Source organism: Haladaptatus sp. AB643 (genome assembly GCF_024136975.1).
In the GTDB taxonomy this organism is placed as follows: Archaea; Halobacteriota; Halobacteria; order Halobacteriales; family Haladaptataceae; genus Haladaptatus.
Window position 1 is genome coordinate 784685 of the sequence record NZ_JAMYJW010000001.1, and the last position, 55712, is coordinate 840396.

Here is a 55712-nt window from a genome sequence, read left to right on the forward strand (position 1 = left end):
ATGAAGATGTGTTCTTCGAGCGGAATGCCGAGTAGTTCGACCCCTGTACGGAGTGGAATCGCGAACACACCGATCGTCAGGGTGTACCAATCCCACACGAACCCGATGGGATAAATCACGAGGAGGGTTTTCGCGGCACGCGGGAGCGCCTCCGCTCGAACGAGCAGCCACAACGCGACCGATCCGAACAGAATTTCACTGACCAGATAGGTGTAGGGACCGAACACCGCGCCGATGTCGGGAAACACGTCGGAAACCTAGGTTTCCAACCGGGAAAAACCCCGCTAACATGCCTTCTCCGCGACAAAGTTCAAGACCGATGGACGCGTCATTCAAAACGCCGATGGATATCTCTGACATTGCGACCACAGATTACTTCGAAATCGAAGCGGAAGAGCGACTAGGGAAGGCCCGCTCGATATTCGAAGAGGAGAACCCAAAGGGAATCGTGGTCACCGAAGCCGGCAAGTACAGCGGTGTCATCACGCAAAAGCAACTCCTGCAGTCACATATTGAGGACCAAACCAAAGTAGCGACACTCACGAAACCGGCACCGAAAGTGAACCGAGACGACGACGTGCGCGACGTCGCCCGCGCCCTCGTCGAAGGCGGGTCGAAGGTCGCACCTGTCTTCGAGGATGGCACGCTCTGGGGAATCATCGACGAGGACATCATACTCGAAGGCGTCCTCGAAAACTTGGACGCCCTGACGGTCCAGCAGATTTACACCGAAAACCCCGTCACGATCCCGGAGGATGCCACGCTCGGACGCGTCATCAATCTCATGCGCGAGCACAGCATCTCCCGCCTCCCCGTCGTGAACGAGAACGGCTTCCTGACGGGTATGGTCACGACCCACGACATCGTGGACTTCGTCACCCGTAACATGGACAAGCCCACGCGCGGCGAGCGGATGGGGGACAGCGACCGTATGCTCGACCTTCCCGTGTACGACGTGATGAACAGCCCCGTCGTGACGATTTCGCTCGGCGATTCCGTGCAGACGGCAGTCGAACGCATGTTCGAGAAGAACTACGCGGGACTCGTCGTCACGTCCGAGGAGGACGACCGCGTCGTCGGTGGCGTCCTCACGAAGACCGACGTGCTCCGTGCGCTCACTTACACGGAGGAGGATCACATGGACGTGCAGATCACGAACATCGACCTCCTCGACACCATCACCCGGCAGGCCATCCGAGAGAGCGTCGAGGGGATCACCGACAAGTACCAGGACATGCAGGTGCGCCACGCGCACGTGAGGTTCCACGAGCACAAGGAGAAACTCCGCGGCACGCCGCTCGTTCAGTGTAAGATTCGCCTCCGCACCAACCGCGGTCAGGTCGCCGGGTCCGGCGAGGGCTACGGGGCCGAACAGGCGTTCAACGTCGCCCGAGACACCTTGGAGCGTAACGTCCTCGAACTCAAAGGCGTCCAGAGCGACCGCGAGTACGAAGGGCAGTTGCTCCGGAAACTCAACGAACTGTAGACGGCCGACGAAAACCCGACGCGGCCGCGAACCACGATTCTCCCGTTTTTCGACTGCTCCGGAATTACCCTCGATCGGAGCGATTCTCAAACGCTCTCTTGTGGCCCTTCGAGTCCGGAATCCGTGATTCGGAATTGGGTTCGCCCCCCGGCCGGTTTCGACCGATGCTTTTCGAGCGTCGCCCGGCGGTTGCCGCCGCGGAAGCGGTCCACTCGAAGCACGATACCCGTCCAGTGTTCGAGCGTGTGCCCGCCGAGCGGGCGCGTTCCGTCGGAATCCGGGTCGGTGTACACCTGATTCGTCAGCAACACCGCGATGTCGTGTTTGCGTGCGAGCGAGAGGAGATGTGTCACTTGGCGGGCGACCCCTCGGAGTGCCTCGCCACCCTCCCGGTCGTCGCCGCGTTCGAGGCGGTAGAACCCGGTCGCGCTGTCGAGGACGACGAGGTCGGCGCGCTCGGCGAACTCCGAGACGTCCTTGACGGCCTCTTCTTGCTCCCCGAAATCGAGCGCTTCCTTGATGACGATTCGGGACGCGACTTCGTCCACGTCGTCCGCCCGTGCGCCCGCGATCTGCTCGAACCGGTCGATGGACAGTCCTTCGGTATCGATGTAGATCACGGTGCCGCCGTTCCGCGCGGTCTCCACCGCGGCCCCCAGCGCGACGTTCGTCTTCCCGGCGGCGGGCGGGCCGTACACCTGCGTGACGGTTCCGCGCTCCAATCCGCCTCCGAGCAAGTCGTCCACCGGCGGGCACCCTGTCGTCAGTTTCTCGGCGTCAGTCACACTCCGGCCTTGGCGCTTCTCACGCAAAAGGTTCCGGTTTTCACGCTATTGACGTCGAAATCATCCTCCGTTCAGTTCCTCGAATTCATCTCACGGTCGAACTCTGATGTATCCAACATATGCCATCTTCTGGCGAAGCAGGACGCCTCCGAAACGATTTTCAAGACCGCTCGCAGAAACTCAGTATGCCGACTGACCCCGAGACAGACTACGACCCCGAGATGGGGAAGAAGTTCATTTTCGTCACAGGGGGCGTCATGTCCGGACTTGGCAAAGGCATTACCGCCGCGAGCACTGGGCGACTGCTCGCAAACGCCGGGTTCGACGTGACTGCCGTGAAGATCGACCCGTATCTCAACGTGGACGCGGGGACGATGAATCCCTATCAGCATGGAGAAGTGTACGTACTGAAGGACGGTGGCGAGGTAGACCTCGATTTGGGCAACTACGAGCGTTTCCTCGACATCGACATGACCTTCGACCACAACATCACGACCGGGAAGGCCTACCAGTACGTCATCGAGAAGGAGCGCGCCGGTGACTACCTCGGTAAGACCGTCCAGATCATTCCGCACATCACGGACGAGATCAAGCGCCGGATTCGTGAGGCCGCCGAAGGCCACGACGTGTGTCTCGTCGAAGTCGGTGGCACCGTGGGCGACATCGAGAGCATGCCGTTCCTCGAAGCGCTCCGCCAATTCGCCACGGAACAGGACGAGGAGGATTTCCTGTTGACCCACGTCACGCTCGTTCCGCACTCGAAGAACGGCGAGCAGAAGACGAAGCCGACCCAGCACAGCGTGAAAGAACTGCGTTCCATCGGTCTGCAACCCGACGTACTCGTCGGGCGCTGTAGCGACGGTCTGCAACCCGAGACGAAGGAGAAGATCGCGCTGTTCTGCGACGTCCCGACCGACGCCGTGTTTTCGAACCCGGACGTGGAGGACATCTACCACGTTCCGCTCGTCGTGGAGGAAGAGGGGCTGGACGACTACGTCATGGGGCAACTCGACCTGACCGACGAGGCGATGCCGAGCGACGAACGGAGCACCGCCTGGCGCGAACTCGTCACGCAGGAAACCGAGGGCGAAGTCGATATCGCTCTCGTCGGGAAGTACGCGCTCGAAGACGCCTACATGTCCATCCACGAGGCGCTCAAACACGCCGGACTGGAGAAGAACGTCGACGTGAACGTCCTCTGGGTCGATTCCGACGAGATGGACGACGACCACGAGGAGCGACTCAAGCAGGCCGACGGCATCGTCGTCCCCGGCGGGTTCGGCAGCCGTGGGACGGAAGGTAAGATCGAAGCCATCCGCTACGCCCGCGAACACGACATCCCGTTCCTCGGCCTCTGTCTGGGCTTCCAGATGGCCGTCGTGGAGTACGCCCGGAACGTCCTCGGTCTGACCGACGCGAACTCCGCCGAACTCGATGCTGACACGCCACACCCCGTCATCGACATCCTGCCCGAACAGTACGAAATCGAGGACATGGGCGGCACGATGCGGCTGGGTGCACACGAAACAGAGATCGAGACCGGAACGCTCGCGGAGCGGGTGTACGGCGGCACGAGCTGCACGGAGCGCCACCGCCACCGCTACGAGGTGAATCCCGAGTACTTCGAGGACTTCGAAGGCGAGGACCTCGTGTTCTCCGGTCGCGCCGGAAACCGGATGGAAATCCTCGAACTGGAGGACCACCCGTACTTCTTCGGGACGCAGTTCCACCCCGAGTTCCGTTCCCGACCGGACCGCGCCAGCCCACCGTTCGTCAGCCTGCTGGACGCCGTGCTTGACGAGGCGGAGAAACGAGAGGAGGTCGAAGCTTAATGGTAGACACTGGAAAATTCATCGAGGAAGCGGTTGCGGAGATTCGAGAAACTGTCGGCGATTCACACGCCATCATCGCGCTGTCTGGCGGCGTGGATTCGTCCGTCGCCGCCGGACTGGCGTACAAGGCCATCGGCGACCAACTCACGCCGGTGTACGTCGATACCGGCCTGATGCGCAAGGGCGAGACGGACCAGATACGAAAGACGTTCTCGTACATGAGTTCGCTGGAAGTCGTGGAAGCCGAGGAGCGCTTCTTCGACGCGCTCTCGGGCGTCATCGACCCCGAAGAAAAGCGGGAGGTCATCGGCGAGCAGTTCATCCGCGAGTTCGAGCGCGAAGCGCGCGTCACGGACGCGGACTACCTCGTGCAGGGGACGATCTACCCCGACCGGATCGAGAGCGAGGGCGGCATCAAGTCCCACCACAACGTCGGCGGACTGCCGGACGTGGTGGACTTCGACGGCATCGTCGAACCCGTCCGCGACCTCTACAAGGACGAGGTACGCGAGGTCGCTCGCGCACTCGGCATGGAGGAAATCATCGCCGAGCGCATGCCGTTCCCCGGCCCCGGACTCGCCGTCCGCGTCGTCGGCGAAGTCACGCCCGAGAAGGCCCAAGTCGCCCGCGAGGCGTGTCACGTCGTCGAGGAGGAACTGGAGGAGTACGACCCGTGGCAAGCGTTCGCCGCGGTCGTCGGCAAGGCTACCGGCGTCAAAGGCGACAACCGCGTCCACGGCTGGATCGTGGCGGTCCGCTCGGTCGAATCGCGCGACGGCATGACCGCCCGGGCACAGGAACTCGACTGGGAGACCCTCCAGCGGATCCAGTCGCGTATCACGGGCCAGAATGAAAACGTCGCCCGCGTCGTTTACGACGTGACACATAAGCCCCCGGCGACCATCGAATACGAGTGATGCGTGCAGTCATCGCAGGTTCCGACGAAGACGGACTCGGTCGCGCCCTCGAATCCGAGGGCGTCGAACTGACGACCATCGGCGGCGTCGCCTCCCGCCCCGCGCTGGAGGACGCCGCCATCACCGACGCCGACCTGTTCGTCCTCATGGACGTCGGGCAGGCCACCTCAATCGCGGTCGCAAAGGACCTGAACCCCGAGGTTCGCGTCGTCGTCTACGACGAGAACTCCATCCCGGAGTTCGCCCGTAGTCAGGCCGACCTCATCCTCGACCCGGACCTGCTGGGCGTGGAGACGGTCGCGGAAGAACTGGCGGTCTGATCGGTCGGAGAACTATCGACGGACTCGGCCGCGATGGGTAGAACTAACGACGGCCGAAACAACCTTTTTTCATGTCCTACGAAGTCCGCGACGAGTTGCCGACGGTCGACGAGTTCGTCGCCCTCCGCGACGCCGCCGGAATGTCCGCCCGGAGCAGGGACGCCGTCGAGCAGGGGCTCCCGAACACGATTTTCGGCGTGATAACCGTGGACGAAACGGGTGAAACGGTCGGGATGGCCCGCATCCTCGGCGACGGCGGGATGGTGTACCAAATCGGCGACATGGCCGTCCACCCCGACCACCAACGGCAGGGGCTTGGGTCCCGGATGATGGAACGGTTGATGGAGTACCTGGAGGAGAACGCGCCGGAAAGAGCCTACGTCAACCTCATGGCCGACGTGGAGGGCTTTTACGAGCGGTTCGGCTTCGAGTACACTGCGCCCGCCTCGCGTGGGATGTACCGTCGGATGTGAATCGAGGATACTGTTACCGTTACTCCGAACGCAATCCCGTCGTTACGCGTTCCGAGAAGTGGTTGGTTCTATTGTGATTTCAGCAACTGAGTTGCGTGAAAACCGTACCACGTCGTCCCGAGGCGGTCGCGGTGCGGGGCGGTCCTCATGCGGTTCGGCTACTGAAATCGAAGAAAAAGAACGATTCCCTCGAGCGGTCGTGGTGTTCGCGGCTCGGAAGTCGTTGTCGTAGTGGAACCAAAATCGGAATTCTTTCATCGTGAACGGGTTCGTCCGAGGTATTTTTCAGCTCACAGCCCCACCCCAATCATGTGCGAGAGTTCCCGTTCGAACTGAAACTATGCACGCACCTCGAAGCGACGACGGAGCGGATCATCGCCCGGCAGATCGGTGCCGGTGTCCACGCGCCGTCGAATCGGGTTATCGACGTGCTGTGCGTCGAACCCGGCCCGGAGTTCGCGGCGCGGACGGAACTCACGAGCGAGCGGATTCCCGCCGCCGCTATCGAGAGCGACGTGGGTGTCGGCGAGGCGTGCTATTGGCGGAACGCGTTCGACACGTCGCCGGAATACGCCCGCGAGATGGTCGAGCGGGCGGTCGAAATCGGCTTTTTCGAGCGCGATCGACGGGGCGGCCGGGAGTACGTCCGACAGGTGGCGCGGTATCCCGACTGGTTCGGGCGGTTGATCGGCATCGAGAACAAACCCGACCTCGCCGCGCCCGGCGACCTCGAAACCCAACTCCGGAAGGACGTGAGTCTGGGACTGGTGGACGAGGTGATCCTTGCGACCGAGAGTTACGTCACCGGCGCGCATCTGAATAGAATTCCGGAGGCGGTGGGCGTCTGGCGGTTCGACGCCGAAGCGGCGAGGGTGGAGGTGATTCGAGAGCCGACACCTCTCGACAGCGAAGGAGCGGGAACCGAACTGATCGATACGCACGTCGGGCGAACCGACGTTCGCGTGGCGAGCGCCGCGGCGAAGGCAAAACGCCGAAGGCGGATGGCGGAGCGGGCGTACGGTAAGGGGTGGCGGAGTTACGACTTGCCAGGGTGTGCGGCGGTCGAATCGCACTCGGGCGGGGTTCCGTACTGTGGCTGGAAGGATCGGGTGGTCAATCCGGCGAATTGCGGGCCGGAGTGTCCGGGTTACGACCCCGCCAACCCGCCAACGGTCGATTGGGAGGCGGAGCGAGACGATCGGACACCGTGGGTCGCGGACCCGACAGGACGAACGCGTCGGCAGTCCGGACTCGACAGATTCGGATAGCTTAGGTGTGAAAACAAGGTGTCGAGTGACGGACGTGAAGTGTGAACATACAAGAACCGGGATCAAGAATGGGGTTGTATGCAGACGCTCTCCCGGCGGCAGTCGTTGGCCGTCGGCGCGATACTCTTGTGTTGTCTCTCCCTGTTCACCCCGACGTTGGTTGCCCAATCGGACGACCAGGGAAGCGTTGCTTCCAATCCCTGTACGGGTACCATCACGCAGTCCGTGAACGGGACGACGGTCGTCGCGGTACAGGGCTATTCGTGGGTCGACGGCGGGCAGAAACGCGACGCGAAACTCGTCGCCATCGGCCCGAACGGAACGGTGAAGTGGGTCCATCACACCGGCGACCACGGTATGGTCTGGGGGTATGACGTGGACCCGATGCCGAACGGTAACCTGTTCGTCACGGGGACGAAGAACGGCAAAACGGTCGTGTACGAGTTCAACCCGCGAACCCAGAAGCACGTCTGGAGTCAGACCCTCGACATCGAGGACACCCACGACGTCGACCTCATCAACAACGGCACGCAACTGCTGGTCGCCAACCTGCGCAACTACAAGGACGGGGCAAAGCGCAACGACGACAGCGTCTTCGTCTACGATTTAAAGAAGGACAAGGTCGTTTGGCGCTGGTACTTCCGGGACCACTACCCCAAGGACACGGCCAAGACCGGCTACCACAACTACACCCACGACTGGACGCACGTCAACAACGTGCAGAAGATCGGCGAGGGCGAGTATCTCGTCTCGCCGCGCAACTTCGACCAAGCCATCGTCATCAACCGTTCCACGAATAAGATCGACATGAAACTCGGGGAACCCGGGAACACCAGCATCCTCAACAAACAACACAACCCCGATTACTTGGAGAGCGAGGACGGCAAACCGACGATGCTCGTCGCCGACTCCGACAACAACCGCATGGTCGAATACCAGAAGGAGGGCGACAACTGGAACCGAACGTGGTCGCTCGGGAAGGGCGACGACCTCTCGTGGCCCCGCGACGCCGACCGCCTGCCGAACGGGGACACCCTCCTCGGCGACTCGAAGCACGAGCGCGTGATGCAAGTGTCGCCGAACGGCACCGTCAAGTGGGAGTTCTACACGCCGTGGCTCGTCTACGACGTGGAGCGTATCGGAACGGGTGACGAATCGAACGGTCCGACAATCGCCGATCAGAACGCGACCGGCAGCTACCAACTCAAAGGTGCCGCCGACAACTACGACCCGCAGTCGATGAAGCAGTGTAACGCCTATCTCAACTCCATCCACGGTTGGGCCGATGGCCAGAAGCCGAACAACACGACGACCGCATCGAACGATTCCGGGGGCGTACAGGACAGCGACGGGGATAACGGCGGCAACGCGAACCTCAGTTCCGGGACGACGGCCGATTCGGACACGTCGATGCCCGGATTCGGCGTCGCCGTGGGCATCGCCGGACTGCTCGTCACCGCCGCGTTGTTGATCCGGAAAGAGGAATAGAGTTCAGATTCGGTACTGCTCGCCGTCCATCGCTAGCGGCTCTTCGAACGCCTCTTCTTCGGGATAGAAGTGCGAGACGTGCACCAGTCGCGTCTCTTCCGCGCCGAGTTCGTCCGCCATCGAGAGCGCTCCTTCTCGCGTCATGTGTTTGTAGCCGAACGTGCGCGGAACGCCGTCGTCGGTATGGTGGCGGCCTCCCGCCGGGTGGTACTCACAGAGCGACGCCGGAACGATGGCGTCGGCCAGAAACAGGTCGGCGTTCGAGAGGGCCTCGCGGGACGCCTGTGGAATCGCATACCCCGTATCGCCGGTGAGCGCGAGTTTGGACCCGTCCCCCTCCACGACGACACCGTAACAGAGCAGCGGCGGGTGTTCGACGGGGACGAACGTCACGTCGAACCCGCACGCCGAGAACGACGAGAGCGGTTCGTGGTCGTGAACCGTGATTTGTTGGAGGTAGTCGAACTTGTCCCGAATCGTCTCCGCGACGCTCTCGCCGGTCTCCGGGTCCGTCTCGTTCGTCGCGTGGACGGGCAGGGCGTCGAACAGTCGGTAGGCGTTCCCCAACCCGTCGAGGTGGTCGAAGTGGATGTGCGTGACCAGCAGTTCGTCCGGAAGCGGCACGTCGTGGGTAAGAAACTGCGAGCGAAAGTCGGGACTCGCGTCGATGAGCAGGCACTCGTCGGTCTCCTCGTTGCGGACGTGAACCGAAAAACGCGAGCGTTCGACGTCGCGTTCGCGGGCCGCCAGACAGGTGTCACAGTCACAGCCAGCCGTCGGCGTCCCCGTCGTGTCGCCGGTGCCGAGGAGGGTGACTTCCATCGGTCAGTGGTCGTGTGAGTGACCGCTGATGTCCCCGCCCGCGACGAGCGCGTCGTGGTCGCCGTCGATCATGTCCATGTCCTTCAGGTGGTCACGCTCCTCGAAGTCCTGAATCGCGTAGTGGAGGTCTTCCTGCGTGAGTTCCGTGCGCTCCTCGGTCAACGCCTCCAGTACGGCCTCGCGGAGGACGAGTCGCAGGTCGCTTCCCGTCAGCCCTTCGGTCAACTCCGCGATTTCCTCGGGGTTGAAATCCGAGATTTTCATCCGTCGGGTGATGACCCGGAGGATGTCCGCCCGCATTCCCTCGTCGGGTTTCGGGAAGTTCAGGATGTCGTCGAACCGCCGCCACGCCGCCGCGTCGAGTTGGTCGGGGTGGTTCGTCGCGCCGATGAGCAACACGTCGTCCTCGATGAGCGAGATGTTGTCGATGCTCTTCAGGAGGGTGTTGACGGCGCGCTTGATCGCCGCGTGCTCGTCGCTTCGCCGCGTTTTGGCGACGAAGTCGAACTCGTCCATGAAGAGGATACACGGCGAGAGCCGTTTCGCCACCTCGAACACCTTCTCGACGTTCTTCGCCGTCTCGCCGAGATACTGGCTGGTTATCATCGACAGTTTGACCTCCACGAACGGCAGGTCCAAGTCGTATCCCAACGCCCGTGCCGTCGAGGTTTTCGCCGTCCCCGGCGGCCCGACGAACAGGAGTTTCCCGATTTCTCGAAGCCCGATTTGGGCGAGATACTCGCGGTGTTCGATGGCCTTCACGATTTTGTGAATCTCGGCCTCCTGGTCCGCCGTGAGCACGAGGTCGTCCAGCGTCAGTTCGACTTCCTCGGGTGCGTAGACGTCCACGAGGTCGAGCATGCTTTCGCCGTCCTCGTCTTCGTCCTCGTCGAAGTGCTCTTCGAGGAGGCTGTCTATCCACGCCCGGTCGGACTGCACGGGACGGTTCGCCTCGCGCACCTCGTCGTAGGTAACGTCCACGCCATCCCGGTCTTCGAGGGCGTAGGCGAGCGCCGGATTGCGCTCGACTCGCTCCTCGTCGCGGTCAACGAGCCACTCTTCGGCCATCTCCTGTTGAGTGAGTTCGAGCCCGCCCGAGAAGGTATCCCGGTCGGTAAACATCAGTTCGGAAATCGCTTCCCACGGTTGATCGAGACCGGTCGCTTCGCGCGCCGTCTCGATGGTCGTCCGAAGCGGCCGCTCTATCGTTCCATCGTGCCAGAACACCTGCCGAATCGCCGGTGGCAGGTCGTTTTCGTCCAGATCTCTATTCTCGCTGTAGATCCGCGCAGTGAGCAAGAATTCGATTACGTCCAGCGCCCCACTGTTCATTCTCCCGTGGGTAATCACGGCAGAATCTTAAGGGCGTCGGAGACGTCCCGCTCGCCACGCGTTTCGTGAGCCGAAAGTAAAGGGTCGACTTACACACTCGCGCGGTGGCGTTACGACGACAGAGAGCTGTTCTGCACGTAGATGACCGTCGTGCTGATGTGACAGCCACTGTTGTAACTGAACCGTTGGAACTCATAGCGCGTGTACCCGGACATGTAGCCCTCGATGTCCTCCGCGGTGCTGTCCTCGCTGGAACAGGTCGAGACGTTGGCCGGTGCGATGACGATGGGCGGTTTGTCCCCCCGCAAGTTGCTGGCGTTCTGTGTGCTGGCCATCTGCGCGTCGGCGGATTCGAGGTACCAGTTGAGCGGGAGACGGGCGAACCACCCTTCGCCGCCTTCACCGCTCTCGACGGGATACACGTCGTCCGCAGCCTCGTTCGACGAGTAGAACTTACTCCCGTAGAACAGCACGTCCGTTCCCTCGTTTTCGCGTGAGATGCGTTCGAGGGTATGAAGGAGCGGCTTCGAGTGTGTCGAAGAGGACTGTGCGTACTGGACGAACTGGTTATCGGGGTCCTGTGGATGCTGGTAGGTCGTGCTGTATGCCGTCGTTCCGGCGGAAGCGACGACGAGCAACAGCAGGACGGCGGCGGCCGCGAGGCTCACGTCGTCGTGGTCCTCGTACGCTTCCCATCCCCAGCGGAAGACCAGCGCGAGGCCGACGGCCGCCGGGAACGCGAGCGGGATGATGGCGTGAACGGCGGCCCATCCGGCCTTGATGTCCATCACGAGCGGGTAGCCGAGGATGCTGGCGACGCCCCAGTAGAAGCCGAACGCGACGACGTCACGGGGGCGGTCACCCGAATAGCGGTCGAGGACGAACCCCACGACCGCGAGAATACAGAGCGCCAACGCGCCGACTTTCAGCGTCGTGAGGAGGTGTTCGAGGTAGGGGAGATAGGCGTGGTCGGCGTGTCCCTGCCACCCGATGAAGTTGTTTCCGACCGTCACCGTCGCGGCGACGAGCACCTTCGGAATCATTTCCGGGTGCGAAAGGGACTTCCAGAGGCCGGGACCTGGCTGGCTCTGCGAACGCGGCGCGTAGAAGTAGATGAAGATGATCAGGAACTCGATGACGGCGGCGAGGCCGACCCCGAGCGCCTTGAGAACCGAGTTCATGACCGACCGGTCCCCTTCCATCAGTCGAACCGCGCCGATTCGATAGCGCCGCGGAACGGCCGCCCCGATTCCCTCGTTGCCGACGCGCTTGAGCATGAGTCGGTGGTCGTACAGCAGGACGCCCGCGCCGACCCAGCAGGCCACGTACAGCAGGGCGTTTTCCTTCATCGTGAAGCCGAGCGCGAAACAGGCCACGGCCGCGAAGAAGTACGACAGGCGGTGGGTGTCGAAGTAGCGGACGAGGAAGCCGAGCGCGAACACCATCGCGACCCCGAGGATCACGTCGTTCCGCATGAACCGCGAGTAGTAGAGCAGAACGGGGTTCGCAGCGAAGAGGAAGGCGAGTGCGACCGTTTCGGAGGGCCTGAGTCGCTCCCGGAAGAGGAGCGCGGCGAGCGGGAGCAGTCCACCCAGGAGAGCGACGACGAACCGCATGGTGAAGTCGTTCGCACCGAACAGCGAGAACACGATGGAGTTCACTTGCATCAGGAACGGGCCGTGGATGATGTGTCGATAGTACCAGACGCCGTTCTGCGAGTACGTGTAAATCCAGTACGCAACCCTCGCTTCGTCCTGATGGGCGACACGCGCGCCGAGGCTCACGAGGCGGAGGGCAAGCCCGACGACGGTGATGAGGACGACGAGAGGGACCGGCTCGGTGAGTCGCTGGAGGAGGCTCGATTCGTCGCTCGACGTGAGCGGGCGAGTACGTTTCTGGGCGGTGTCGGAACCTTGCATCGTCTGAAGTTACCGACGATATGGTATGGGTCCGGACAAATAGTTTCTGAAGCCCCATCGGTTGTCAATAAACTTTCAAACTGTTCTTCATTTACTTCGCGTTCTACCCCCACTTAAGGACGTAGAGCGAGAATCATCAATCATGGATAGCGATACCACACCAGTCATCGTGAAGGCGATTCGAACGCCACAGGGCAAGGAAGGTGGCGTCTTCGCCGACGTTCGAAGCGAAGACCTCTCGATCCCGCTCGTCAACACGATCCTCTCCGAGACAGGGTTGACCGGAGACGACATCGACGACCTCATGTGGGGCGTCGCCCAGCAACGCGGCGAACAGGACAACAACGTCGCCCGCGTCATCGCGCTCCTCTCGGACCTCGGCGAGGGCGTCCCGGCGACGAGCATCAACCGATGGTGTGCGTCCTCCATGCAGGCGCTCATCAGCGCGAGCGACGCGATTCGGGCGGGCCAGCGCCAAGCCATCATCGCCGGGGGCGTCGAGAACATGTCCCGCGTGCCCATGAGCGGCGGGTACGAGGGGCGGGGCATCCACCCGGAGATGGCCGAGAAGTACAACCTCCCCACACTTCAAATGGGGATGACCGGCGAGAAAGTCGCCGAGGTGTACGAGGTGTCCCGCGAGGAACAGGACGAGTACGCGCTCCGAAGCCAGCAGCGTGCCGCCGAAGCGACCGACTCCGGCCGCTTCGACGACGAAATCGTCCCCATCGAAACAGAGGACGGACTGGTCGAGGAAGACGAAGGAATCCGACGCGGCACCAGCATGGAAGCCCTGCAGGGCCTCCCGAGCGTGTTCAAGGCAGACGGCACCGTGACGCCGGGCAACGCCTCCCAGATTTCCGACGGCGCTTCCGCCCTTCTCGTCACCAGCAAGGCGTTCGCGGACGAACACGACCTCGAAATCATGGCCACCGTCGGCGACAACAACGTCGCGGGCGTGGACCCAACCGTGATGGGAATCGGCCCCGTTCCGGCCACGAAGGGCCTGCTGGAGCGCACCGGCGAGAGCATCGACGAGTTCGACCTCGTGGAACTGAACGAGGCCTTCGCCAGTCAGACGCTGTACAGCCAGCGCGAACTCGGCGTTCCGGACGACAAGTTCAACGTCAACGGCGGCGCAATCGCCATCGGCCACCCGCTCGGTGCTTCCGGCGCGCGCCTCCCCGTGACGCTCGTCCACGAGATGAAAAAGCGCGACGCGAAGAAGGGACTCGCCACGCTCTGTGTCGGCTTCGGACAGGGTGCGGCAATCACGCTGAAGCGCGAGTAATCGACGCGAATCCCCGATTCGCGGGCGACGCGTGACCGTCGAGGTGGGACACCTCGGAGGGAACGAGGAAGTCCTTTTGATCGAGCTTTTACAGGGAACGAGGGAGCGGAGCGACCTCGTGACCGTCGTAAAAGGTCGTCGTGGTAGGGTGCGGCGATAACGCTGAAGCGCGAGTGAACTCACCGTCCGCTGAATTTTTCACTCTTCTTTCACTGGTTCCGGGACAGAATAATTACGGAGCAGGTCGAGTTGCGGAATGTGTCTCGAAGCCGCCCCTCCACGGCCACGCTCGTGTGGCTCGTCCCGCCCCTCCTCGCCAGCCTCATCGTTTTCGCGGCGTACCTGCTGACCCATCCGTACCCCGCCGAGGGCGGCGGACTGTATCTCGCGATGGCCGACGCGATTCGCGCTCACGGCTACCGCCTCCCGGCACGGGTCCCGCACTACACGCCGAACGGAATTCCGTTCGGCTACCCGCCGCTGGCCTTCTACCTCGTCGCGTTCATCCGCGACGGGTTCGGCGTCGGCCCGCTGACGCTGACCCGTTTCCTGCCCGGTCTCGTCACCGTCCTGACCGTCGTTCCGGTCTACTTCCTCGGCCGCGAGGTGTTCGTCGGGACCGCGGATCGAAACCGGCGCGCAGGACTCGCGGCGCTCGTCGTCGCCGTCAGCCCTGCCGTGTTCAAGTGGCACCTCTCGGCTGGTGGCATCGTCCGAGCCCCGGCGTTCCTGTTCACCGTGACGGGGCTGTACGTCGGGATTCGCCTGTTCCGTGAGAAGCGACTCGTGTGGGCGGTTGCGGGAGCGGTCCTGTTCGGCCTGACCTGTCTCACGCATCCCTCCTATCCCGTGTTCTTCGCCACGAGCTATCTCGCCTTCTTCCTCGTCTTCGACCGCTCGCTCGCCGGACTCGCTCGTGGGCGCTCGTCGCGGCCGGTGGCCTGCTCCTCGCCCTGCCGTGGTGGTGGGGGGTCGTCTCGGTCCACGGCGTCGGCCTCTTCACCCGAACCGCTGGCTCGCGCCTCGGCATCGGGCAGGGGTTGTTCTGGTTCCCGTCGAAGTTTCTCTACGGCCGCCGTACACGATTCCTGCCCGTCTGGCACGTCCTCACGCTCGTCGGCGTCGTCTCGCTCACATTACGAAAGCGCTACTTCCTCCCGTTCTGGTTCGCCGCGACGGTGGTGATGTTCCCGAAGCCGCGGTTTCTCATGCTCATCGGCGCGTTCGTCGTTTCCGCGCTCGTGTTCGACTGGCTATCGACCGTCGCGGCGTCGCGGTCGGAAACCGACCGCGGCCGTCTCTCGGCCGATGGCGGGCGATTGGCACGCGTTTCGCTCGTGCTCCTTCTGTTGCTCTCTGCCTACGGCGTGGCGACGGGCGGGCTATACGCCAGCAACTACGGGTCCATTCCGGCGCGTCCGCTGGATCGATTGCAACAGGACCCCATGCCGTCGTACATCGACGGGGACGACATGACGGCGATGGAGTGGGTGCGGGAACGGACGCCCGCCGACGCGACGGTGCTCGTCGCCGGGGACGCGGCCGAGTGGTTCCCGGTGTTCGCGGAGCGAACCGTCGTCGCCTCTCCGTGGGGGGCCGAGTGGCTCCCGCCCGACCGGCGCGAACGCCAGATCGCCCTCTATCGTGAGAGTTCGACCTGCGCGTCGGCGAGGTGTCTCCGGAAACTGCTCTCCCGGGACGACGTATCGCCCGATTACGTCTACCTCACGCGGGAAGGATCACGGAGTTGGATCGCCCGTGAGACGCTGACGACGGCACAGTGGCGAGGGATGTTGGGGAGGCTAAACGGATCGGCCGGGACGAGCGTCGTCTTTCGAAATCGGGACGTCGCGGTCGTGAAAGTCGAATCGTCTCGGGGATAGTGGCCTCGACGGTGACGACTTCGGGGTCGGTTTTCCCGTCACCCGACCACGCATGCTCCGTGCCGTCCGCCTTGTGACCGATGTCGAATTCGGGGAGGGCTTGTTTCTCCGACGAAGAGTTGTAAACAGACGAATATCTTTTTGCGCTCAGCTACCCAAGGTGTATCGTGTACAGGGCAGGGCGGGGGACTGGCAACGTTCGACGATGAGTATCGAACCATCGACGGGACCGGAGCCGATTTCGCGCGACACCGCGTTCGAAATCCTCACGAACCCACGGCGTCGGTACGCCCTCTCTTACCTCCGGTCGAAATCGGAGCAGGTCTCCATCGGCGAACTCGCCGAGGCAGTCGCCGCATGGGAACAGGATACCAGCGTCGAACTCGTCTCCTCGAAGGAACGAAAATCCGTCTACACGTCGTTGTACCAGACACACCTGCCGAAGATGGCGGATGCGGGCATCATCGTCTACGACAGACAGCGCGGGCAGGTACAACTCAGCGACACCGCGACCGAACTCGACAAGTTCGTCCACCCGCCGTCGAGGAACCGAAACTGGAGTCGATACTACCTCGCACTCGCCGTTCTCGGGGGATTCACCATCCTCTGCAATTTCTTCGGAATGTATCCGTTCACCCTCGTGAACGTCCTCGTCTACGTCGGCTTGCTTCTCGGCGCGTTCACCGTCCTCTCGGCCGTCAACCTCGAATTCGCTCGACGACGGAGTTAGGACTGACACATGGAGATGGTCTCCCTGACGGACTCCTTCCGCCCGAGGAACGTGACGTGGTCCCCTTTCTGGAGCGTGAACCCCTTGTTCGGGACCTGCGTTTCGCCGTCCCGTCCGACGAGCGCGATGAGGACCCCGTTCGGCAGTTCGGCGTCCAACTCGTCGATGGTTCTGCCGACCAGACTTTCGGCGGTGATTTCGATCTCCTGCACGTCGCCGCTCCGTCCGAGTTCCGTCATCCAGTTCGAGAGCGCCGGGCGTTCGATGACGTTGTCGATGGCCCACGCGGTGGCGAGCGACGAGGAAATCGTTCGAACCCCGAGGTCCTCGAAGGCGTCCACGTTGTCCGGGTTGTTCGCCCGGGCGATGATGGTTTCCACGTCGAACTTCGACTCGGCGAGTTGTGCGACCAGCAGGTTCACGTCTCGTCGCCGGTGGCGGCGACGACGATTTTCGCGTTTCCTGCCCCGGACGAGCGGAGCACTTCGGTGTCCGTGCCGTCGCCGTCGTGGACGGTATATCCCTCCTCGCGGGCGGTTTGCACTATCGTTTCGTCCTGCTCTATCAGCACGACGTTCTCTCCACGGTCTTCGAGGCGTGCGGCGAGCGACCGGCCCACCTTTCCGCCTCCGATGATGAGTACGCGCATTGGAATTACGTTCAGATATTCAGCGATAAATCGGGCGAATCCGCCTTCGAGCACGACGGTCACGACGATGACTAGGAAGACGGTACCGATGAGTACCGTCGCCGCATGCTCCGCGTTCGGAATCACGTCGGCCGAGTTACGGATGCGGAAGGCGAACAGGGTCGCGACGGACGCCGGGATGATGCCGCGCGGGCCGACGAAACTCATAAACAGCTTCTCGTCCCGCGTGAACCGCCCACCCGATGTCGAAATGAAGACGATGAGCGGCCGGATGACGAACATCACGACGAACACGACGATGGCCCCTCCGATTCCGAGCGCGAAGAGGTCTTTCGGCTTGAGCAGGGCCGCCAGCGTGATGAACACGAACGAGAGGACGACCAGCGTGATGTCCCCTTTGAACTCCTCGATCTTCTCCTCGTAGGGGAGGTCCGCGTTGCCGAGAAGGATACCGGCCGTCGCAACCGCCGCGATGCCGGACTCCCTGGCGACGATATCGGCGGCGGCGTAGGCGGTCAACGCGCCGACCAGCACCAACAACCGGGAGTTCTGTGGTGCGTTCCCCGGCGAGAGGTCGAGATGCCGGAGGATGTACCAGATTATCCCGGCGACGAGGATTCCGACGAGCATGCCGGTTCCGAGGCGGCGAACGAACGACGCGAAAAACTCGCCGACGTGGAACGCGCTCGATCCGGTGAGAACCAACACCTCGAACATCACGACGGCGAGGATCGCGGCCGTCACGTCGTTGGCGATTCCTTCGGTTTCGAGCGCGGCCGCGACCCTGTCCCTGACCGGGACGACCGACAGGATCGGCGTGATGACCGTCGGACCGGTCGCGACGAGCAACGATCCGATGAGTAACGAGAGGTCCCACGGTTGATCGAGCGCGAACCGGATGACCGTCGCCGTCCCCAACAACGAGATGAGCGCGCCGATGGTGACGAGGCGAATCTGCGCCGACGGTGCCTCCCGTAGCTTGTTCACCTTCAGATGGAACGCACCTTCGAAGACGATGATGGCCACGCTCAGTCCCACGATGGACGAGAGCGCGTCACCGAACGCCGACGGGTTCAGCAGGTGCAGTCCGACCGGTCCGAAGATGATCCCTGCCCCGATGAGAAACAACACGCTCGGCACTTGAAACCGATCCGCGAGCACCTGTGAGATGACACCGAGTCCGATGATGGCGGTGACTATGTACAGCAACTGCGCACTCGCGGCCTCGGCACTCACTGCTGGCCCTCCATGTACCGGGTAGGAGAGGGTGGACAGTTATAAAATCAGTGGAAAAAACGCGCGACTGCACGGGGTGCCCCGCGACTATTGGTGGATGTTTGTTGCGATCTTCGGAATAAAACACACCGTTTGTCAAAAACACGCCCGGCGGAGAAACGGCATTGGTGTTCGGTTTAGGGCGAACTGATATGAATCTAGCTGGAAACTGATTTGTCGCCGGCAATCGATAGCCGTGAACGGGGTCTCATGGGGAACGGACATTCGACGCGGCGAGCGGTGCTCGGGTTCGGTAGTGTAGCGGCCGGTATCGGCATCGTTGGAGGGTTCGGACAACGACCCGAGAGCGACGCCGATTGCACGTCCGGCGACGGCGGAACGACCGACGAGACGAACGCGCCGGTGGACGTTCGGGGGGCCATCTACTTCCCGTCGCGGGCGTTCAACACGTTCCAGATGTGGAACGGCTACGACTCGGACGTCATCGAGCGTGACCTCTGTTATGCGAGTCGTATCAACCTCAACGCGTTACGGGTGTGGTTGAGTTTCGAGGCGTGGCAACGGGAACCGACGCGGTTCGGACTTCGACTGGAGCATTTCCTGACGACGGCGGCGGACCACGGGTTGCGGGTGCTGTTGGGCATCTTCGAGGGTATCGGGGCGAATCCGAGTCACCACACCTTGACGAACAGGGATCCAGTCACCGCCCGTCCGGTGTTCTCGCCGTCGCGAAAGATCATGGAGCAGTCGAAACGGTGGCACCTTCCACGGGAGTTCATCCGGTGGTTCATGGACCGCTACCGCGACGATTCTCGCCTGTTGGCCATCGAACTCATCAACGAACCGTGTTGGCGGCCGTGGAAGCTACAGTTCGCAGAGGGGATGTTTCGGACGCTGTGGAACCAACGCGGACGGGTGCCGCTATCGGTCGGTTCGACGAACATCGAGAACAACGAGCAGTATCGAGAGTGGGGGAGCGAGGTGTTTCAGTGTCACAGCAACTTCGGGCACACGAAGAAGAACTATCGGAACCTGTTGAAGCGAATCAACGCGGCCGAGCGTCGGTTCGGCCGCCCCATGTGGCTGTCCGAGTGGCAGTGTCTCAAGCCGCCGCGTAGGGGACAGGGAACACACCCACCGAACTACTCGTCGCTCGCGCCGTTGATTCGGCGGGCAGGCGTGGGGAACTTCTTCTGGTCGCTGATGGTCAAACCGGCCTATCAGGTGTACCGCAGGAGACAGGGGTTGTTGAGCGGAATCTTCCACGAGGACGGCGCGGTCTGGAGTCTGGACGACGCGCGTGCCATCAAGGCCATGTCCGGCGACCCGTCGTTTTCGGGGGAAGAACGACAGGAGTGGCCGGAGTGGGCGAAACCGGTCGAGAGGTCGCTGACCGACTAGATATCACGGATCGCTCGCTCGGCGGCGTCGAGCGCTTTCTCGCGGTCGAATTCCGCGACGATGGACTTCAGTTCTTCGGGCGAGGCGTCCGCGAGTTCGCGGGCGTGTTTCGTCATGTTCGGAACCGCGCGGATGATGTTGTCGATGACCGGAACTGCAGCGGTTCGTGGCGACCGCGAGAGCGGGTTGAGGTCGATGACGATTTCGGTTTTACCCATCTCCGCGAGCGCTTCGGCCCGGTCGCCGTCCTCCAGCGGAACGAGAACGACGTCCGCGTCGTAGATGCCGTCCGCGTCCACCTTCCCGCGTTCGTGTTCCAAGCCCGGAATCCGGGCGTCGGCAGTGAGTCCCTTGACGTTCTCCGCGCCGTGTGCGCGCAAGTGGTCGGCGATGGCCCGCATGCGCTCTTCGGTTCGGCCGAACAGGTTGACTTCGATGTCCGCACCGGTGGCCTCGGCGAGTTCGACGGTTTCCCTTGGAACGAGCGCCGCCACGTTGCCGTTCACGGAGAGCACGGCGTGGTCGGCGAGGAGCAACTGCGCCGCCGCCGCACGCTCCGCGTCGTCGGCGCTCGGGAGCGTCGCTTCGCCCAGCAGGTAATCGAACGCCTCGCCGCGCCCTTCGGCGATGAGGCCCTGCTTGCTCGTGACTCCCTTCTCGACGCCGTCCTCGATGCGGTGTCGCGTGAGAAGCGATTGCTGTCGCGGATGGTCCTCCGGAATCTCTACCTCGTGGCTCATGGTCGATATCGGAAACGGAGGGTCAAAACAGCCGTGATTTACCCGTTCGATGGGTGGTTCGCCCTCACTCGATGAGTGTCGCGCCCGCGTGGTGGGTCCGGCACGCGTTCGCTTCGTAGCCCGCATCCGTGAGTCCCGAATCGAGCGCGAACACCGTCTTTCCGAGCATCGCCATCGACGCCTGTCCCCCTTCGTCGTGAACGTCCTCGATGACGTCCCGAACCTCTTCGGTGAGCAGTTCCGCCCGCTCGGCGAACTCGTTGGACTGTTCCATAAACGTCTCCATCGTCGGTTCGTTCACCAACGCGACGAGCGCCTCCACGCCAGCCTCCGAAAGCCGGGTCGTGCTCCCCGAGAGGACTTCCGCCGTCGAGAGTTCGCCCAGCGAGAGATACTCGATGTTGGCCCGCGTCGGGACCCCATCGAGGCGATTGTGCGCCGGTGCACCCGGTTCGAGGCGGATGGGAATGCCGCCGCGGGCCTGTGCAACCACGTCACCGAGTCCGGTCCCGGCCTCGACTTCCGCCCGGTGTGCGATAGTGACGAGTTCGTTCTCCGAGCGGCCGCCGCCGAACACGTCGTTCGCGGCGAACGCCGTTCCGAGTGCGAGCGCACCCGAGATGCCGAATCCGGCCCCCAGTGGGAGCGTCGTCTCTGCCGAAATACGGGCCGTCAGGTCGAGGTCGTCCAACACTCGACGCCCCGATTCGACGGCGGCGAACTCGCCGTTCAGGTCTATACTCGTCTCCGTTGCCGGTTCAACGGTCACGGTGACGCCTTCCGAAAGTGTCAGCCCCGCCCCGCGAGACCCCGCCCGCTCGGGGTCGTCGTCCTCGTGGATGCTGAAGAACCCCGTGATATGGCCGGGAACGAACGCGCGACCAACCTCGTCGCTCATACCTCCCGGTTTCGGCCGACGGCGTATAACGGTTAAAATTCGTCCGCGTCGTCTCCCCCCGTCTCACTCCCGTTCGGTCCGTCTAGAAGTCGTCCACGGCGCGGGCCGCCAGTCGCGCCACGCGCAGGGGTTCTGGACGCCCTCCTTCGGGTGTGAACGCGCGCACGACTTCCGTGGCTTCGTCGGCATCCATTCCGACGTGGCGGACGAACACCGTTTCCCCGTCCACGGCGATTTCGCGGCGGGGTGGCTGTTTTCGATAGGTCTCCCGGCGTCGGTCGAGTTCGTCGCCCGAGAACTCCGACTCCAGCGATTCTAGCAGGCCGTCGCTCTCCTCGAAGGTGACGTCGATGACGGGGCGGTCGACGGCGTCGTGGAGGCGGTGCATGTCCAACACGTTGTACCACGCGAGGGCGATTCCGCCGACCATGACGTAGCGCACGTCCTCGCGGTCGAGACGCTCCACGAGGTCGATGATCGAGTCCGTGAGGTCGGTACCACCAACAGTACAGGTTCCAAAAACAAAGCCATCGGTCACCCGACTTGCGCGGGTAACGACGCCAGCGAGCGTGCTGGTGTCGCGGCGATAGGACTCCGCGACACCCAGCGCCCGGACACCGGATTTCACGCTACTCTTCGTCGTCGTCTTTCATCTCGTTGAGCCGGTTCAACAGCTCGTCGTTCGACGCACCGAACTCGAAGTCGACGCTTCCCTCGTGGTTGTGTTCAGACGTTTCGACACCGCTGTCGTCGTCTAAGTCCGCGCTATACTCCTGGTTCTCTTGTTCAGATTCGTCGTAGCTCCCGAAGCCCATGCGTTGTATGGTTGGAGCTTCGAACACTAAAAACGCTCGGCGTCCGTCAGAATTTTGGTAGATGGGGGAAAACAGCCCCCCATGCAAGTCGTTAACGTCACTGCCGACGCCGAGACGTTCACCTGCAACGCCTATCTCGCGCTCGGCGACCGCCCGGTCCTCGTGGATGCCGGGACGATGGACGGCGTCGTGGACGTGCTCCACGACTACACGGACACGCTCGATGCGGTCGTCCTCACACATCAACACGGCGATCACGTCGGGGAACTCGACGCCGTACTGGACGAGTTCGACGCGGAACTCGCGTCCTACGGGCCACACCCCCGCCGCGATCACGCAATCGTGGACGGTGACACCGTCGAAATCGGTGACGAGGAGTTCGAAGCCATTCACACGCCCGGTCACGCCGACGACCACCTCGCCTTCGTGAGCGATTCGACCATCTTCAGCGGCGACGTCGTCGTCCACGACGACGGTGCCTTCGACTACGGCAGTTTCGGGCGCACAGACATGGCGGGCCAATCCCGCGAGGAACTCATCGAGAGCATCCGCGAAATCCTCGACCGGATGCCGGATTCCGTCGAGCACATGTACGCCGGGCACGGCGAGGAGTTCCACGGTGATGTACGCGATGTCATCGAAACGGCGCTGGAGCGTGCCGAGAAGCGGGAGCCGAAGTACCCGGAATAACTTCGGGGACGTCCCGTTTCATTGCTGTGTGCTATCACGTTTCACGAGACCTTTTCTCGCAGGTACTCCAGTGTTCGAAGTATGCCCGGACCTACATTTCTACGTGGCGACCGGATCGAACTCAGAACGATAGAGGAGGACGATTTGGACTTCCTGCAGGGGACGATGAACGAGCCGACCGTCCGCCGATACCTCGGTAGCCGCTCGCCCATCAACGGCGAGCAGGAACGGGAGTGGTTCGAGGAGCGCGCCTCGGACACCGACGGGGACCACGTCGACCTGCTCATCTGTCGCGGCGAGGAAGCCATGGGTTCCATCAGCCTCTACTCGAAGGACTCGGCCGGCGTGAACGCCGAAATCGGTATCTCCCTCGCGGAGGAGTTCTGGGGCAACGGCTACGGAACCGAGGCGGCCCGGCTCATCACCGACTTCGGGTTCCGCGAACGCCGTCACCACCGAGTTATGGCTCGGGTGTTCGAGGGCAACGTCGGTTCCGCTCGTATCTGGGAAAAGCTCTGCTTCCGCCACGAGGCGACCCACGTCGAATCCGCGTTCCTCGACGGCGAGTACGTGAACGTCGACTTCTTCGCCGTCCTCGAAGACGAGTGGTTCGGACGGGACGAGTAGCGATTCGTCTCCCCGTTTCGCTTCCAGCGAAAAACCGCGAATCCGATTATGCGCTACGCGCTTCCTTGCTCTTCGGGCGGAGCTTGTTGTAGCCGCATTTGCGGCATTTGTCCGCCTTCTGTGGGTTGCGTGCGTTACAGCGCATGCAAATCATCTTGTCGAGCGTTCGTTTCTCTGCTGCGTCGAAACTGGCCATACCGTGCGTTTTCGTCCCCGCGCGTTTAAACGTTATTGAGTTGTCCCGTCGTTCCCGTTCGCGCCCTCGTCCGTTCTACTCCTTCCCAGCGTCCAGATATTCCTGCTGTACGGCCACCACTTCCGTCGAATCCTCACAGTCGGCGTATCTACGGAGCGGTTCCTCGTTCAGTTCGAGAAACGTCTCGCCCCATCTGAACTTCGAGAGGATTCGCTCGGCCTGCGCACGCTCGCCGAGGATACAGAGCCCCGCGGCGAACGCCTCCACGGTGTTCAACCGGAACGGCTTCCCGTAGTTGACGGGGTTCGCGGCGACGAGAAACGGCAGTGCACGGTGCACTCCTGGCATCTCGAACAGCGCCCGCTCGGCGCTCTCCCACGAGCAGTCGAGGGCGACGAGCGTGTCCGTTTCGGCGCGGTCAGCGGGCGAGAGCGCCTGCTCCGCGTGCGGATTGAGGACGATGCCGTACGGCGTCGCCCGCGCGCTTCGGTGGAGTTCCGTGAGGTCGAACCGGGCGAGCTTCCGGGCCGTACACTTCTTCGGGTCGTCGTCACCCTCGTACCGGACGTGGAGGTTCACTGCCGAACGCTTGGCGTGGCTCGGTAAAAAGTGGCGCGAAGAAAGCCCCGCCGGGGTGTGACAGGCGGAGCGGGGCCGTATGGAAACAGTATCCTCTTGTCGTACCAGACCGGATTTCACCGGCGACTGAACCAGTGTACACGTACCGTAAAGGCATTTATATGACCCCTATTGTCCCGTCGTGTTTCTTCCGTCGTCTCCGGAGACAAACGTAGTTTCCGCCGAGGGGCTAAAGAGGGTCCTCCGCGTCTCCCCGCGTATGGACTCCGAAGTGGTCGTTCGCGCCTACTACGACGCCATCGACGCACACGACTACGAGACGTTCGCCGGACTGTTCGCGCCGGACGTGGTGCATTACCGCCCCGACCGCACCATCGAAGGAAGGGACACGCTCGTCTCGTTCATGCGCGACGACCGACCGAACAAGGAGACGAGCCACGAACTCTCCCACATCGCCGAAAACGGCGGAACGACCGTCGCCGAGGGCCGGTTGCTCGACGCCGATGGTGACGTGATGTTCGCCTTCGAAGACGACTTTTCGATCACTGACGGCCAAATCACCGAAATCCGCACCCGAACTCGTTAATTCTCCATCTCCTCCGTGAAATATTCCGGAGCGACATGGAAACTGTAATTCCGCGATAGCTGTTTACATATCAACCCGGTCTTATTCGACATTTGCTATCCTGTTGCATACCGGATGGCATCATCACAAACGACGGACCGAGGCACGCGGAATAGACTCATGGGGACGATAGCGTTACTGGCTATCGTGCTGCTGATCGCGGCGGCGGTCGGGCAGTATCGGCTGTTTTCGTATCTTGCCGCGCTGTTCATCGTGGCGAACTTCGGCGCGGCCGCCATCGAGCGAAACGACGGCGAACTCGACCTCGCGCCGTACACCGGGTTGGTAGCCGGATTGGGCGTGGTTTTCGTCGTCGGGTTCACGGTGATCTGGTCGCAGTGGAACCCGGACGTGACCGAGTACACCTACGTTCTGGGACTCCCGGTTTCGACGCTGGCGTACTTCGTCTTCCTCTGGTTGCTTCCGATCCTCGGCGCGCTCTACTACGCGCTCGTCTTCCCGGAAATCGGGAACGACGACGCGGTAGACGACATCCTGGACGAGGCGCGACGGGTTCAACGACGGGAGCGATTCCCGTTGTCGGTCGCCAGCCCCGATCCCGATGGCGGTGTGGGTAACGCCGAGGGGACGCCGTCGGAGAACTCGGCGTCCGGAACCTCACAGAGCGCGGCCCAGGAGTCGCCGCAGGCCGAAGGAGGGAACCGACGATGACTCCCCTTCCGATCCCACTACAGGAGATTCCGGTCACCGACAGTCCGTATGTCCTCCTGTTCGGCGGGGTCTATCTGCTGATCGTGCTGGGAATCGGCGTTTGGGGGTACCTCCGAACGGAGAGCACCGAGGACTTCCTCATCACCGGAAAGAGCATCGGGACGTGGGTGCTCGCGTTGACGGCCTTCTCGGTCATTCAGTCCGGGTTCGGGTTCGTCGGCGGCCCCGAACTCGTCTACTCGTTCGGGACGACGGCGCTGTGGATATTCTTCACGGCCCCGCTCGGGTTCATCATCACGTGGGTACTCCTCGCCAAGCGAATGCGCCTGTTGGCGGACATCCGCGACGTGTTGACGCTCGCGGACGGGATGTACGTCAGATACGAGAGCGCGTGGGTTCGCGGGCTGACCGCCGTCGCCGTCATCGTCGGCGTGATGGCGTATCTGGCGACGAACCTCGCCGCGCTCCAGTACGTCATGCGCGCCATCTTCGGCCTGTCGGTGATGTGGGGACTGCTCATCGGCGCGTTCATCCTCCTGCTCTACAGCATGCTCGGGGGCATGATCGCGGGCGTCTGGACCGACTTCGTGCAGGCGATCACGATGATCTTCGGATCGGTGTTCGTCTTCGCCTACGCGCTGTCGTTCGGCGGGGGGATGAGTTCGATTTCGCACAACCTCGCCACCGCCGACCCGGCGTTCATCTCGCCGTTCGGCGCGATGGGCGCACCGACCGCGACCATCTTCACGGCGCTCGGGTGGTGGATCCTGTTCTCGGTCGGCGCGGCCGGACAGCCACACCTGGTCACCAAGTTCTACATGAGCCGTAACCTCAAGATCCTGCGCTGGGGTGCGCCAATCGCGGCGGCGACGTACGCGATTTCGAGCCTTCTCGCGTTCTCGACCGGACTGTCGATGCGCGCGATGGTCGAAGCCGGTTCGACCGCCGCCCCGAAGAGCGCCTCCATCGTCGGCCCCGTCTTCGTCCTCAACCACACGCCCGGTGCGGTGGCCGGACTGATCCTGGCGGCGCTGCTCGCGGCCATCATGAGCACGAGCGACTCGTTCCTCAACATCGGCGCGGCGGCGGTCTCCCGCGACATCCCGCGAGCGCTCGGCCGACCCATCGACGACGACAAGACGGAGCTTCGGGTGACGCAGGCCGCGCTGGCCGGTCTCACCGTCGCATCGACGCTCATCGTCTTCTACTCGCAGACGCTGGTCGGGATTCTCGGCACCATCGGCTGGGGGTTCTTCGCGGCGGCGTTCTTCGCCATCGCGGCCCTCGGCCTGAACTGGAAGGGCGCGACGAAGGAGGGCGCAATCGCCGCCATCCTCGGTGGGTTGGCAGTCAACCTGTTCTACAGCGCCGTGCCGCACATCGCCGATACCGCAGGGCTCTCGGGCGTCAGCGATTTCATCGGGAGCCTCTACCCGTTCACCGAATCGTTCCCGGTCGGAACGGTGGCGCTGTTGGTCGCCATCGCGCTGTTCGTCGGCGTCTCGCTGATAACGCAGGACAGACGGACCGTCCCGGAGGATATCGCCGTCCTGCTGGAGGGATAGAATGAGCATGACCGAGACACGAGACGGCGAGGACGAAACGCGTATCGCCCACCTCTCAGGGTGGTTCCGTCGGCGACCCACGTCGATGGAGTACTGGGAACTCCTCGTCACGGAGGAGCGTCTCGTCTGGTGCTTTGTCGGCGAGTCGTTCAAATCGATGCTGTTGCGGGCGGACACCGGCGAACGCGGTCGCAGCGAAATCGAGGATGCGACGCCGGACCGGGCGCTGTCGCTCGACGAGCGGAACTTCGCCGTTCCGCTCGACTCGCTGGAATCGGTTCGGCTCCGAGACGGCACCCTGTTTCGGCGAGCGAAGTTGGTAGTGACGTGGAAAGAGAACGACGAGGCCGACTCGTATGAACTGTACGCGACGAAGACGGCCGATTCGCAGGTTGACGACGTCGAAGCGCTCGCGGACGACCCGCGACTCTCGCACGTCGATGTCGGCGTCGAGACGACGGACGGGTTGTTCTGATTTCGGTCGTGTTTCTGTTTTTTCCGGTTACTTGCCGATCAGCGCGTCCTCGGAATCGACCTCGGGGAGGACGTCGACGATGCGCTCGAGGAGTTTCCCCTCGGCACGCCGCAGGTTGTTCGAGGTCGCCGTCTTCGAGATATCGAACTCGTCGGCCAACATGCCGAGCGTCGCACGCCGTGGGGTCTGAAAGTATCCCCCTTCGACGGCTTTCGTGAGCGTTTCGCGCTCCGTCTCGGAGAGTTCCCGACAGCCGTCGATGACGTTTTTCGCCGCGCCGAGGTGCTGGATCACGTCGAGGTACTCCTCGAACGACGTGGCGTTTCGACTCTCGACGCGGACGTCGTTCCCGTCCTCCAACTCCGAGAGGGCGTTGTCCGTGTTGTCGGCGGTGTCGAACCCGACGCTCCACAGTTCGCTCCCGTCGCGGATCTGAAACGGTCCGGTGATGTAGCCGTCGTGTTCGCGAATCGTCCGCATCGCGTTCGTCTGGCCGATGAACGACTTGATGACCGCCGTGTCACCCCGCCGCGAGAGCAGTTCGAACTCCAGCATCCGGTCGTGTTCCTGGAGCGCGCCGAGGCCGTTCGTCAGCGCCCCCCGGTCGTCCCCCTGCACGAGAATCCTCGTCTCCAACTTCTGCTTGGCGGTGTTGAAGTCCCAGTGCATGGTGTGAAACGAGACGTCCGTCTCGTCCGTGACGTCGATGTACGGACAGTCGTACTGCACCATGTCCATCGTTACCGAAATCATAATCCAACTCATCGTTCATTATGGAAATAGATGGCGGAACCCATCTTTTTTAAGTAATTCTACAACGAGAATGTAATCTCGGGAAGGTCTCCTCTATTTGTCGAGTTTTCCGCGCAGGACTTTCGCCGCCGTGAGTATCGGGTCCCAGACGGGACCGAACGGCGGTGCGTACGCCAAGTCGAGGTACTCGACCTCTTCGACGGTCAGTTCGGCGTGGAGCGCGGTCGCCACTGTATTGATTCGCTGTGCGACCCCTTCGTGACCGACCATGCTCGCGCCGAGGAGGCGTCCGGAGTCGCGGTCGGCGGTCAACCGAACCGTTATCGGCGACCCGCCGGGGTAGTAGTGCGCCCGCGATTCCTGCTCGATGACCTGCGAAACTGGGTCGTATCCGGCGGCTTCGGCTATCTCGTGGTCGATGATACCCGTCCGGGCGACTTCGAGGTCGAACGCCTTCACGACCGCCGTCCCGACGATGTCCCCGACGGGCGTCGGTTCTCCAGTCACCGTTTGCCCGATTGCCCGTCCCGCCCGGTTCGCGGTCAACGCGAGCGGTACGTAGTCCGGCGACCCCGTCACGGCGTTGCGCGCTTCGGCGCAGTCACCCGCCGCGAAGACGTGGTCGTCGTTCGTCCGTCCGTACTCGTCGGTCGCGATGGCACCCGTCTCGCCGGATTCGATCCCGTTCTCCTCCGCGAGTTCGGCGTTCGGTGCGATGCCGGTCGCCACCAGTACCACGTCCACCGGAACCCGTTCACCGCCCGCTTCGATTCCGGTGACACGACCGTCCTCGCCGACGATGCGTTCGACCGTCGTGTCGAGGGAGAGGGAGACGCCGTTCGATTCGAGGTGGTCTTCGACTTCCTCGGCGACGTCCGCCCCGAAGGGGGCGAGCACGTGCGGTAACATCTCGAAGACGGAGACGTCCAGGCCGCGGGCGTCGAACGCTTCGGCCATCTCCAAGCCGATGTAGCCGCCACCGATGATGCCGACGGCGTCGGGCGACGTCGCGGCGAGGTACTCGTGTACCTGTGCGCCGTACCCTTCGCGGAACTCGTCGCCCGGTACCCCCGCCGCTGGCGCGAGGGCGCGCTTGACGGTCGCCGCCGACTCCATGCCATGGAGCGTGAACACGCCGTCAAACTCCGCGCCGTCGATCGGTGGGACGACCGCCCGCGCCCCGGTCGCGACGAGGAGGTCGTCGTACGACTGTTCGATTCGCTCACCGTCGTGGACGGCCGTGACCGTCATCCTGCTCCGGTCGATATCGACGACCTCGTGGTTCTGCCGCAGATCGATGCCGCGTTCCGCGACCGCCTCCGGAGTGAGCGTGACGAGGTCGTCCAACGACTCGATGTCGTCTTTCACGTAGTACGGAAGCCCACAGGCACCGTAAGAAACCCACTCGCCCTTCTCGAAGACGACGACTTCGAGGTCGGGGTCGTCCCGCTTTGCCTTGCTCGCGGCGCTCATTCCCGCAGCGTCACCACCGACGACGACGAACGTTTTCCCCATACGGGACACTTGGACGGTGATGGCTAAAACAGTATTGCACGAACAAAACAATATGGTGCCGAACGGGTCGAACGGCTCAGTCCCGCTCGCCCGATCCGAGGGCACTCTCGCCGACGGGGTCGTGACCCTCGATGACTTCCGTGCCGCCCATGTACGGGCGGAGCGCTTCGGGCACCGTGACGGTGCCGTCGTCGTTCTGGTAGTATTCGAGGATGGCGACCATCACGCGCGGGAGCGCGAGGCCCGAGGCGTTCAGCGTGTGGAGGTATTCGGCCGATTCGTGGCGCTCTGGGCGGTAGCGAAGCCCCGCGCGCCGCGATTGGAAGTCCTCGAAGTTCGACGCCGTCGAGACTTCGAGCCAGCGGCCGCCCGCTTCCGGCCCGTCTTCCATGTCGTCGCCGGGTGCCCACACTTCGAGGTCGATCTGTTTGGTCGCCTTGAAGCCGAGGTCGCCCGTACAGAGTTCGAGAACCCGATACGGTAGTTCGAGGCGTCGCAGGACCTCTTCGGCCTCGTCCAGGAGCGCATCGAGGCGATCGTAGCTCGTTTCGGGTTCCACGAAGTTGACCATCTCGACCTTGTTGAACTGGTGGACGCGCACGATGCCGCGGGTCTCGGTTCCGTGCTCACCGGCTTCGCGCCGGAAGTTCGGCGTGTACGCCTGATGTTTCAGCGGCAGGTCGTCGCGCAGGAGGATGTCCCCGGCGTACATGTTCGTCACCGGAACCTCGGCGGTCGGGCAGAGCCAAAGGTCCTCGCCCTCGATCTTGTACGCGTCCTCGGCGAACTTCGGCAGTTGGCCCGTCCCGGTCATTGAGTCGCTGTTGATAGGGATCGGCGGGAAGATATCCACGTACTCCTGTTCGCGGTGGACGTCCAGCATGAACTGCATGATGGCGTGTTCGAGCCGCGCGCCGTCGCCCTTCAGGAAGTAAAAGCCGCTTCCGGTCGTCTTGGCCGCCCGCTCCTCGTCGATGATGTCCAGTTCCTCGCCGAGGTCGTAGTGTGGCACCACGTCGGCGGGCAACTCGCGCAGGTTCTCGAACCCTTCCCGGCGGACCTCCACGTTGTCGTCCTCGTCGGCCCCGATGGGGACGCTTTCGTGCGGAACGTTCGGGATTTCGAGGCTTCGTTCTTCGAGTTCCTCCTCCAGTTCGCTCGCGCGTTCCTCTATCTCCTCCAACTCCGCCTTCAGCGCGCCCGAGCGCTCGATGGCTTCCTGTGCTTCCTCCTCCTTGCCTTCCTGCTTGAGTTCGCCGATGCTACGGCTGACCTCGTTTCGCTCGTGGCGGAGGTCGTCGCCCCGCGATTTGAGTTCGCGCCACTCGGCGTCCAACTCCAGAAATCCGTCCAGATCAACGTCGTCACCTCGGTGTTCGAGACCCTCCCGTACTTCGTCCGGGTGTTCCCGAATGTACTTCCTGTCGAGCATTCCTGTCTCGGGTTTCAACACCCCTGCAAAAAACCGTGTCGCTATCGAGGGATACTGTGACACTGTCGGCGACGGGAGGGATTGGGTCGTTTCAATCCGTTGGCTCGAAAGGTAGAGCGAGTAACGACTACGCTATTTCCGCGAGACCACCCACAAGATCACGCCGAGTCCGACGAGCAGCAGTGCGTACGAACCGGCGGCGATTGCGGCGTCGGTCGTCGTCGCATACCCGTCCATCTGAAAGGTGATAACCTTCCGAACGAGCGCGATGAGTCCGGCGTACACGGTCGCCCGGACGACGCCGACTTCGCCCTCCGACTCGACGTAGGCGATGACCGTCCGATAGATCTCGGCGACGATGAACAACAGGAGGATCACGTCGATGAGTTCGAGCAGCGTTCGCGGATCGGTCGCACGTCCGGCACGGAGAAACGAGAAGGCGAGAAACCCGAAATCCAGGAGACCGACGACGAACAAGCCGACGAGCAGATAGGCGGCGACGAGTTCCGCGATGCGCATCACCGACTCCGAGTAGGCGACGGCCCCATCGATGTCCATGTGGTCCGTGCGGTTGCCACCACCGTAGAATTTCCGCCGAAACATCACTTCGTGGCGTAACCCTCCGGAGTATCGCCGACCCACGACGATCGTTCAGTCACACGATCGTTTTTACTGCCGCTCCGCGTAGTATCGCACATGAACGACCCCGACATCACGCCCGCCGTCACCGCCGCCGCGGACGACATCTCCGAGATGGAGATCCGCGGGGCGGCGACCATTGCGGACGCGGCAGCGGCCGCCATCGGCGAGCAGGCGCAGGCCAGCGAGGCCGACACGCCGGACGCGTTTCGAGCGGAAATCCGGGCCGCCGCGCGACAACTCCACGAAACCCGACCGACCGCGGTGAGCCTTCCGAACGCGCTGCGCTACGTGCTGCACGGAATGGAAGGGGATACCGTCGAGGAACTGCGCGCGAACATCATGGCGACCGTCGAGGAGTTCCGATTGGATCTCGACCAAGCGCAGGATAATCTCGGTCAGATCGGCGCGAACCGCCTCCGCGACGGCGATACCATCATGACCCACTGCCACTCGACGGACGCGCTCTCCTGCGTTCGAAAGGCGTTGGACGACGGCAAGGAAATCAGCGCCATCGTCAAGGAGACCCGACCACGGAAACAAGGTCACATCACCGCCCGCCAACTCCGGGACTGGGACGTCCCGGTCACGCTCATCGTGGACAACGCGGCCCGCCGGTATTTGGACGACACCGACCACGTCCTCGTCGGCGCGGACTCCATCGCCGCCGACGGGAGCGTCATCAACAAGATCGGTACCTCTGGGTTGGCCGTGAACGCCCGCGAACGGGGCGTTCCGATCATGGTCGCGGCTCAAACCCTGAAGCTTCATCCGGGGACGATGACGGGCCACACCGTGGAAATCGAGATGCGCGACGAACGCGAGATTCTCCCCGACGTCGAGCGCGACGACGTGGGCAACGTCCGCGTCGAAAACCCCGCGTTCGACGTGACGCCGCCGCGCTACGTGGACGCCATCGTGACCGAACGAGGACAGTTCCCGCCCGAGAGCATCGTGACGCTGATGCGGGAGATGTTCGGGGACCAACAGAAGGGCGAACCGTGGGACGAACGATAGCGGTGCCCAAGTCGTTAAGCCAGTAGAAACGAGATACGGGACAGTATCATGGCGGTCGTTGCCGAACTCACCCTGAAACCGTTCGACTTCCCGCTGGGAAAGCTCCTCACCGCTGGCACGCGGACCCACATCGAATTCGAGCGAATCGTCCCCGTCGGACCGCGTGTCGTCCCGGTTTTCTGGGCGTGGGGGGACGATTTACCCGATTTCGAGGAGCGAGTGCGTGCCGGGTCGTACGTCAACGACCTCACGGAACTAGACCGCGTCGACGACCGCGTCCTCTATCTCATGGACTGGGAGATTCCCGACGAAGCGTTCCTCGAAGGACTTCAGGAAACGAACGGCATCATCAGGTCCGCGGAGGGATACGACGGCGAGGATTGGTCGTTCGAACTGCTCTTTCCCTCGTATGATGATCTGTCCGAGTTCCACAACTACAGTCTGGAAAACGACGTCGAGTACACCCTCGGACGGATCTATACCCTTCGGGAGGCGGGGAAGAACCAGCTTTCCTTGTCGCTCACCGAGAGCCAGCGGGAAGCGTTGCTCCTCGCGCTACAACGCGGCTATTTCTCCACGCCGAGTCGTGTAACGCTCGATGAGTTGGCGGCGGAACTGGATATCAGCCAGCAGGCGCTCTCCGAGCGCATTCGACGCGGAAACGAATCGCTCCTCGAACAGACGCTTCTCGATTCCGGGAACGACGACAAACGTGACTGACCTGTCATCTCCGACCTCACTTATAAATGCCCAGTTCGAACAACCTTATTTTTGAATTTGGTGCGTCCAGTATCCCTCGAACGGATCCGAAATGAAGGAAACCAGTTCCCGTCGACGTTCCCCGCTTTCCGTGAGCGACATCCTGGAGGTCATGGCCGACTCTCATCGCCGCAGGCTCCTCGATCATTTGTCGTCCACGTCCGAGAACCGGTGTTCGGTCTCGGAACTCGCCGACGCGATCCGGTCGGAAGCTGACGGGACCGTACAGTCAAAAGAGCGGGTACGGCAACGATTGATTCACGTTCATCTTCCGAAACTGAGCGAACTCGGACTCATCGAACACGACGAGGGGTCCAACGAGGTGCGATACGTCGAGTCCACGCCAGCGGAAACAGTTCTCGACCAGATACAGTCCGACTCCGACGGCGATTCCGTCGACGGCGGTTCTCCCGACGACGATTCCATCGATGCGGATACTTCCGGCGACGGTTCCGTCGATGGGAATTCGTAGCGGTTGCGCTCGATACCCGTCGTTAGCCGCTGTCGACGTACGAAACACGATTTAACGAATCGTCGATGTGAAAGTGGCACAGACCGCAAACCTTTCCCCACCTCCGTTCGCGTGTCGGAGTATGGTACTGCCGGACGGGTTCGCACTCCCCCCATTGCTGTATCTTCTTCCGCTTCTGCTGGCGGTCGGTGTCGTTCTCTGGTTGCTCTGGGAGGCAGAGCCGACTATCGGGGAACGAACCGTCGTATCGCTCGCGCCGTGGATGGTCGTCGGCGCGGGATTCAATGCGTTGCATCAACTCCCGAACTCCCCGGTTCCCGACGTCATCGATCCACTGTTCGGGACGCCGTCCGTCTATCTCACGACGTTCGTACTGGTGGGAATCGTTTGGCTACTCGCGATCCATCAGCTTCGAACTCCCGTCCCGCGTGCGCTCGCGGGCGTCGGTTTGGTGGGCGTCGCACTCGTCCTGGTCGTCGCGCTGTGGTTCGGCATCGAACACGACAGCCTTCGGCTGTTCTGGCCGTTCGTGGCGCTCGTCTCGCGGTCATCCTGACGGGAATGCTCTGGGCCGCGACGCAGTTCTTCTATCCGGACGTCGCCATCATCACGGGTGCGGTCGGCGTCCTCACGCTGTTCGCACACGCCTTGGACGGCGTCTCGACGGCCGTCGGCATCGACGTTCTCGGGTTCGGGGAGCAGACCCCGCTCTCGCGGGCCATCCTCGAAATCGCCCATTCGATTCCCGCCGGGGATTCGCTCGGCGTCGGCTGGCTGTTCGTCCTCGTTAAACTCGCCATCGCCGAGTTCGTCGTCCTGCTGTTCGCGGATTACGTCGCCAGCGAACCGACCGAGGGCTATCTCCTGCTCGGCGTCGTCGCTGCCGTCGGACTCGGGCCGGGTGCACACAACCTCATCCTGTTCGCCATCACGGGCTAAGTCGTCGGGATTTTTTACTCCTGCCGAGGAACGTGAACGGTATGCCGTCCACGAACCGCGCCGGGGGAGTTCGCGTCGTAACTGCGGGACACATCAACTGGGATGTGACGCTCAGAGTGGACGCCTTACCCGAACCCGACGGAGAAGCGCGCATCTCCTCACAACAGCGCTCCGGCGGCGGGAGCGCCGCGAACGTCGCCGTCGCGCTTTCCCGTATGGACGTTTCGACCGGCCTCGTCGGGAGCGTCGGTTCGGACGACAACGGTCTGCTGGTGCAGCGCGAACTCACGAGCGCGGGCGTCGATTGTACGCACGTCCTCGAAGTAGCGGGCATCGAGACCACGACGAAGTACCTGATCGTGGACGAAAGTGGCGAGGTGATGGTGCTCGGCAACGAGGGTGCGAACGAAACCATCGCACCGGACGACATCGAACCCGGATACGTCCGTGCGGCCGACCATCTCCACCTGACCAGCCAACGGCCCGATACGGCGGCTGAACTGGCTCGAATCGCGACGGAAGCCGGGGTGACCGTCAGCTTCGACCCCGGCCGTCGCCTCGCCGAACGGGACTTTTCACGGGCGCTCGCCTACTCGGACATCGTCTTTCTGAACGACCGAGAGGCAGCGACGATTCTCGACCGTGATCTGGAGCACCCTTCCTCGGAACTTCACGGACGGGTCGTCGTCATCAAACACGGTCGGAACGGCGCGCGGGTCGACACGACCAAAGGCGTCTACACCCACCCCGGATTCGGCGTCGAATCGGTGGACTCGACCGGCGCGGGCGACGCGTTCGCGGCGGGATTCATCACCACGTTGCTCGATTCGGCCGACTACGAACGGGCGCTGGAGTTCGCCAACGCCTGTGGCGCGCTCACGTCGATGGCCGCCGGGGCGCGAACGTCCCCGACGCGGGCCGACGTCGAGGCGTTCTTCGACGAGCGGTTTTAAATCTCGTTCGGGCCGCCAGCACTCTGTACCTGCCACCCGCCGCGAATTCCACAGGCTTCCCGCACCTCGTAGACGATTTCGGTTTCCGGTCCCATCCGCTCGCCGCCTTCCACGGACTCGACGCGGAGCGGGACGTCGAGCGTATCGCCACAACAGCCCACGTCGAGGAACTCCTCCCACACGTCGCCCGCTTGGACGTGATCCTTCGTCTTCCGAAGGTACGCGAGGAAATGCCTCGTCCCGACCTGGAACCGCCCCCAGTTGCTCAGATCCTCGGGATACGAGACGACGACTCGGGTCGCCGATTCGTTCGTCTGCTGTGCGTTTTCTGTCGCCATAGTGATGTAGAGGAGCGCGAGACAATTATGCCTTCGTACGACTTTTTCCCCTTTACACTCCCGTTTCGCATGACTGTTTTGGCCGTAGTAATTAAGAAAGCTTATTCAGGGCCGTCCCGGACCCATCCGTTATGGTAGAGTTTCAAGTACCGGAGGTCGATTACACCCGGTACTCGAATCGGCAATTAGCGGGGGTTCCCCTCGCCATTCTCATGCTGGCGTTGCTTGTCCTCGCCGGTTGGTACATGGCAACCGGCGCACCAGTGACGCCCGGCATCGATTTTACAGGCGGAACGGAAATGAGAATTCAGACGACCGCGTCCCAACATCATATCGAGACGTCGTTCGATTCTCAGGTCGCGTCGGTGACGCCGTCGGCATCGCAAAACAACGTGTACATCGTCACGTTCCAAAGTACTGATACGAATTCGTTGACGAATCAGGCACAGAGTAACGGGTACGAGATACTCTCGAAGCAGAGTACGTCCGCGAACTTCGGGGCAGGTGCCCAGCAACTCGCGCTGTACGGTATCGTCGCGGCGTTCGTGGGGATGAGCGTTATCGTCTTCCTGATGTTCCGCTCGTTCGTCCCCTCCATCGCCGTCGTCATCTCCGCGTTCGGCGACATCGTGATTCCGCTCGCGTTGATGGACGTGTTCGGCATCAAGCTTTCACTGGGTACCGTCGCCGCGCTCCTGATGCTCATCGGTTACAGCGTGGACTCGGACATCCTGCTCAACAACCACGTTCTCCGGCGTTCGGGTGACTTCTACGAGAGCACCTACCGCGCGATGCGAACCGGTGTGACGATGACGGTCACCTCGCTCGCCGCGATGGCCGTGATGACCCTCGTGTCCGCCTTCTTCCAGATTGGGCTTCTCACGTCCATCGGTGTCATCCTCGTGATGGGACTGGCGACCGACCTCATGAACACCTACATGCTCAACTTGAGCCTCCTTCGCTGGTACAAATACGAAGGGGTGGCGCGATGAGCATCCGCGACCATTGGCGTACCGGGTTGCTCCTCATCCTCCTGCTCGGGAGCGCGTTCGCGCTCTTCGTCCCGCAGGGTGGGAACAGTAACAGCCTTTCCGCAAACGCCACCTCTTCCGGTCCGACCAACCTGAAGTACGGACTCGAACTGGCGGGCGGGACGCGAATCCGCGCGCCGGTCAACGGCGTCACCGCCGAACAGGTACACATCGCCAACGGAACGTCCCAAACCGACCTCCAGAAGAGCATCGCCAACAACATCAAGGGCGTCGGCCAGGCGGACGTGAAGTTCCGGGCCACGCAGTCTGCGACCGTCGGTACCGTCGAAGTGTACTCGAAGAACGTCAAACCGGCACAGCTGACATCCGCGCTCGACGGCGCGAACATCAAGCATGGCACCGTTCGACAGGGTGTGACCGCACAGACGCGCTCGGAGATCGTCAAGGTGTTGAGCGACAAGATTTCGAAGGCCGGACTCGCCGGTGGCCGCGTCCAACAGGTCACGGCCGCGAACGGTGACCACTACATCCAGATCGAGATGCCGAACGCGAACGAGTCGGAGATGCGGGACTTGGTCACTCACCGCGGTCAAGTGTCCATCGTCGCCCACTATCCGACGGACAACGGTTCCGCGAACACGACGGTGATCACCAAACAGAACATCACCAACGTCGGGCCTGCACAACAGAGCCAGCGGGACCAAACGTGGGGCGTCAGCGTCTCGCTCACCGACGGCGGTGCGAAGTACTTCTCCAAGGTGATGAAGGATCGCGGATTCACCAGTTCGGAGGGAGTCGGGACCTGTAACTATCCAGCAAAATCCCCGGACGAGGCGGGATACTGTCTCTACACGGAAACTGACGGGAAAATAGTGTCCGGGGTGAGTATGGGTAATCTCGCAAACTCCATCAACAGCGGCGACTTCCAAAACAACCCGACGTTCACGATCACGACCGGTCACAACGCCTCCGAGGCGCGTAAGATCCAGATCAACCTGCAGGCCGGTGCACTTCCCGCCTCGCTCGACACGCAGGCGGGTTCGACGACCTACCTCGCGCCGAGTCTGGCGAGTCAGTTCAAACTCTACTCGCTCCTCGCGGGTATCGCGGCGGTGCTCGCCGTCAGCGGCGTCGTCTTCATCCGCTACGGGAAGAAGGAAGTCGCCTTGCCGATGATCCTGACCGCCCTCTCTGAGGTGTTCATCCTGCTCGGCTTCGCCGCGGCGATCAGTTTGCCGCTCGACCTCTCGCACATCGCGGGATTCATCGCGGTCATCGGGACCGGGGTGGACGACCTCATCATCATCGCCGACGAGGTGATGAGCGAAGGAAAAGTCAGTTCCTCGCGCGTCTTCCAGTCGCGCTTCCGCAAGGCGTTCTGGGTCATCGGGGCCGCCGCCGCGACGACCATCATCGCCATGAGTCCGCTGGCAGTCCTCTCGCTCGGCGACCTGCAAGGGTTCGCCCTCATCACCATCCTCGGCGTCCTCATCGGCGTGCTGGTGACGCGACCGGCGTACGGTGACATCCTGCGCTACCTGCTGACGGACAGATAACCCGACCGAAACGCGACTTTTTTCGGCCTCATCGGATTCAGTATTCATCACCTACGGCCACCGTAGGCACCGTCTACTCCCGAAACGATGCTTTCCTTATAACCGCCACAGCGTCGAACCGGGGACGATGTTGGAATACCTCCAGCACGGCAGACGACGGGTCGCCGTGGAGATGGAGCGGCTGCGTCTGCGGCCGGACGCTCACCCACGAGACACGGCGCAGGCGGTACGGTCGCTTCCTCCCGAACCGGCGGTTCTGTTTCTCTGCCTCGGAAACATCTGTCGCAGTCCGCTCGCCGAGCGGTATCTTCGGGAGCGACTGCAAACGACGGAGTTCGACTGCTCGACCGTTCGCTCGGCCGGATTCATCGAAAAGGAAGGCCGGTCGAGTCCCGACGCGGCGGTCGCCGCCGCAGGAGAACTCGGTGTCGATTTGTCCGATCACCGTTCGCAGTGCGTGGACGAGATCATGTTGCGCGAGAGCGACCTCGTCCTGCTCATGGACGCGTGGAACTACTGGTATCTCAAACGTGACTACCCCGACGCACTCGAAAAAGCCTACTTCGTGCGGTCGTTCGACACCTCCCCGGTGTTCGAAATCGAGGACCCGTACGACGCCGACCGGGCCACGTTCCGGCGGGTGTATGGCGAAGTCACGGGCGCGGTGGATGCGTTTCTGGCAACCGTCGAAGACGGGGAAAGCGAGGTAGGCGAAAACGACGTGGTGAATGGGAAAGTCACGAAGGAGGGAACGCGGGCGGAGGACCGGAGCGCATGAGCGTCGTCGTCCCGGCCATCGCGGCGGGAAGCAGCCTCGCGTGTATCCGTTCGCTCGGTCGGAAGGGAATCCCCGTCATCGCGGCTTCCGAATCCCCCGACTCGCCCGCGTTCGCGTCGAAGTACGTCGACGAACGCGCGTCCCTTCCCGCACCGACCGACGACATCGAGGGCTATCGGGACGGGTTGCTATCGCTCGCGGAACGGCCCGACGTGGAGACCATCGTTCCGCTCCGGGAACCCGAGAGCTACGTCCTCTCGAAATACCGGGAGCGATTCGCGGAGCACGTCGCCACGCCGTGGCCCGACTTCGAGACGATGGACTCCGCCCGCGACAGGAACCAGTTGTTTCAGCGGGCAGAGGAGGTCGGGATTCCGATTCCGGAGACGAAGCTCCTCACGGAGTGGGACGACTGGCGCGACGATACGGTCGTGAAATCCCGGTACACCGTGCTCGTCCGCGACAACCGAACGCAGTATCCGGGCGTGCGGTTCATCTCCGGCGATCCGGACGAACTCGATACCCCCGACGAGGACCGCCTGATCGCCGAGATGGGCCACGTCCCAATCGTCCAGGAGTGCATCCCCGACGGGACGGAGTACGGCTTTTTCGCCCTCTTCGACCACGGCGAACCGGTCGTCACCTTCCAGCACCAGCGAATCCGGAGCTACACCTACTCCGGCGGTGCGAGCGTCTTTCGGCGGGCCGTGTCGATACCCACGCTTCACGAGCAGGGCGTTCGGCTCCTGTCGGCGCTCGACTGGCACGGCCCCGCGATGGTCGAGTTCCGCCACGACCCGCGCGACGGCGGGTTCAAGCTACTCGAAGTGAACCCGCGCTTCTGGGGTTCGTTGCAACTCGCGGTCCACGCGGGCGTGGACTTCCCGTATCGCTACTATCAACTCGCGAACGCGGTTCGAAAACCGGATTACGGCTACACGGTCGGCACGGGGAGCCACATCCTTCGGGGTGAACTCGTCTACCTCGTCAGCCTGCTTCGTGACGATTACGACCACGTCGAACGCCCGTCGGTTCCCAGCGCCGTCGCTCGCGTCCTGTTCTCGCTGGCCACGGACCCGAACTTCGATTACTTCTCCCGGGACGATCCGGGACCGTTCCGCCGCGACCTGACGAACCTCGTCGGAGAGTATGCGCCCTCGAAAACCGCACCGCTCAAACGAGCCATATCCACGCTGGTCGGCAAATGACCGTCGAAAATCAGAACTGGTCGAGTCCCGACTGTTCTCGGGCGGCCAGTACGTCCTTGCTCGTCCGCCACGAGGCGCGGGCACAGCCAGGCAGTTCACCGTTGGCTTCGACGTACTCGCGCAGGAATTCTCGGGTGTTGGGATCGCTCGGGTAGCCGCTGCCGACCGCGCCGTGTTTCTCGGCGAGTCGCGCGACGTGCGCGTCCCGCTCGACCTTGGCGACGATGCTCGCCGCGCCGACGATGGCGTGGGTCTCGTCCGCCCCGTGCTCCGCCTCGATTTCGACCGCACCCTCGATTCCTCCCCGTTCCTCGACGCCCGCCGCAACCCGCCGGGCGAATCGCGCTTCGCTGGTGTCACAGGCGTCCACGATTCCCCGCGAGCAGTTTCCGTTTTCGTCGGCGGCGACCCGCGAAATCGCCTCGACGTGTGCCGCGACGGTCAGCGTGTTCATGTCGCTCTCGGGGTCGTCGATCCGCTCCGTCGTGATTTCGGCGACGCCGACCGAGATGGATTCGTCCGCGCGAATCGCCGCCGCGAGCGCCTCCCGGCGCTCCGGCGAGAGGTTCTTCGAGTCGTCCATGCCGTCGGGGAGGGCCGCGGGGTCGTCAACCGCGACTGCCGCGGCGAACATCGACCCCAACACCGGCCCGCGCCCCGCTTCGTCTACACCGAACACGACCGGACGATGGGAGTGGGACACCATGGTCGTTTCTGATTTACCGACGGCGATAGACCTCGAAAGCTTTCGGCTGTTCGCTACGAGACGGATTTGGACCTTCTCTGTGGTTGCAAGTCTCGAATTACGACAAGACATCGCTATTTCCTCTCGGACTACAACGACCGAGCCGCATGAATTACCGCACCGTCAACACCCTCCCCAGCCGATTCCCTCGCGCGAGGGATGAGTGACGCCGCGACTGAAAAGGAGCGGCGGAGGGAGTCGGTTGGGGAGGTGTGTGGGCAGTTGCGGTGGTAGTTGGGTGGATGAAAGGGGCCGTCCGGTCGCGCTTGTTTAGTCGTCTGTGTAGGCTCTATCCGCGCTCTCCGCAACAGTCGCGCGGATATCCTGTACAGCGACCGCGAACGGACGGGGGCTGTCGAGGTCGTCTTCTCGGGAACTGCAATCGCTAAGCCATCAAACACCTCTTTGCGTAGCGGGCGGGGGATTCGGTGACTGTCCCTCGGCAACTGAAATCACAGAAGGGTCAAAATGAGGACTATCAGACCAGGGATAACAGAAAGTCCACTTCCAAGCACCTTCTCAAACCGAAATCAGTCGGATTCGCTGGACCGGAATACGCCCCCACTGTCGCTTGCCCGCTATTTACTCTTTCAGATAATCGTCGTGACCGAATATCTCGTCCTCGCCCTCGACGGCGACGACGTCCAGCGCCGTGACTTCCGCGCCGACACCCAGTAGTCCGGCCAAACTCGGCTCAGTGCGCCCTTCGTCGCCGCTGATGAGTTCCTTGATGTAGAGGCCTCCCTCGCCGTGGATTTCGACTTCGCCGTGACGCTCGTCGTCCATGTGTCCCACGATACTGTAGACTTCGCGGACACGCGTGAGGTTGGCCCGGCGGTGGTCCACTCGGTTCGGGGTGAACTGATCGACCGTCGCGCCGTCCAGTTCCTCGATGGCGGCCGCGAGGTCCTCCTCCGTGACGGCCTCGTCGAACTCCACCTGCGCGCGGTAGGTCTTGCTCGCATCCAAGCCCTTCACGCGCTCGACCATGTCGTGCGTGGCGAGGGTGAGACTGTCAACCTCCGCCTTTCCGTCCGCGAACTCGTTGATCTCCGTTTCGAGTTCGTCGGTGTCGGGGCGACGCCGTTGCGGTTTCTTGACCTCGATGGCGAACGGGCGTCCCGTCCCGAGCATCAAGGCGTCCACGTCCTCGCGGCCCGCACCGTGGAAGATGGCCTCCTTGCCGTCCATGGCTTCCAGCACGGGCGGCGTCGTCAGTTGCTCGACGCTCTCGTCGTAGAGGAAACCGCTGCCGCCGCAGTAGTCACAGGATTCCTCGCCGCCGCCTTCGGCGAGTTGCTTGCCCGACCCGCCGCACTCGCGGCAGGGCCATTTCGTCTGGGGGATGTCCCGTTCCAGCTTTCGATAGCGGCCGAAGACGAAGGCGGGGTTCACCTGCACGTCCACGTCGCCGCGTTCGAGGTTGAGGAGCGCCAACACGTCCGGGCGGTCGAAATCGACTTCCGTGTCGGTGAGTCGTCCGACGCGCTTGCCGACCTCGCGGTTGAATTCGGATTTGAACAGTTCACCGGTGTCCTCGGGCAGATCCGCTAGTTCGCGGAGCAGGATTTCGTTCTCCTCCACGAGCGGCGGTGCCCGCGTTCCGACCTGATACGTCTCGAATTCGACGTCAGCGAGGGCCTCCGCGACCTGTTCCGCGTACGCATCGAACTCGTCGATGAGTCCTTCACAGACCCAACACTCTTCGTCGGGTTCCTCGAAATCCTCGTCGTCCTCCAGTGCGACCGCAACCCGGAGGGAGTGGCCACGATCGGTGTTCGTCAGCCCGAAACTTCGGTCGGCGAACTGGCGACCGAGACAGGCATCACACACCGGATCCTCCGCGATGACCCGCCGCGCCGCCGAAAGTACGTCCATATCTCATCCGTGGGAGTCACGCGGTAAACCGGTTTCCGATTGCGTCGAAAAAAGAAAGGGGAAATCAGTCGCGAGTGAGCGTTATCGAGTCGGTATCCGTGAGGCCGTCGTCGTCGGTGACCCGGACCCTGATGGTCCGCTGATCGCAGAAGTCCGTGTGGATCGTGACGTTCTGGCCGGTGGTCTCGTACGCTCCGTCGCCGTCGAGATCCCACTCGTAGCTGACGATTTCGTCGGTATCGGCCGTCGATGCGTTCGCGTGGAGCGTCACGGTGCGGTTCCCGTGGAACGTTCGGTTTGCCGCGTTCTTCGGCGACGTCTCGATGGTGACGCTCGGGGCGTCCATCTCGTCCTCCGCGACTTGATGGTCGAGCGACGGCCTGTGGTCGCTCGATTCGAGGACGTGCAGTTCGCTCTCCTCCGATAGCACGCCGAGCCACTCGTGCACGGTCACGTAGAGCTTTCCGTCGGCAACGACAGGTGCGTACGGGACGAGGGGGCTCGCCTCGCTAACCGAGTAGTTCCATCGTTCCTGGCCGGTGCTCGCATCGATGGAGTAGATGGCGGGCGACGCCGGTCTGTCGCTGTGTCTGGTGAAATGGCGTCCGCCGACGTACACCGAGTCGTTGGCGGCCGTCGGTGCCGACAGATGGTCCGCCGCCGTGTCGTACCTCCACTGCTCGTCTCCGGTTGCGGCGTCGAGGGCGTACACACTCCCGTGATCGTCGCCACGGGTGCTGACGTACACCGTACCGTCTTTGACCGCCGGTTCGGATATCTCGTCCCTCTCGTTGCTATCGGCGCGTGCCACCGAGTGGGTCCAGACGACGCTTCCGTCGTCGGTCGAGAGCGCGTAAACGGGTTGTGTGTCACCGTCGGTTTCGGCGGTGAGGTAGATGCGGTCGCTCGTCACGGCGCTGTCGAAGTCCCCGGTCGCATAGGGATTCGACACGTTCCACTTCAGCGCTCCGCTCGACGCGTCCATCGCCGACATCGTCGTACTGTTCTGTGCGTACGCAGTCCCGTTCACGACGCCGATTATTTGCTGGCCGTAAGCGGACCAGCGCTCGTCACCCGTCTCCGCGTCGTAGGCCGTGTTTGCGACGTAGACGACGCCGTCGGCGACTATCGGACTCGCTTGGGCGGAGTTGTTGACGCGCCACTGCACTTCGCCGGTGTCCGCGTCGAGGGCGTACAGACCACCGTTGTGGTCGTAATCATCGGCGTGCGTGCCGCGCGTTTGGACGTACACGGTCCCGTTGGCGACGGCGGGCGCGCCGGTCGCCGCACCGACCGTCGTGCTCTTCCAGCGTTGGTCGCCGGTTTCCGCGTCGTACGCGACGACGTATCCCTCGGCGGGCAGTTCGGCGTTGGTCGTCATCGATACGTACGCCGTTCCGTTCACGACGGCCGCCCCCGAGTCGGCACGCGCACCGAACTGTGTGCTCCAGTCCTCGGTCGCGTACGGGGCCGGACCCGTATCGTTCGTCGCACCGGTTCGTCCCGAATCGGCGCGGTCGGACGCCCAACCGTCGTCCGCAGATGTCGGCGACTGCGGTGCCGTCGCCGCGACGAACGATATCGACGAGACGACGACGAGGAGGGCGAGTACTAATCCGACTCGTGCCCGATTTCGTTTCATCGCTCACTTCCGTTGTTAGCTACTGTCATGGTTTCCTTTGGATCTGTGAACGTCAATCTCGAATCACTCGACTGACGTACCATCAGATACCGAAACATGTCTCCTTACTATATGGTCATTAACCGAAATAATAACGGATGAGTTTCGTTTCGGAGTGGAATTAACTGTCTGTTATCGGAACTGGATTCGGTAGCTGGTAGTCGTTCGATTACGACGAGCAGTCCCCGGGACATCGCGTCCACGACTTCGAGCGTCACCGCCGTCTTCCCCCTGCTCCTCGAAAATGAATAAAATATGTGACGATGGTGTCCCATGGGAACCCGTCCCGCGGAAGATTTATTCCTTGCCCGTTTAGAATGCAACGTCGTGTCGGCAGTATTGTACGTTGTGCATATGGGGAACCGAAGGGGCTATATGCATGCTAACGCAGTGTGACGATATGCCTTCCGAGCCGCCGTTTATCTCTGTTATCATTCCGGTCTACAACGACCCGAGGGGCATTCGCATGACGCTCGATGCCGTCATCGACCAGACGTATCCAAAAGCGGCGTACGAAGTGTTGGCCGTGGACAACGGCTCCACGGACGACACGCGGGATGTCATCAGGAGTTACGAAGAGCAGTATCCCGATCTCGTACAGCTGCTTGTCGAAGACGAGGTGCAGGGTCCCGCCGCGGCCCGTAACACGGGAGTCGCCGAGTCCGAGGGGTCCCTCCTCGCGTTCATCGACGCCGACATGACCGTCGAGGAAACGTGGCTCGAACACGCCATCGCGTCGATGGAATCCAACGATTGGGACTACATGGGTTGTAACGTCGAAATCTACGTCGAAGACGGAAAGGACACCCTCACCGCGAAGTACAACCAGATCTTCGGTTTTCCTATCCAGAAGTATATCGAGGAACAGCAGTTCTCGGGAACGGGCTGTCTATTTACCCGACGTGAAGTGTTCGACGAAGTCGGCAACTTGACGAGCGTCTGTTCTCCGGCGAGGACCAGGAGTTCGGCAACCGGGTGTACGACGCCGGATTCGGTCAGCACTACCAGCCCGCGATCACGATGTATCACCCCGCTCGCTCGTCGCTCACGTCGCTCCTGAAAAAGCACTTCCGACTGGGTCGTGGCCGAGCACAGATGCAACGCTACCACCCGAGCCGCGTCAAGAAGCCGAGCGTTCTCAACCCGCGAAACTATCTCCCCCCACATCCGATTCGATTCTACAAGAGCGTGACAGAGGTGGCGACGCTGACGTGGACCGAAGTGATTCTCCTGTTTTTCATCGCCTATATGAAGCGGCTCACCTCGACTGCGGGCTGGGCCTACGAACACTTCGGCGAGGGCGACTGATCGCGCCCGCGTTCAGAAGCGACTTACACCCCCCGAGACGACTATCCGTATGCGACAGTTCATCGTTCTCGGTCACGACGCCCCGACGACGCCCGACTTCTCGCTGGACGACTTGGCGGGCGCAGCAGGGCGACTCGACGCCCTCTGTCGGTGTGTCAACAGCGCGTTTTTCCTCTCGCACGACTTTCGAAGCGACGTTCGATGCTTCCTCGTCCTCCAGGACGAACTGACGATTCGCTTCGAGGGGAGCGAACTCCGCCGACTCAACCCCGACGAGCGAAGCACGGCGGCGCTCGTCCGCAAAGCGCTGGAGGCGAAGGGGGAAGCCATCGGTCACATGGAAGCCGAGAGCACGCCCGGCGTGTTCATCTCGAAGCGCGACTTCGGAACCATCCTCTCCGAGGCGAGTCGGAATTCCACCGTCGTCGAACTCCACGAAGAGGGAACGCCCGTCGTCGACCTCGAACCGCCGGAGAACCCGCTGTTCGTGCTCTCTGATCACGGCGACTTCACGGACGAGGAGGCGGAACTGCTGGCCGACGAGTCCGACGAACGGGTTCGACTCGGTCCGGAACTCCTCCACGGGGACCACGCGATGACGGTCGCACACAACTATCTCGACACGCGGGGGTACACGGAGTACTGACCATGCGGGTCAGCGTTATCGGCGGCGGAACCGTCACCGAGACGGAAGCGGAACTGGCGGTGGAAGTCGGCCGATTGCTCGCCGAGCGGGACCACACCGTCGTCTGTGGCGGTCTCGGCGGCGTCATGGAGGCCGTCTGTCGCGGCGCACAGGTTGCGGGTGGACGGACGGTCGGAATCCTGCCGGGGACCGACCGCGACGCGGCGAATCCGTACGTCGACGTGGCCATCGCGACCGGACTGGGTCACGGACGGAACTCTCTCGTGGTGATGAACGGCGATGCGGTCATCGCCATCGACGGCGGGTCGGGGACGCTCTCCGAACTCGGTTTCGCGGGCGTGTTCGACCGGCCGACCGCCGGGTTGACGACCCACGACGCGCCGAACGTTCACCCGGTCGACACCCCCACGGAGGCCGTCGAATACGTCGAGGAAGAAGCGGCGGAGATATCCTGACTTCGGAAGCGTTAAAGGTACCCCTCGCCATCTTCAGAATGCGGGCCGGTGGGGTAGCCTGGTATCCTTCGGCCTTCGGGTGGCCGTAACCGCGATTCGAATTCGCGCCGGCCCATTTCTACCCCTCATTCTACGTTGTTGAGCGGTGCATTTCGGCTTGTTGCGAGGTGCGAATTTGAGCAGACGAGGCACGCGCAACGAAGTGAGCATGTCTCGGCGAGTTCGAATTCGCGCCGGCCCACTACCTTTCCCGCATTCTCAAAACGACGAGCGGAGCATTTTGCATGCGCTTACACACGATTTCCGCCGAACCGTGTTCTACCGTTTCGACGCTCGAATACACACGAACGTCGGTCGCTTCAGCCGCTTTTCGTACGATTCCGGCTTTCTCCCCTCGAACGTCGCCGTCGGAGTGGGTTCGACCAGTTCGTCCAGTTGGAAGCCGGTTTCGAGGAGAGGATTGATGATTTCCGAAAACGGTCGGTGATAGAACGGGACGTCGACGTCTCCACCATTACTCGTCCACGTCATTCGCTCCCGTTCGGTTTCGAAGTAGTTCACGCCCTCGTACGCGAGGTAGTCATCGAGCGGATGATGGGCCGAAAACGCGAGGAACCCTCCCGGTCGGAGGAGGCGGGAAAACTCCGCGAACGGTCGCCGCCAGTCCTCCACATAATGGAGGGAAAGACCGCTGACGACGCCGTCGAACGCGTCGTCGTCCGCGACGTCGAGCGGCCGTTCCATGTCCGCTCGGAGAACGGTCGCCCGGTCACCGATGCGCTCTCTCGCCCCGTCGACCATCTTCTCACTCGTATCGAAAGCGACGACGTCCGCTCCGTGGTCGAGCAACCACTCCGAGTATCGACCGTAGCCGCACCCCGCATCGAGGATCCGTTTTCCGTCCACCTCCGGAACGAGGTCTACCATCGCGGGAAATTCCAAATCCGAACAGTAGGGGTCGTCTTCGTGCTCCCTGTACGCTTCCGCCAGTTCATCGTAGGCGTCCTCCGCGATGGGTCTGTCGTCGGGTGACATGGACACGATTGTCTGTCGGTTCCTACGGTAACAGTTCCGATTCATATCCATTCGTGCTCACACGTCGTCGAGTGACGCCGACGAGCGGAGCGGTTCGAATCACCGAGTCACCACCGTTATCCCCCTCCCATTCCTAGCTCCATCAACATGACCGAGGGAGTCGATTTCGACGTCGCAAGTGCAGAGGAGATCGCGGGACAGCGGGACGAAGTCGTTGCCGCGGTCACGGACCACGCGGGCACGGTCGCGCGCGAACTCGCGTTGCTTCAGGGAGGGGACTACGGCCAAGAGACGTTCAAGACGAACGCCGGGAAGTGGACGCTGAAGTACGAAGCGGGTACGGTTCAGTACCTTCGGTTCAAAGGGAAAGCGGGCGGCGAAACCTACGTCGTCTCGTCCCAGCAACCGCCGGACCCGGACGAACTCGCCACGGCGATGCGGGACTACGACGCGTTCGTCCGGGCGTACAACGAATTCGTTCGATCGAAGGAAGGCGTGCTGGACGACGTGGAAACCGACTTTCCCGCAGTCGAATCGACCGACACGATCGTCTCCGAACGGGACCGCGTCGTCGGACGGATTCGGGAAGTTACGGACGTGATGGCCGGTGAACTCCACCGCTACGATGGGGTAGACTACGGGACGTTCACGGCCCGCGTCAACGGCAAGCGCTGGGAGTTGAAACGCGAGGAGAGCAGGGCGTCGTACCTCCGCGTGGGCGGTCAGGGCGGCACGTATCTCGTCTCGCAGTACGAACCGCCCTCCGCGCCGGACGTGCGTGAACTGGCCGACGACTTCCGTGATTTCGTCGCGGAGTTCAACGAGTACGTGGACGAGTTGGAAGCCGACCTCGGGCACGTCACCCTCTAACCCGTTTTACACCGCTTCCCCAAGGGACAAAGTCGTCCGCGACGACTCTCCGGCATGGATTCCGAAACCGTTGCGATCGTCACCGCCGCCGGGCGGGGTATCGGCGAAGCGTGCGCTCGAAGGCTCGCGGACGATGGCTACACGCCAGTCCTCCTCTCGAAATCCGGTGCGGCGGTCGATGTGGCCGAGGACCTCGGCGGCGTCGGATTCGAGGGCTCGGTGACCGATCCGGACGACCTCGATGCACTGGTAACGGCCGCAACGGAGCGCTACGGTCGTATCGACGCGCTCGTGAACAACACGGGCCATCCGGCGACCGGCGACCTCCTCGACATCTCGGACGAGGAGTGGCACGACGGGGTGGACCTCGTCCTCCTGAACGCGGTTCGAACCGCGCGGCTCGTCACGCCGGTCATGCGCGAGGAGGGCGGCGGTGCGATCGTGAACATCTCGACCTTTTCGGCGTTCGAACCGAGCACCGAGTTTCCGGTCTCCTCGGTGCTCCGCGCCGCGCTCGGGAGTTTCACGAAGCTCTACGCGGACCGCTTTGCCAGCGACGACATCCGCATGAACGCCGTGCTTCCGGGCTTCGTGGACAGCTACGAGGTTGACGACGAGACGCGAGCGAAAATTCCGATGGGACGACCCGCGAAGACCGAAGAGATCGCGGATACCGTCGCGTATCTGGTCTCTCCAGCGGCGAGCTACGTGACCGGGCAGAACGTCCGCGTCGATGGCGGACTGACGGGATCGGTATGAAGGAACGGCAGGTGAAAGCGGCCGTCGTGACGGAGCAATCCGACGGATTCCACATCGAGGAACTCTCCATCGACGAACCGAGAGCGGGCGAGGTACTGGTTCGAATCGTCGCGACCGGCGTCTGTCCTGCGGACATCGCCGTCCGCGACGGTGGGTTCGGAACGTCGATCCCAGCGGTTCCCGGGCACGAAGGCGCAGGGGTGGTCGAAGCAGTCGGTGACGACGTGACGAGCATCACGCCCGGCGATCACGTGGTGTTGAGCTACGATACCGACGGGACCTGTCGAAACTGTGCGGAAGGTAACCCGGCCTACTGTTCGGCGTTCGCCCGGTACAACTTCGATGGCGTTCGCGGCTCGGACGGGTCCTCCCCGCTCCGCCGGAATGGGGAAAACGTCGGGTTGTTCTTCGGCCAGTCCTCGTTCTCGACTCACTCGATCGCCAACGAGCGCCAGATCGTTCGGGTTCCGGACGACGTTCCGCTCGAACTGCTCGGTCCCCTCGGGTGCGGCATCCAGACCGGATGTGGCGCAGTGATGAACTCGCTCGACCCGAACGCGGGCACGTCGATCGCTATCTTCGGCGTCGGTGCTGTCGGCCTGAGCGCCGTGATGGGCGCGGTCGTGTCCGGTTGTACGACCGTCGTCGCCGTGGACTTGCTCGAAGAGCGACTCGAACTGGCCAACCGTCTCGGCGCGACCCACACTATCGACGCCGGGAGCACGGACGATCTCTCCGGAGAAATCCGATCGATCACCGACGGCGGCGTCGATAACACCTTGGACACGACCTCCGTTCCGTCGGTCGTTCGGGCCGCCGTGGACGCGACGCGCGTTCCGGGGACCTGTGGACTCCTCGGTGGCGCGCCGACCGAACCGGACCCGAACCTCGATATGGGTCGAATTTTGAGCGGTCGAGCGATTCGCGGCATCTCGCAGGGCGATTCGATTCCACAGGTATTCATCCCCCGACTCATCGATCTCTACCGCCAAGGTCGGTTTCCGCTCGACGAACTCGTGGAATTCTACGACTTCGAGGACGTCAACCGGGCAGCCGAGGATTTGGAGGCGGGGCGGACGATCAAACCAGTACTCCGAATCGGTGAGGTCTGATCGAGCGTTCGGGTCGTGACGAATCCCCGCGTGGAGTCCTTCCGCGACGACTCACTCGGTGTCGTTCCCGCCGCTCGTTCCGCCTCCGCTCGCCGTTCCGCTGCCACCTGCCGTTCCGCTGCCACCTGCCGTTCCGCTGCCACCTACCGTTCCGCCTCCGGTGTCCGGCGCGTCAGGCGAGTCGCTCGGCGTGCTCTCCGCCGGCGTACTCGACTCCCGTGACGTACTGGTCTCCCCGCCGGTCTCCCGCTGTCGGGTTGTCGTCGGGTTGGCAGTTTCCCGTCGTGTCGTCCCTCGTTTCGTTTGGGTCTTTGTTTCGGTCGTCGTCTCCGTTGTCGCCGTTTCCGTCTCGGTTGTCGTCGCCTCCTGCTTGAGCTTTCGATCACACGCCTTCGTATTCGGGTTTCGCTTCGAAATCGTCGCCTTCCCGTTCCCCGACTCGTAGGCGGTGATGTTCACGACGACGAATCCCGACTCGCCGACGTCACCGACGTTCGAACGGTCGATCCGCGTTCGACCGCTCACCGGTCCGATTTCGCTGTACGACGTGGCGATCCCCGACGAGTCGTACCACGAACTGTTGATGGTCACTCGCTCGAACTTCCCAGTCACCACCGCCTTCTCACAGCCGAGGAACTCGATACGTGCCGACTGCTTCCCCGACTTCTCGTTCGATTCCCGTTTACCCTTCCCACCCGATTCGTTGCCGGTCCGCGACCGGTGTCCCTTCGCCTTCCGACACCACGGCCCGGCGTACGGATTGTCCGCCGTGAACTTCGCGGGTTGCCCCGGGTACTCCAACTTTCGCGTGTCGAGGCTCACCGAGTCGATGGCGAACGGATACGGGTCGTGTGCCGCCGCCGGATGAAGGATGGTCGTTCCACTGATCGGCCCCGGAAACAACACGTTCGTCCCGAGACCCGTCTCGTCCCAGAAACTCGTGTTCATTTCGACGCCCCGGAAGGACCCTTTCACTCGCGCAGTGTTGCAGTCGAGAAACTCTATGGGCGTGTTCGCGGCGGGTGCATCGCCGAGTTCGTCCGGACGGACCCGACGACCGTTGAGATAGATTTTGACCTCGTTCTGCCGCTTGGCCGACAGCGAAACCCGAAATCGAGTGATTCGTCCGGTAAATCGATAGGCGTCCCCGCCTCCGGCTATCGCGCCGCTGGCGTGTTGCCCCCGGTTCGAAATACGGTCTTCCCCGTCGATGGTGACGAATCGGTCGGCGATGGGCGCGCCATCGCCGCTTCCACTCTTCCGGAGACGACCGCTCACCGAGAATTCGTATTCGATGACCGCTTTCGGACTTCCGCCGAAAATGACTAGGTGATTGATGGTATTCCCCCTCGTCGCATTCGTTCCCTCCGCTTTCGTCGGTCGCGTCGTATCGACCATTCCCGACACCCCGACCACACTGGCCGACGCTGCAAGTACCCCTCGTCGGCTGATCCGCTTCGTGTTCATGAATCCCGGATGGAATCCGACGCCATCACGAATAAAGCACGGTAACCGTTCTGTCGGTAGTTCGGCGGCAACGGTAGCCTACCGGCCCGACGGTCGACTGTCGAACGCTATCGTTCGCTTCGACGGCGTTCGGAAGACCGGTGTGTCTTTGTTCCCGCCCGAGACAGACTGCATATGGCATCCGACAAGGACCCGCTCGCGTGGGAGACGGTCGATTCAGACGTTGCCTACCACTGTCCGGGGTTCGACGTTCGAAACGAGAACGTCCGCCTGCCGGACGGCACCGAGACGGACTTCGATTACATCACGGAACCCGAAAGCGTGGTCGTCCTCCCGTTCACCGAGGACGGCGACGTGGTGATCATCGAGGAGTGGCGACAGGCCGTGTCGCGGGTCTCCCGCGGACTCCCAGTCGGCGGCGTCGAACCCGACGACGACGACCTTGCGGCCGCCGCCCGACGCGAACTGATCGAGGAAACCGGCTACGAAACCGACCGCGTCAGTCACCTCACGACCGTCGAACCCGCAAACGGCTACGCCGACAGCGTCCACCACTACTTCGTCGCCTACGACTGCACCCCGACCGGCGAACAGGACCTCGACCACAACGAGAGTATTCGGTCCGCCACGACGACCATGGACGAACTGCGGGAGGAAATCGCGGAGGACGGCGTGTACGACGGGCGGACCGTACTCGGCGTGCTCTACTACGACAGTTTCAGCGAGTAGACGCGTTTACGACTGAACGACTGGTCTACGTAGCGCTCGACTCCCCGAACACTACGAATTGCTGACGGTTCCTGATTATCACGCGCGGTACTGACGGACGAATTTATTACGGATGATTCATAACACATCTCGTACTAAACAATGACGACACTATCTCCACCGGCCATCAGGTCCCAAATGTGCCGGGATCTTGTGTTTCGACACAAGTTCACAAAATCATGCGGAGGGTTTGTCACTTGATGGCGACTCGAAGCGCCGCGTCACTGGTGGTCGTCGCCGTCCTCCTCTGTACGCTCGCCGTTGGACCGTTTTCGTCGGGTATCGCGGACGGACAGAGCGCCACTTTCGTCAACAACTCACCCACTAACGACCGTGGTGACGTGATTCCGATCACCGTCCACACGGATCACGGAGGAACCGTGAACATCGGATCAACGGCTAACGGCTTCTGGGTGCAGGTGAACGTCACGAGCGGGACGACGACGCTCGACCTCAACACGTACCGAGCGGCCGACCCGAACCGCACCGTGACGGTCGGTAAGGGGGGAATCAAGGGAACGCCGAACGTGCGGATTCCATCGGAAAAGGGACCGCTGCAATCCGGCGTGTACGACATGAACGTCACGGTCGATGGCGTCACGCAGGACATGGGTTCGTTCACGGTGAAAAAGCACACGTTGGGGGCGGCACGCACTGGGGTCCTTCCCGAAAAGACGGACGTGTCGGAGTTCGAAACGGCGGACGACCTGCGCGCGTCGGTCTCCCGGACCGAGAACGGGACGGTTGCGAAGGACGATCAACTCGTCCTCGCCGTCAACGTCTCCGGCATGTCCGGGTTCCTCGACAAGTCCATGCTCGACGGGAGCGGCGAGGACGTTCGGGTTCACTTCCGTGAGACGAACGCGAAGCGAAACACCGTCGCGAACGAGTTCGACGGTGACGAGGCGAAACGGCTGTTGATAGACGACGAAAACGACGTTCTGTATCTGATGCTCGGCACCGACGCACACGGAATCGAGGCCGGTGACAGCTACGAGGCCACGTTCGAGATCGGGGAAGACAACCCCTTGGTCGCCCACACGGAGACGGCGAGCACGAACTTCACCGTCGAAAAACGCCGCGTCTCGCTCGACCACTCGGGCGACGTGTTGGTGGTGGACGGCAAGACGAAAGTCGGCGGGACGACGAATCTCGCGCCGGGAACGACGATAAACATCTCCGCCCACGACAAGGGTTCCGGGGCGTTCTTCTGGCCGAAGACGGCGACGGTCACGGAAGACCGAACGTTCGGAGCGACGTTCGATTTCAGCGGGTTGGAATCGGGACGGACGTTCACGGTCGAACTCCGCGATCAGGAACAAACCCTCCCGGGTGTCGTCGCGTCCAGTTCGGAGAAGTCGACCACGACGACTACGACTACGACGACCGCCACCGCCACGACCATCACGACCACTACCAGCACGACGACGACCACGATTACCACGACGAATACATCCACGGCTACGACGACTACGACGACCACGGAAACCGTCCCACCGGTTACGACCCAGCAGTCAATCACTGCCCAGTCGGTGTCGAAGGACGGTCTGCCGGGATTCGGAATCCCGGTTGCGCTCGTGGCACTCGCGGCGGCGGCCGTTCTCGTCGTTCGCCGGGCACAGGGGTGAATATGTACGATAGTTTTTATACTATGATTGACCATATCAGCACAAACCAGGTGTCCCTCCCCAGACCATGATACGACAGATACCACAGTCCGCGTTTCCCGATTTCGTCGCGACTCTCTGGCGGAAACAGGGGTGGACGACGACGGTGAAAGAGAAGTCCGAAAAGACGTTCGTCGCCCTCCAGCGGGAGGGCGCGGAAGGACTCATCTGGGCCACGCCGCGAACGGGGGACGGCGTCAGCGGGCAGGAACTCCAGCAGTTCGTCAAGATCTGCCAGCAGTACGGCGTCAACGAG

Annotated in this window: 59 protein-coding genes, 1 tRNA gene and 1 pseudogene (2 of these 61 running past the window's edge); 39 read left to right on the forward strand and 22 right to left on the reverse strand. The window is 62.6% G+C overall.

Annotated features, from left to right (window positions below):
• Window positions 1–248 carry the 5' portion of a lycopene cyclase gene (locus NKF25_RS04005; protein WP_253225410.1) on the reverse strand. It extends 55 nt beyond the left edge of the window, so 248 of the gene's 303 nt are visible here — the first part of the coding sequence; it begins with the start codon at window positions 246–248; the stop codon falls past the left edge of the window.
• A 95-nt stretch (window positions 249–343) separates the two neighbouring features.
• On the opposite strand from NKF25_RS04005, the gene NKF25_RS04010 reads away from it, so the two are divergent.
• The gene (locus NKF25_RS04010) at window positions 344–1486 is read left to right on the forward strand and encodes a CBS domain-containing protein (RefSeq protein WP_253225411.1); all 1143 of its coding nucleotides are present in this window, start codon (window positions 344–346) and stop codon (window positions 1484–1486) included.
• A gap of 86 nt (window positions 1487–1572) precedes the next feature.
• On the opposite strand, the gene radB is transcribed toward NKF25_RS04010, so the two are convergent.
• On the reverse strand, window positions 1573–2271 hold the full coding sequence (radB, locus tag NKF25_RS04015) for a DNA repair and recombination protein RadB (protein WP_253225412.1): 699 nt from the start codon (window positions 2269–2271) through the stop codon (window positions 1573–1575).
• Window positions 2272–2456: 185 nt separating this feature from the next.
• Here radB and NKF25_RS04020 point away from each other — a divergent pair, with 185 nt between their 5' ends.
• The 6 genes from NKF25_RS04020 (at window position 2457) to NKF25_RS04045 (ending at window position 8569) form a co-directional block, all read left to right on the forward strand.
• Window positions 2457–4103 carry a CTP synthase gene (locus NKF25_RS04020; protein WP_253225413.1) on the forward strand — a complete coding sequence of 549 codons (1647 nt, stop codon included), beginning with the start codon at window positions 2457–2459 and terminating at the stop codon, window positions 4101–4103.
• On the forward strand, window positions 4103–5020 hold the full coding sequence (guaA, locus tag NKF25_RS04025; protein ID WP_253225414.1) for a glutamine-hydrolyzing GMP synthase: 918 nt from the start codon (window positions 4103–4105) through the stop codon (window positions 5018–5020). Before NKF25_RS04020 ends, guaA begins: the two co-directional genes overlap by 1 nt.
• A complete protein-coding gene (locus NKF25_RS04030; protein WP_253225415.1) occupies window positions 5020–5340 on the forward strand; it encodes a CTP synthetase in 321 nt (106 codons plus the stop codon). Before guaA ends, NKF25_RS04030 begins: the two co-directional genes overlap by 1 nt.
• Before the next feature lie 71 nt (window positions 5341–5411).
• Entirely contained in the window at window positions 5412–5813 is a 402-nt protein-coding gene (locus NKF25_RS04035; protein ID WP_253225416.1) for a GNAT family N-acetyltransferase, read from the forward strand.
• 311 nt (window positions 5814–6124) lie between these two features.
• Complete coding sequence (locus tag NKF25_RS04040) at window positions 6125–7081, forward strand: DUF5787 family protein (protein ID WP_253225417.1); 957 nt, start codon at window positions 6125–6127, stop codon at window positions 7079–7081.
• 78 nt (window positions 7082–7159) lie between these two features.
• Complete coding sequence (locus tag NKF25_RS04045) at window positions 7160–8569, forward strand: arylsulfotransferase family protein (protein WP_253225418.1); 1410 nt, start codon at window positions 7160–7162, stop codon at window positions 8567–8569.
• Between the two features lie 3 nt (window positions 8570–8572).
• Here the strand turns inward: NKF25_RS04045 and NKF25_RS04050 are convergent, their stop codons facing one another.
• The 3 genes from NKF25_RS04050 to NKF25_RS04060 form a co-directional block, all read right to left on the reverse strand.
• Window positions 8573–9391, reverse strand: coding sequence for an MBL fold metallo-hydrolase (locus NKF25_RS04050; protein ID WP_253225419.1), 819 nt, complete (start codon window positions 9389–9391; stop codon window positions 8573–8575).
• A gap of 3 nt (window positions 9392–9394) precedes the next feature.
• On the reverse strand, window positions 9395–10723 hold the full coding sequence (locus NKF25_RS04055) for an ATP-binding protein (RefSeq protein WP_253225420.1): 1329 nt from the start codon (window positions 10721–10723) through the stop codon (window positions 9395–9397).
• 110 nt (window positions 10724–10833) lie between these two features.
• A complete protein-coding gene (locus NKF25_RS04060) occupies window positions 10834–12642 on the reverse strand; it encodes a flippase activity-associated protein Agl23 (protein WP_253225421.1) in 1809 nt (602 codons plus the stop codon).
• Between the two features lie 142 nt (window positions 12643–12784).
• Between NKF25_RS04060 and NKF25_RS04065 the strand changes: the two genes are divergently transcribed.
• From NKF25_RS04065 to NKF25_RS04080, 4 genes are all read left to right on the forward strand, one after another.
• Window positions 12785–13933, forward strand: coding sequence for a thiolase family protein (locus NKF25_RS04065; protein ID WP_253225422.1), 1149 nt, complete (start codon window positions 12785–12787; stop codon window positions 13931–13933).
• 258 nt (window positions 13934–14191) lie between these two features.
• The gene (locus NKF25_RS04070; RefSeq protein ID WP_253225423.1) at window positions 14192–15118 is read left to right on the forward strand and encodes a glycosyltransferase family 39 protein; all 927 of its coding nucleotides are present in this window, start codon (window positions 14192–14194) and stop codon (window positions 15116–15118) included.
• The gene (locus NKF25_RS04075) at window positions 15118–15816 is read left to right on the forward strand and encodes a hypothetical protein (protein ID WP_253225424.1); all 699 of its coding nucleotides are present in this window, start codon (window positions 15118–15120) and stop codon (window positions 15814–15816) included. Before NKF25_RS04070 ends, NKF25_RS04075 begins: the two co-directional genes overlap by 1 nt.
• A gap of 205 nt (window positions 15817–16021) precedes the next feature.
• Window positions 16022–16546 (forward strand): hypothetical protein, encoded by a 525-nt coding sequence (locus tag NKF25_RS04080; RefSeq protein ID WP_253225425.1) that lies wholly within the window; start codon window positions 16022–16024, stop codon window positions 16544–16546.
• On the opposite strand, the pseudogene NKF25_RS04085 reads toward NKF25_RS04080, so the two are convergent.
• Window positions 16543–18431 (reverse strand): annotated as a pseudogene (locus NKF25_RS04085) (cation:proton antiporter). The gene NKF25_RS04080 and the pseudogene NKF25_RS04085 sit on opposite strands and share 4 nt — an antisense overlap.
• Window positions 18432–18680: 249 nt before the next feature.
• Here NKF25_RS04085 and NKF25_RS04090 point away from each other — a divergent pair.
• A complete protein-coding gene (locus tag NKF25_RS04090; RefSeq protein WP_253225426.1) occupies window positions 18681–19832 on the forward strand; it encodes a glycoside hydrolase in 1152 nt (383 codons plus the stop codon).
• Here NKF25_RS04090 and NKF25_RS04095 read toward each other — a convergent pair.
• The 4 genes from NKF25_RS04095 to NKF25_RS04110 form a co-directional block, all read right to left on the reverse strand.
• Window positions 19829–20572, reverse strand: coding sequence for a 4-phosphopantoate--beta-alanine ligase (locus NKF25_RS04095; RefSeq protein ID WP_253225427.1), 744 nt, complete (start codon window positions 20570–20572; stop codon window positions 19829–19831). The two genes, NKF25_RS04090 and NKF25_RS04095, sit on opposite strands and share 4 nt — an antisense overlap.
• Before the next feature lie 64 nt (window positions 20573–20636).
• The gene (locus tag NKF25_RS04100) at window positions 20637–21470 is read right to left on the reverse strand and encodes a pantoate kinase (protein WP_253225428.1); all 834 of its coding nucleotides are present in this window, start codon (window positions 21468–21470) and stop codon (window positions 20637–20639) included.
• 82 nt (window positions 21471–21552) lie between these two features.
• Complete coding sequence (locus NKF25_RS04105; protein ID WP_253225429.1) at window positions 21553–22098, reverse strand: DUF99 family protein; 546 nt, start codon at window positions 22096–22098, stop codon at window positions 21553–21555.
• Between the two features lies 1 nt (window position 22099).
• On the reverse strand, window positions 22100–22285 hold the full coding sequence (locus NKF25_RS04110; RefSeq protein WP_253225430.1) for a DUF5786 family protein: 186 nt from the start codon (window positions 22283–22285) through the stop codon (window positions 22100–22102).
• 81 nt (window positions 22286–22366) lie between these two features.
• Between NKF25_RS04110 and NKF25_RS04115 the strand changes: the two genes are divergently transcribed.
• Entirely contained in the window at window positions 22367–22975 is a 609-nt protein-coding gene (locus NKF25_RS04115; protein WP_253225431.1) for an MBL fold metallo-hydrolase, read from the forward strand.
• A gap of 81 nt (window positions 22976–23056) precedes the next feature.
• A complete protein-coding gene (locus NKF25_RS04120) occupies window positions 23057–23602 on the forward strand; it encodes a GNAT family N-acetyltransferase (RefSeq protein WP_253225432.1) in 546 nt (181 codons plus the stop codon).
• A gap of 46 nt (window positions 23603–23648) precedes the next feature.
• Here the strand turns inward: NKF25_RS04120 and NKF25_RS04125 are convergent, their stop codons facing one another.
• Both NKF25_RS04125 and NKF25_RS04130 read right to left on the reverse strand, forming a co-directional pair.
• A complete protein-coding gene (locus NKF25_RS04125) occupies window positions 23649–23798 on the reverse strand; it encodes a 50S ribosomal protein L40e (protein WP_253225433.1) in 150 nt (49 codons plus the stop codon).
• Between the two features lie 75 nt (window positions 23799–23873).
• Entirely contained in the window at window positions 23874–24377 is a 504-nt protein-coding gene (locus NKF25_RS04130; protein ID WP_253225434.1) for a DUF367 family protein, read from the reverse strand.
• Window positions 24378–24636: 259 nt separating this feature from the next.
• Here NKF25_RS04130 and NKF25_RS04135 point away from each other — a divergent pair, with 259 nt between their 5' ends.
• The 4 genes from NKF25_RS04135 to NKF25_RS04150 all read left to right on the forward strand — a co-directional run bounded on the left by NKF25_RS04135 (window position 24637) and on the right by NKF25_RS04150 (window position 27714).
• Complete coding sequence (locus NKF25_RS04135; protein ID WP_253225435.1) at window positions 24637–24963, forward strand: nuclear transport factor 2 family protein; 327 nt, start codon at window positions 24637–24639, stop codon at window positions 24961–24963.
• A 114-nt stretch (window positions 24964–25077) separates the two neighbouring features.
• Complete coding sequence (locus NKF25_RS04140) at window positions 25078–25674, forward strand: hypothetical protein (RefSeq protein WP_253225436.1); 597 nt, start codon at window positions 25078–25080, stop codon at window positions 25672–25674.
• Window positions 25671–27239 (forward strand): sodium/proline symporter, encoded by a 1569-nt coding sequence (locus NKF25_RS04145; RefSeq protein WP_253225437.1) that lies wholly within the window; start codon window positions 25671–25673, stop codon window positions 27237–27239. Before NKF25_RS04140 ends, NKF25_RS04145 begins: the two co-directional genes overlap by 4 nt.
• A 7-nt stretch (window positions 27240–27246) precedes the next feature.
• Window positions 27247–27714: a hypothetical protein gene (locus tag NKF25_RS04150; protein WP_253225438.1), complete on the forward strand. Its 468-nt coding sequence runs from the start codon at window positions 27247–27249 to the stop codon at window positions 27712–27714.
• A gap of 27 nt (window positions 27715–27741) precedes the next feature.
• Here the strand turns inward: NKF25_RS04150 and NKF25_RS04155 are convergent, their stop codons facing one another.
• The 4 genes from NKF25_RS04155 to NKF25_RS04170 all read right to left on the reverse strand — a co-directional run bounded on the left by NKF25_RS04155 (window position 27742) and on the right by NKF25_RS04170 (window position 32017).
• Complete coding sequence (locus NKF25_RS04155; RefSeq protein WP_253225439.1) at window positions 27742–28467, reverse strand: helix-turn-helix domain-containing protein; 726 nt, start codon at window positions 28465–28467, stop codon at window positions 27742–27744.
• 93 nt (window positions 28468–28560) lie between these two features.
• Entirely contained in the window at window positions 28561–29982 is a 1422-nt protein-coding gene (locus tag NKF25_RS04160; protein WP_253225440.1) for an FAD-dependent oxidoreductase, read from the reverse strand.
• Between the two features lie 76 nt (window positions 29983–30058).
• Window positions 30059–31414 carry a serine--tRNA ligase gene (gene serS / locus NKF25_RS04165; protein WP_253225441.1) on the reverse strand — a complete coding sequence of 452 codons (1356 nt, stop codon included), beginning with the start codon at window positions 31412–31414 and terminating at the stop codon, window positions 30059–30061.
• Between the two features lie 132 nt (window positions 31415–31546).
• Window positions 31547–32017, reverse strand: coding sequence for a phosphate-starvation-inducible PsiE family protein (locus NKF25_RS04170; protein ID WP_253225442.1), 471 nt, complete (start codon window positions 32015–32017; stop codon window positions 31547–31549).
• Window positions 32018–32110: 93 nt separating this feature from the next.
• Between NKF25_RS04170 and NKF25_RS04175 the strand changes: the two genes are divergently transcribed.
• The 6 genes from NKF25_RS04175 to NKF25_RS04200 all read left to right on the forward strand — a co-directional run bounded on the left by NKF25_RS04175 (window position 32111) and on the right by NKF25_RS04200 (window position 36193).
• A complete protein-coding gene (locus NKF25_RS04175; RefSeq protein WP_253225443.1) occupies window positions 32111–33070 on the forward strand; it encodes a ribose 1,5-bisphosphate isomerase in 960 nt (319 codons plus the stop codon).
• 48 nt (window positions 33071–33118) lie between these two features.
• Window positions 33119–33790: a helix-turn-helix domain-containing protein gene (locus NKF25_RS04180; protein ID WP_253225444.1), complete on the forward strand. Its 672-nt coding sequence runs from the start codon at window positions 33119–33121 to the stop codon at window positions 33788–33790.
• Between the two features lie 130 nt (window positions 33791–33920).
• On the forward strand, window positions 33921–34301 hold the full coding sequence (locus NKF25_RS04185; protein WP_253225445.1) for a helix-turn-helix domain-containing protein: 381 nt from the start codon (window positions 33921–33923) through the stop codon (window positions 34299–34301).
• Window positions 34302–34422: 121 nt separating this feature from the next.
• Window positions 34423–34857 (forward strand): hypothetical protein, encoded by a 435-nt coding sequence (locus NKF25_RS04190; protein WP_253225446.1) that lies wholly within the window; start codon window positions 34423–34425, stop codon window positions 34855–34857.
• On the forward strand, window positions 34785–35240 hold the full coding sequence (locus tag NKF25_RS04195) for a DUF63 family protein (RefSeq protein ID WP_253225447.1): 456 nt from the start codon (window positions 34785–34787) through the stop codon (window positions 35238–35240). The genes NKF25_RS04190 and NKF25_RS04195 overlap by 73 nt, the downstream gene beginning before the upstream one ends.
• Window positions 35241–35281: 41 nt before the next feature.
• Window positions 35282–36193 carry a carbohydrate kinase family protein gene (locus NKF25_RS04200; RefSeq protein ID WP_253225448.1) on the forward strand — a complete coding sequence of 304 codons (912 nt, stop codon included), beginning with the start codon at window positions 35282–35284 and terminating at the stop codon, window positions 36191–36193.
• Here the strand turns inward: NKF25_RS04200 and NKF25_RS04205 are convergent.
• A complete protein-coding gene (locus NKF25_RS04205) occupies window positions 36190–36531 on the reverse strand; it encodes a hypothetical protein (RefSeq protein WP_253225449.1) in 342 nt (113 codons plus the stop codon). The two genes, NKF25_RS04200 and NKF25_RS04205, sit on opposite strands and share 4 nt — an antisense overlap.
• Before the next feature lie 131 nt (window positions 36532–36662).
• Here NKF25_RS04205 and secF point away from each other — a divergent pair, with 131 nt between their 5' ends.
• The 4 genes from secF (at window position 36663) to NKF25_RS04225 (ending at window position 41065) form a co-directional block, all read left to right on the forward strand.
• A complete protein-coding gene (gene secF, locus NKF25_RS04210) occupies window positions 36663–37523 on the forward strand; it encodes a protein translocase subunit SecF (protein WP_253225450.1) in 861 nt (286 codons plus the stop codon).
• Complete coding sequence (locus NKF25_RS04215; protein ID WP_253225451.1) at window positions 37520–39079, forward strand: preprotein translocase subunit SecD; 1560 nt, start codon at window positions 37520–37522, stop codon at window positions 39077–39079. The genes secF and NKF25_RS04215 overlap by 4 nt, the downstream gene beginning before the upstream one ends.
• 127 nt (window positions 39080–39206) lie before the next feature.
• Window positions 39207–39857: a low molecular weight phosphotyrosine protein phosphatase gene (locus NKF25_RS04220; RefSeq protein ID WP_253225452.1), complete on the forward strand. Its 651-nt coding sequence runs from the start codon at window positions 39207–39209 to the stop codon at window positions 39855–39857.
• The gene (locus NKF25_RS04225) at window positions 39854–41065 is read left to right on the forward strand and encodes an ATP-grasp domain-containing protein (RefSeq protein WP_253225453.1); all 1212 of its coding nucleotides are present in this window, start codon (window positions 39854–39856) and stop codon (window positions 41063–41065) included. The genes NKF25_RS04220 and NKF25_RS04225 overlap by 4 nt, the downstream gene beginning before the upstream one ends.
• Window positions 41066–41075: 10 nt before the next feature.
• Here NKF25_RS04225 and rnhB read toward each other — a convergent pair whose 3' ends face one another.
• The 3 genes from rnhB to NKF25_RS04240 all read right to left on the reverse strand — a co-directional run bounded on the left by rnhB (window position 41076) and on the right by NKF25_RS04240 (window position 45330).
• The gene (gene rnhB / locus NKF25_RS04230; RefSeq protein WP_253225454.1) at window positions 41076–41771 is read right to left on the reverse strand and encodes a ribonuclease HII; all 696 of its coding nucleotides are present in this window, start codon (window positions 41769–41771) and stop codon (window positions 41076–41078) included.
• Window positions 41772–42392: 621 nt separating this feature from the next.
• The gene (locus NKF25_RS04235) at window positions 42393–43688 is read right to left on the reverse strand and encodes a tRNA pseudouridine(54/55) synthase Pus10 (protein WP_253225455.1); all 1296 of its coding nucleotides are present in this window, start codon (window positions 43686–43688) and stop codon (window positions 42393–42395) included.
• Window positions 43689–43752: 64 nt separating this feature from the next.
• On the reverse strand, window positions 43753–45330 hold the full coding sequence (locus tag NKF25_RS04240; RefSeq protein ID WP_253225456.1) for a PQQ-binding-like beta-propeller repeat protein: 1578 nt from the start codon (window positions 45328–45330) through the stop codon (window positions 43753–43755).
• A 505-nt stretch (window positions 45331–45835) separates the two neighbouring features.
• Between NKF25_RS04240 and NKF25_RS04245 the strand changes: the two genes are divergently transcribed.
• The 5 genes from NKF25_RS04245 to NKF25_RS04265 all read left to right on the forward strand — a co-directional run bounded on the left by NKF25_RS04245 (window position 45836) and on the right by NKF25_RS04265 (window position 47893).
• The gene (locus tag NKF25_RS04245; RefSeq protein ID WP_253225457.1) at window positions 45836–46429 is read left to right on the forward strand and encodes a glycosyltransferase; all 594 of its coding nucleotides are present in this window, start codon (window positions 45836–45838) and stop codon (window positions 46427–46429) included.
• A 35-nt stretch (window positions 46430–46464) separates the two neighbouring features.
• Window positions 46465–46677, forward strand: a complete 213-nt coding sequence (locus NKF25_RS04250; RefSeq protein ID WP_253225458.1) for a hypothetical protein — start codon at window positions 46465–46467, stop codon at window positions 46675–46677.
• A 49-nt stretch (window positions 46678–46726) separates the two neighbouring features.
• Window positions 46727–47323, forward strand: a complete 597-nt coding sequence (trmY, locus tag NKF25_RS04255; protein WP_253225459.1) for a tRNA (pseudouridine(54)-N(1))-methyltransferase TrmY — start codon at window positions 46727–46729, stop codon at window positions 47321–47323.
• A 2-nt stretch (window positions 47324–47325) separates the two neighbouring features.
• Complete coding sequence (locus tag NKF25_RS04260) at window positions 47326–47778, forward strand: TIGR00725 family protein (RefSeq protein ID WP_253225460.1); 453 nt, start codon at window positions 47326–47328, stop codon at window positions 47776–47778.
• A gap of 42 nt (window positions 47779–47820) precedes the next feature.
• Window positions 47821–47893 (forward strand) — tRNA-Pro (locus tag NKF25_RS04265).
• Window positions 47894–48096: 203 nt separating this feature from the next.
• Here NKF25_RS04265 and NKF25_RS04270 read toward each other — a convergent pair.
• Window positions 48097–48813, reverse strand: a complete 717-nt coding sequence (locus NKF25_RS04270; protein ID WP_253225461.1) for a class I SAM-dependent methyltransferase — start codon at window positions 48811–48813, stop codon at window positions 48097–48099.
• Window positions 48814–48960: 147 nt separating this feature from the next.
• On the opposite strand from NKF25_RS04270, the gene NKF25_RS04275 reads away from it, so the two are divergent.
• Genes NKF25_RS04275 through NKF25_RS04285 form a run of 3 tightly spaced genes read left to right on the forward strand, consistent with a single transcriptional unit; the run spans window position 48961 to window position 51554 of the window.
• Window positions 48961–49683, forward strand: coding sequence for a hypothetical protein (locus NKF25_RS04275; RefSeq protein ID WP_253225462.1), 723 nt, complete (start codon window positions 48961–48963; stop codon window positions 49681–49683).
• 54 nt (window positions 49684–49737) lie between these two features.
• The gene (locus NKF25_RS04280) at window positions 49738–50442 is read left to right on the forward strand and encodes an SDR family oxidoreductase (RefSeq protein WP_253225463.1); all 705 of its coding nucleotides are present in this window, start codon (window positions 49738–49740) and stop codon (window positions 50440–50442) included.
• Complete coding sequence (locus NKF25_RS04285; RefSeq protein WP_253225464.1) at window positions 50439–51554, forward strand: NAD(P)-dependent alcohol dehydrogenase; 1116 nt, start codon at window positions 50439–50441, stop codon at window positions 51552–51554. Before NKF25_RS04280 ends, NKF25_RS04285 begins: the two co-directional genes overlap by 4 nt.
• Before the next feature lie 51 nt (window positions 51555–51605).
• On the opposite strand, the gene NKF25_RS04290 is transcribed toward NKF25_RS04285, so the two are convergent.
• Window positions 51606–53021 carry a hypothetical protein gene (locus NKF25_RS04290; RefSeq protein ID WP_253225465.1) on the reverse strand — a complete coding sequence of 472 codons (1416 nt, stop codon included), beginning with the start codon at window positions 53019–53021 and terminating at the stop codon, window positions 51606–51608.
• Window positions 53022–53195: 174 nt separating this feature from the next.
• Here NKF25_RS04290 and NKF25_RS04295 point away from each other — a divergent pair, with 174 nt between their 5' ends.
• The 3 genes from NKF25_RS04295 to NKF25_RS04305 all read left to right on the forward strand — a co-directional run.
• The gene (locus NKF25_RS04295; protein ID WP_253225466.1) at window positions 53196–53750 is read left to right on the forward strand and encodes an NUDIX hydrolase; all 555 of its coding nucleotides are present in this window, start codon (window positions 53196–53198) and stop codon (window positions 53748–53750) included.
• A 239-nt stretch (window positions 53751–53989) separates the two neighbouring features.
• A complete protein-coding gene (locus tag NKF25_RS04300; RefSeq protein WP_253225467.1) occupies window positions 53990–55417 on the forward strand; it encodes a BGTF surface domain-containing protein in 1428 nt (475 codons plus the stop codon).
• 67 nt (window positions 55418–55484) lie between these two features.
• Window positions 55485–55712: the 5' end (the start) of a restriction endonuclease gene (locus NKF25_RS04305; protein WP_253225468.1), read on the forward strand. Its footprint extends 777 nt past the window's final position; 228 of the gene's 1005 nt are visible here — the first part of the coding sequence; it begins with the start codon at window positions 55485–55487; its stop codon lies beyond the right edge, outside the window.

Bases quoted from the DNA above. Each gene is read 5' to 3' on its own strand.
- NKF25_RS04280 (WP_253225463.1), top strand. From the start codon at position 49,738: ATGGATTCCGAAACCGTTGCGATCGTCACCGCCGCCGGGCGGGGTATC.
- NKF25_RS04110 (WP_253225430.1), bottom strand. From the start codon at position 22,285: ATGGGCTTCGGGAGCTACGACGAATCTGAACAAGAGAACCAGGAGTAT.
- NKF25_RS04115 (WP_253225431.1), top strand. From the start codon at position 22,367: ATGCAAGTCGTTAACGTCACTGCCGACGCCGAGACGTTCACCTGCAAC.
- NKF25_RS04095 (WP_253225427.1), bottom strand. From the start codon at position 20,572: ATGAGCCACGAGGTAGAGATTCCGGAGGACCATCCGCGACAGCAATCG.
- NKF25_RS04245 (WP_253225457.1), top strand. From the start codon at position 45,836: ATGACGCTCGATGCCGTCATCGACCAGACGTATCCAAAAGCGGCGTAC.
- NKF25_RS04300 (WP_253225467.1), top strand. From the start codon at position 53,990: ATGGCGACTCGAAGCGCCGCGTCACTGGTGGTCGTCGCCGTCCTCCTC.
- NKF25_RS04065 (WP_253225422.1), top strand. From the start codon at position 12,785: ATGGATAGCGATACCACACCAGTCATCGTGAAGGCGATTCGAACGCCA.
- NKF25_RS04090 (WP_253225426.1), top strand. From the start codon at position 18,681: ATGGGGAACGGACATTCGACGCGGCGAGCGGTGCTCGGGTTCGGTAGT.
- NKF25_RS04175 (WP_253225443.1), top strand. From the start codon at position 32,111: ATGAACGACCCCGACATCACGCCCGCCGTCACCGCCGCCGCGGACGAC.
- NKF25_RS04100 (WP_253225428.1), bottom strand. From the start codon at position 21,470: ATGAGCGACGAGGTTGGTCGCGCGTTCGTTCCCGGCCATATCACGGGG.
- NKF25_RS04030 (WP_253225415.1), top strand. From the start codon at position 5,020: ATGCGTGCAGTCATCGCAGGTTCCGACGAAGACGGACTCGGTCGCGCC.
- NKF25_RS04150 (WP_253225438.1), top strand. From the start codon at position 27,247: ATGACCGAGACACGAGACGGCGAGGACGAAACGCGTATCGCCCACCTC.
- NKF25_RS04285 (WP_253225464.1), top strand. From the start codon at position 50,439: ATGAAGGAACGGCAGGTGAAAGCGGCCGTCGTGACGGAGCAATCCGAC.
- serS (WP_253225441.1), bottom strand. From the start codon at position 31,414: ATGCTCGACAGGAAGTACATTCGGGAACACCCGGACGAAGTACGGGAG.
- NKF25_RS04270 (WP_253225461.1), bottom strand. From the start codon at position 48,813: ATGTCACCCGACGACAGACCCATCGCGGAGGACGCCTACGATGAACTG.
- NKF25_RS04170 (WP_253225442.1), bottom strand. From the start codon at position 32,017: ATGTTTCGGCGGAAATTCTACGGTGGTGGCAACCGCACGGACCACATG.
- NKF25_RS04235 (WP_253225455.1), bottom strand. From the start codon at position 43,688: ATGGACGTACTTTCGGCGGCGCGGCGGGTCATCGCGGAGGATCCGGTG.
- NKF25_RS04240 (WP_253225456.1), bottom strand. From the start codon at position 45,330: ATGAAACGAAATCGGGCACGAGTCGGATTAGTACTCGCCCTCCTCGTC.
- NKF25_RS04055 (WP_253225420.1), bottom strand. From the start codon at position 10,723: ATGAACAGTGGGGCGCTGGACGTAATCGAATTCTTGCTCACTGCGCGG.
- NKF25_RS04260 (WP_253225460.1), top strand. From the start codon at position 47,326: ATGCGGGTCAGCGTTATCGGCGGCGGAACCGTCACCGAGACGGAAGCG.
- NKF25_RS04205 (WP_253225449.1), bottom strand. From the start codon at position 36,531: ATGGCGACAGAAAACGCACAGCAGACGAACGAATCGGCGACCCGAGTC.
- rnhB (WP_253225454.1), bottom strand. From the start codon at position 41,771: ATGGTGTCCCACTCCCATCGTCCGGTCGTGTTCGGTGTAGACGAAGCG.
- NKF25_RS04160 (WP_253225440.1), bottom strand. From the start codon at position 29,982: ATGGGGAAAACGTTCGTCGTCGTCGGTGGTGACGCTGCGGGAATGAGC.
- trmY (WP_253225459.1), top strand. From the start codon at position 46,727: ATGCGACAGTTCATCGTTCTCGGTCACGACGCCCCGACGACGCCCGAC.
- NKF25_RS04075 (WP_253225424.1), top strand. From the start codon at position 15,118: ATGTTCCCGAAGCCGCGGTTTCTCATGCTCATCGGCGCGTTCGTCGTT.
- NKF25_RS04020 (WP_253225413.1), top strand. From the start codon at position 2,457: ATGCCGACTGACCCCGAGACAGACTACGACCCCGAGATGGGGAAGAAG.
- NKF25_RS04145 (WP_253225437.1), top strand. From the start codon at position 25,671: ATGACTCCCCTTCCGATCCCACTACAGGAGATTCCGGTCACCGACAGT.
- NKF25_RS04080 (WP_253225425.1), top strand. From the start codon at position 16,022: ATGAGTATCGAACCATCGACGGGACCGGAGCCGATTTCGCGCGACACC.
- NKF25_RS04125 (WP_253225433.1), bottom strand. From the start codon at position 23,798: ATGGCCAGTTTCGACGCAGCAGAGAAACGAACGCTCGACAAGATGATT.
- NKF25_RS04180 (WP_253225444.1), top strand. From the start codon at position 33,119: ATGGCGGTCGTTGCCGAACTCACCCTGAAACCGTTCGACTTCCCGCTG.
- NKF25_RS04140 (WP_253225436.1), top strand. From the start codon at position 25,078: ATGGCATCATCACAAACGACGGACCGAGGCACGCGGAATAGACTCATG.
- NKF25_RS04035 (WP_253225416.1), top strand. From the start codon at position 5,412: ATGTCCTACGAAGTCCGCGACGAGTTGCCGACGGTCGACGAGTTCGTC.
- NKF25_RS04250 (WP_253225458.1), top strand. From the start codon at position 46,465: ATGCAACGCTACCACCCGAGCCGCGTCAAGAAGCCGAGCGTTCTCAAC.
- NKF25_RS04135 (WP_253225435.1), top strand. From the start codon at position 24,637: ATGGACTCCGAAGTGGTCGTTCGCGCCTACTACGACGCCATCGACGCA.
- NKF25_RS04045 (WP_253225418.1), top strand. From the start codon at position 7,160: ATGCAGACGCTCTCCCGGCGGCAGTCGTTGGCCGTCGGCGCGATACTC.
- NKF25_RS04225 (WP_253225453.1), top strand. From the start codon at position 39,854: ATGAGCGTCGTCGTCCCGGCCATCGCGGCGGGAAGCAGCCTCGCGTGT.
- guaA (WP_253225414.1), top strand. From the start codon at position 4,103: ATGGTAGACACTGGAAAATTCATCGAGGAAGCGGTTGCGGAGATTCGA.
- NKF25_RS04190 (WP_253225446.1), top strand. From the start codon at position 34,423: ATGGTACTGCCGGACGGGTTCGCACTCCCCCCATTGCTGTATCTTCTT.
- NKF25_RS04050 (WP_253225419.1), bottom strand. From the start codon at position 9,391: ATGGAAGTCACCCTCCTCGGCACCGGCGACACGACGGGGACGCCGACG.
- NKF25_RS04275 (WP_253225462.1), top strand. From the start codon at position 48,961: ATGACCGAGGGAGTCGATTTCGACGTCGCAAGTGCAGAGGAGATCGCG.
- NKF25_RS04295 (WP_253225466.1), top strand. From the start codon at position 53,196: ATGGCATCCGACAAGGACCCGCTCGCGTGGGAGACGGTCGATTCAGAC.
- NKF25_RS04220 (WP_253225452.1), top strand. From the start codon at position 39,207: ATGTTGGAATACCTCCAGCACGGCAGACGACGGGTCGCCGTGGAGATG.
- NKF25_RS04010 (WP_253225411.1), top strand. From the start codon at position 344: ATGGATATCTCTGACATTGCGACCACAGATTACTTCGAAATCGAAGCG.
- NKF25_RS04060 (WP_253225421.1), bottom strand. From the start codon at position 12,642: ATGCAAGGTTCCGACACCGCCCAGAAACGTACTCGCCCGCTCACGTCG.
- secF (WP_253225450.1), top strand. From the start codon at position 36,663: ATGGTAGAGTTTCAAGTACCGGAGGTCGATTACACCCGGTACTCGAAT.
- NKF25_RS04215 (WP_253225451.1), top strand. From the start codon at position 37,520: ATGAGCATCCGCGACCATTGGCGTACCGGGTTGCTCCTCATCCTCCTG.
- NKF25_RS04200 (WP_253225448.1), top strand. From the start codon at position 35,282: ATGCCGTCCACGAACCGCGCCGGGGGAGTTCGCGTCGTAACTGCGGGA.
- NKF25_RS04290 (WP_253225465.1), bottom strand. From the start codon at position 53,021: ATGAACACGAAGCGGATCAGCCGACGAGGGGTACTTGCAGCGTCGGCC.
- NKF25_RS04120 (WP_253225432.1), top strand. From the start codon at position 23,057: ATGCCCGGACCTACATTTCTACGTGGCGACCGGATCGAACTCAGAACG.
- NKF25_RS04155 (WP_253225439.1), bottom strand. From the start codon at position 28,467: ATGATTTCGGTAACGATGGACATGGTGCAGTACGACTGTCCGTACATC.